The following is a 56,649-nucleotide window of genomic DNA, read 5'->3' on the forward strand; positions in this document are numbered from 1 at the left end:
TACCCCCCCCCCCCCCCCCCCCCCCCCCCCCCCCCCCCTCCTCCCCCCCCCCCCCCCCTCCCCCCCCCCCCCCCCCCCCCCCCCCCCCCGCCGCGGATTTCACTCAGGACCCGAAGAGAGAATCCAGGCCGAGCAGCGCGGTCCAGTCCCCGCCGCGGAGCTGCCTGTCCCAGGTGTCGAACTCCTTCTCGGAGATCTTGTACTTCTTGACGACGTCGGCCTTCTTCGTCTGCCCGGACTCCACGGCGAGGACGATCCGTGCCCTGTCCAGGCCGGTGAGGTCCGACTTCGGTTTGTCGGGCAGGTCGCCGAGCTCGAGGCAGCCGGGGTGGCCGGGCTTGCCGGGCTCTCCGGGCCGGCCGGGCGCACCACCCTTGCCGCCTTCTCCGCCCTGGCCGCAGTGGGACGAGGGGGCGGCCGGGGCGGTGCGGCTGGTGCCCGGGGTGATGCCCGGCGCGGCCTGGGCGGCGCATGCGGTGCCGGTGGCGAGGGCCACCGTGGCCATCGCCAGGACGAACGGGCGCTGCCAGCGGTTTCTGGACATGAGGGTTCTCCGTGTTCCTTGGTCAAGGTTGGGGCCGGTGGTGGGTGGGGGGGCGGGCCGTGCGGCCTGCGCCCCCACCGTGGCGGGACGGTCAGAAGAGGCTGCCGCCGCCGGAGCCACCGGCGCCGCCCAGGCCGCCGAAGAGGACGCCGAGGCCGCCCGCGCCGCCCTTGCCGCCGGAGCCGCCCTGGAAGATCCCGAAGCCTCCGTTGCCGCCCTTGCCTCCGTTGCCGCCCTTGAGGATGCCGTCGCCGCCGGAGCCGCCGGAGCCCGCGCTGCCGCCGAACAGGCCGGTGCCGCCGTTGCCGCCGGAGCCGCCGTTGCCCCCTATGACGCCGTCGCCGCCCCCACCACCGCCGCCCCCACCACCGCCGGACAGGATGCCGGCGCCGCCGTTGCCGCCCCTGCCTCCGTCACCGCCGGTGCCCAGGACGCTGCCGCCGCCGGAGCCGCCGGAGCCCCCGCCGCCACCGATGAGGCCGCCGCCGCCCGCACCTCCGTCGCCGCCGGCGCCGCCACCGTGGACGAAGCTCACGACAGGGGCGGCCGGCATCGGTGCGGCCATCGCGGCGGACGCCGGCAGGACGACGCCCCCGGTGATCACGGCGGCCGAGGCCGCGAGCGCCGCGAGGCCGAAGCGCCGACGCCCGGAACGGGTTGTGCTGCTGGTGCGAAAAATACGGTTCATGGGTTTTCTCCTGTCGGTACGCGGGGTTTTCTGCCGACCCCTGAAATTCCGGTGCGGATTTCCGTCCCACCGTGCTGCCTCATTTGTGTTCCGGATTTCTTTCCGGTGAGGCCCGCACTTCAAGTAGGCCCTGCGGAGGCCGCACGGTCACGTTCCGAGGGGTCGTGACTTGACCCGGTGGGACGAATCGGGTAAACGGCGCATACGGCCGCCGTGTGGCGGTCAGCGGCCGGTGGAGGCGGAGCGCTCCTGGGCCGGGTCCAGGCCGGCCATCAGCTCCGCGAAGGCCCGTACGGCCGCCGGGGAGGTGAAGAGCCTGTCGAGGCGGGCACGGGCCAGACGGTGCAGGAAGGGACCGCAGTGGGCGCTGTCGCCGGCGTCGTGGACCGTCCGGGTCAGCCAGTGGGAGAACTCCTGGTCGCTCCAGACGCGCCGCAGGCAGCGCTCGGAGTAGGTGCGCAGCGAGGTGTCGTCCCCGTCGCGGACGTGGTCGCGGACGGCGCGGGCGAAGAGGTCGGCGTCGTACAGGGCGAGGTTCATGCCCTTGCCGCCCATGGGGGACAGGATGTGGGCGGCGTCTCCGACGAGGAACAGCCGGCCGTACTGCATGGGGTCGGTCACGAGACTGCGCAGCCGGAAGGTTTCGCGGTCGGTGACCGGGCCCGCGGCCAGGCCGGGGTCGCCGAGCCGGCTGCGCAGCGCGTCCCAGACCCGGTGGTCGGGCCACGCGCCGGGGAGGTCGCCGGGCGGGCACTGGAGGTAGTAGCGGCTGCTGTGCGGCCCGCGGGGGAAGTGGGCGGCGAAGCCCTGCGCGCTGACGGCGAGCAGGGGATGGGCGGGGGGCGGGGCGTCGGCGAGGACGGTGAGCCAGCCGATGCCGTGGTCGAAGGTGTGGGCGGTGAGGTGGCCGCCGGGGACGGCGCTGCGGGTGACGCCGTGGTCACCGTCGCAGCCGGCGACGAACGCGCAGGTGATCGCGTGCGGGGTGCCGTCGGCGGAGCGGTAGCGCACAACCGGGCGCTCCCCCGTCAGGTCGTGCAGGCTGACGTCGGCCGCCCCGAAGCGCAGGTCACCGCCGTCGGCGAGGTGGGCGGCGGTGAGCCGGTGCACGAGAACCTGCTGAGGGCACAGACGCGCCCCGGGGCCCTCTCCGCCGCCGCTGTCGTCGACGAGGTGGCGCACACCGTCCACCCGGAACTCCAGGATGCCGTCGTGCGGCGGTCCGTCCAGCACCAGGTCGGCCAGGCCCCAGGACTCGAACATCCGCACGGCGCGGGCTTCCACGATGCCGGCCCGCTGCCGCTGCGCCACGTGCTCGCGGCTGCGGCTCTCCAGGACGACACAGTCCACGCCGCTCCGGCGCAGCAGAGCGGCAACGGTCAGCCCGGCCGGACCCGCGCCGACCACGACAACGGTCGTGGACTCCCGCACCTCGTCCAACTGCCGCTGCGCCTCGCCCACTTGGCACCTCCGCAGTCAGCCTAAGGCCTCTCCCGCACCTCTGGGCCGCCATGCGGCCGCCGTGGGGATGCACATCGTGCCAAGGCTCGCACGGCGTCGCAGAGCGTCCGCAGCACGCCGGCAGGTCCGTCCCGCTGTCGCCGAGGCAGAGGGGTGAGGCGGCCGTCGAGGGTCCTCAGGCCGGAACCTCCCAGCGCACGTGGAGGGCGGCCGGTTTCCGGAAGACCAGGCCGTGCGGAGAGGCCGGGCGCTGCGGGTCGAGGCGGAGTCCGGGGAGGCGTTCGAGCAGGCGTTGCAGGGCGATGCGGGTTTCCAGGCGTGCCAGGTGGGCGGCGAGGCAGTGGTGCGGGCCGTGGGCGAAGGCCAGTTGAAGGCGGGCTTCGGCGCGGCGGATGTCGAACCGGTCCGGTTCGGTGAAGACGGCCGGATCGCGGTTGGCGCCGGTCAGAGAGACGCTGACGAGGTCGCCGCGGCGGATGGCGGCCGGGCCGAGCACGGTGTCGCGGGTGGCGTAGCGGTCCACCACGGCCGCGCCGGGCTCCAGCCGCAGGGATTCCTCGACGGCTCCGTCCAGCAGGCCGGAATCGGCCTGCACCAAAGCGAGTTGGTCGGGGTTCTGCAGCAGGTGGAGCAGGGCGTTGGTGATCATCGCCTCGGTCGTCTCGATGCCGCCGAACATCAGCACCGCCGCGTTGGAGGCCACTTCGGGCACGTCCAGTTGCCCGGCGGCGGAGACGAGGAGCGAGGAGGCGTGCGGGTCGGCGACGGTTGCCTCGACGGCGGCCCGCAGCTGCGCGTAGGCGGCGGGACCCGCCGGGCCCGCCGTCAGGCCCTCGGTGATGTCCGAGACCGACCGTACGATGGCGTCATACCAGGAGAGCACCGTGTCGGTGGTCGTCCCGACCAGCCCGAGGGCGTCGGTGACGACGGCCACCGCGAGCGGTCCGGCGAAGGCGCGGCGCAGTTCGGCGGCGCCCCCGGGTTCCAGTGCGGTGATGAGGCGGTCGGTCTCCCGTTCTATGAACGCGGCGAAGTTGTCGTGCACCCTTCGCGGCCGGAAGGGGGCCGCGAAGGGCTCACGGTGGCGGGCGTGCGCGGCACCGTCCAGGGACAGCATGCTCGGACCGACGACCTGAGCGGTGGTGAAGCGGGGGTCGTCGACGGTGAAGGTGGCGGAGTCCCTCATCACGTCCAGCCCGAGGTCGCGGCGGGTGACCAGCCAGCCGTTCAGCTCGGGCAGCCATGACACCGGCTCGTGCGCGCGGAGCAGTGCCAGGCGCGGGTGCGGGTCCCGGGCGAGTTCGGCAAGCGTGGTCGCGGCGCCGAGGGGGAAGGTCTCGGCGGTGTTCATCGCGCTGTCCGGCCGGGGGAAGGGGAACGGTTCACGGGGCATCGTAATCACGGCGCCCCGCCCGTACATTCACCGGCCCTGGCGGGCGGTACGCCCACGGGGCCGAGTGGACAGCCTCGGTCGCGGCGCGGTGCAGTTTCCCGGATCCGGCACAGGGCTCCGGCGCCGGCTCCCACGTCCAGGACAGCCGCTCCCGCGGGCAACGTACACCTCGCAGCGCGCGACCCGCGCAGGTCGCCGGACGCACCCGTGGCGCGTCTCAGTCGAGGGGCGCCTTACGGGCGAACCTTGCAGGGCACACCCGGTCGGCGCGTCCACACTGGGGAACGCGTACCAGAACCGTTTTCCTCAGAAGGAAGCCGAGTGTCGTGACCGTTCTTGATCCCTTCACCGACCTGCTCGACTATCCGATGTACGTCGTGACGGCGCAGGCGGGCGAGGAAGCAGCCGGCTGCCTGGTCGGGTTCGCTTCGCAGTGCTCGATCGAGCCCGCCCGGTTCATGGTCTGGCTGTCCAGGGCCAACCGCACGTACCGGGTGGCCGAGCGTGCCGACCGTCTGGCGGTCCACCTCCTCCGCACCGACCAGCACCGACTGGCCCAGCTCTTCGGCGGCGAGACCGGTGACCGCACCGACAAGTTCACCCGGGTCCCGTGGCATCGAGGACCGGGCGGATCACTGATCCTCGACGAGGCCCCGGCCTGGTTCGTCGGCCGCGTGGAGAACCGGGTCGACGGCGGCGACCACGTCGGCTTCCTGCTCGCTCCAGAGGCAGCGGAACGTCTCGCGGGCACCCGGGCTCCCCTGCTGACGCTGCACCATACCCATGACATCACCCCAGGCCACCCGGCCGACTGAGCCGTCGGCCGAGCGGATCTGGGGGTATCGAACGCGGTCGGCCGACGGGTGCCGACGGGTGCCTGGGGACAAGCGGGGCACCGGCACGGCCGCGGTGCCCCGGTCTGCCCGGCCATCCCCCGCCGCGGCCGGAACCGGCCGGTCCCGCCGTTCGAGGGCCGGACCGGCCCGAAGGGGCAGGGGGCGGTGAACCTGTACCCCGCACACGAGAGCCCCGGGACTCGTCAAAGGGTCCCGGGGCCGTGGCGCTCAGAGTGGGCGCCGGGTCACACCTGCGGGCCGCCGAACGGGCCGCCGAACGGGGCACCGCCCGCGCCGTAGTACGTGCCCAGTTCGTCCCGGTAGCCCTGGTCGCCGAGATGCTTCTCCCGGTCGAACTCCGGGGCGTCCTTGATCTGTTGCTTGGTGAGGCCGACGAATATCTTCTTCTCGCCCGGGTCGATGCTCTCGACCGTGCTCGCCGGCAGCATGACCTCCTTGCCGAAGATCCAGACACCGGTGTCGACCACCAGGTAGGCGTCGTCGACCTCGTCGGAGTGCTTGTCGACCTTGCCGATGCTGCCGTCCGTGGCCTCGACCTTGTAGCCGGTGAGGTCGGCTCCCGCCAGACGACCCGCGGTCGGCTTGTAACTCCACACATTCTCAGTCACGCGAAAGACAACTCCTCCGGTACACGGAAGACGACAGGGATTTCCCGCCGATCCTCCTTTTCCGTACGCCATACACGGCGGATTCATCACCCGCCTCGGTTGCGAGTGCCCGCCCTCCCGGGTGGCACGCCCCCTGTTCAAGCCAGAATTCGCAGCTCTGGCCGACGCCTCGCCCGAGAAGCCTTTTCACCCGTCAACTACCAGCGGTACCAGCGGCCACTTCCGCCCTTCGGGCGTGCGACGAAACCGACGAGCCACAGAACAAGCACCACGATCGCGACCCACCAGAGAATCTTCAGCGCGAAACCCGCACCGAAGAGAAGCAGGGCCAGCAGGAGAACGAGAAGCAGGGGAACCATGGTTATCAACCTCCGAACCGCCGTATGCCCGTCAATTCCCCGGCCACGCCTGGGAGTCCGTGACGGGATCTTGTCGAGGCGTCCCCTGGAGCCTGGCGGCGCCGCGATGCGGCGACTCGAGTGCGAGTACCCGCCTCCTCGGTCCCCTCGTCGCATTCCGGTGCAGGGGCGAGCAGATCGGCGTACAGACACGCTTCGCTTCGGATGAGTCGGACGCGCTGCCAGGGGTAGCCGGGGCGTGCGTGCCGATCGGCTTTTCATATTCCACCGGGGAAGGCACACGCCCGCGTACCGCGGGAGGTGCCGGACAGACGCGAAGGTGGGCCCCGGCTCCGATCGGCCCATGAACGGCAGAAGCAACCACCGGTATGTCCGAGGAGCATGGGAATGACAAGTGAGCAGTCCGGCCGTGCGACGCTATCCGACCGGTCCGTGACGATGCCCCTGGCGGAGCGCACGGGGTGGGACGCGACGGACGTACGTGCGGTGGACACCGTCCGGGTGCTGGCGGCCGACGCGGTGCAGAAGGCCGGCAACGGCCATCCCGGCACGGCCATGAGCCTCGCCCCACTGGCGCACCTGCTGTTCCAGAACGTCATGCGGCACGACCCGGGCGACGACCAGTGGCTGGGCCGCGACCGGTTCGTGCTCTCCTGCGGGCACTCCAGCCTTACCCTCTACATCCAGCTCTACCTGACCGGCTACGGCCTGCAGCTGCCGGACCTGGAGGCGTACCGCACGTGGGGCTCGGCCACCCCTGGCCACCCCGAACACCGTCACACCCGAGGCGTCGAGATCACCACGGGCCCGCTGGGCCAGGGGCTGGCCGGCGCGGTCGGCATGGCGATGGCGGCCCGGCGCGAACGCGGTCTGCTCGACCCCGACGCCGAGCCGGGCAGCAGCCCCTTCGACCACCACGTCTACGTCGTCGCCTCCGACGGCGACATGATGGAAGGGGTCACCGGCGAGGCCGCCTCCCTCGCCGGCCACCAGGAACTGGGCAACCTCGTCGTCTTCTACGACTCCAACCACATTTCGATCGAGGACGACACCGACGTCGCCTTCAGCGAGGACGTCCCCGCCCGCTTCGCCGCCTACGGCTGGCACGTGCAGACCGTCGACTGGACGCGCACCGGCAGCTACGTCGAGGACGTCGACGCCCTGCTGGCCGCCATCCGCGCCGCACAGGACGAAGACGGCCGACCCTCACTGATCATGCTGCGCACTCTGATCGGCTGGCCCTCCCCCACCAAGCAGAACACCGGCAAGGCACACGGCTCCGCGCTCGGCGAGGACGAGGTCGCCGCGACCAAGCGGCTGCTGGGCTTCGACCCCGAGCAGCACTTCGCCGTGGAAGACGCTGTGCTCGCGCGCACCCGCGAGGCCGCGGAGCGCGGGCGGCAGGCCCACGCCGAGTGGGACGAGGCGTTCGCGGCCTGGCGGACGGCCAACCCCGACCGTGCCGCGCTGCTGGACCGCCTCCAGGCGCAGCGGCTTCCCGACGGCTGGACCGAAGCCCTGCCAGAGTTCGCCGCCGACCCCAAGGGGATGGCCACGCGTGCCGCGTCGGGCAAGGTGCTCAGCGCGCTCGCCCCGGTCCTGCCGGAGTTGTGGGGCGGCTCGGCCGATCTGGCCGGGAGCAACAACACCACCATGGACGGCGCGCCGTCCTTCGTGCCCGCCGGGCGCCAGACCAACGACTGGAAGGGCGGCCCCTACGGTCGCACTCTGCACTTCGGTGTCCGAGAGCACGCCATGGGCGCGATCCTCAACGGCATCGCCCTGCAGAGTCTGACCCGCCCCTACGGCGGCACGTTCCTGACCTTCTCGGACTACATGCGGCCTGCCGTACGCCTGGCCGCCCTGATGAAACTGCCCACCACCTACGTGTGGACCCACGACTCGATCGGCCTGGGCGAGGACGGCCCCACCCACCAGCCGGTGGAACACCTGGCCGCCCTGCGAGCCGTCCCGGGCCTGGACGTGGTCCGCCCCGCCGACGCGAACGAGACCGCCGCCTGCTGGCGCACCGTGCTCGAACACCGGGACCGTCCCGCCGCACTGGTCCTGACACGGCAGAACGTACCCGTACTGGACCGCGGCAGCGGCGCGCACGCCCCCGCCCGGAACGCGGCCCGCGGCGGCTACGTCCTCGCCGACACCGCCGGGGGCGGTACGACCCCGGATGTCATCCTTGTGGCGACCGGCTCGGAGGTGCACATCGCCCTGGCTGCCCGCACGCTGCTGGAGACCGACGGCCTCGCGGTGCGGGTCGTGTCGATGCCCTGCCGGGAATGGTTCGCCGCCCAGCCCCCCGCCTACCAGGACGAAGTCCTCCCGCCCGCCGTGCGGGCCCGGGTCAGCGTCGAGGCCGCCGTGGGCCAGGGCTGGCGGGATGTCGTCGGCGACGCCGGACGGATCGTCAGCCTGGAGCACTACGGCGCCTCCGCCGACTACGAGCGCCTGTACTCGGAGTTCGGCATCACGCCCGAGGCGGTCGCCGCGGCCGCCCGCGACAGCATCCGTGACGCCCACCGTGCCCCGCGCCCCGGCGGCCACCGCCACACCTCCGCCCCCACCAGCGGGGGCACCCTGGACCGCCCCTGAGAACTCCCACGCCGGTCCCGTGTCCGAGGGCGAACGGAGGGAGGCCCCTCCGAGGCGCACCGTGATGCGGACGAGCCGATTTCCATGCCCAGGTGAGGACGGAGCAGAGGACGGATCATGCCACGAAGCCGCGAAGAAGCCCGGTTCAGACATCCGCGGCACGAACGCCGGGGAGAGGCCCGGCTGCCAGGGGTGGCAGCGACGCTCATCGCCATCGCGCTGTACCTGTTTCTGCCGCAACGGCTCCTGATCGCCCCCCGCTACGTTCTGCCCGCCCTGGAAGGGGTCCTGCTCATACCCCTCGTGGCGATCAATCCACGACGGCTGACCCGGCAGACGCGAGCGTTCCGCGTGCTCTCGCTGACGCTGGTGGCGGTGATCGCGGCGAGCAACCTCCTCGCGCTGGGGACCCTGATCCACGACCTGGTGTCCGCCGGAGTGAAGGACGGCAGGGAACTGCTGGTGGCCTCGTTGCAGATCTGGCTCACCAACGTCATCGTCTTCGGTCTTGCCTTCTGGGAGCTGGACCGCGGCGGCCCGGTCAGCCGGACCCAAGCGCCCCGTGAGGAAATGCCGTTGGCCGACTTCCGGTTCTCACAGGACGAGAACGACGGCGCCGTCCAGGAGATCTCCGACGGCTCCAGCAAGACCTCTGACTGGGTGCCCACGCTGATGGACTACCTGTACGTGTCGGTGACCAACTCCACCGCTTTCAGCCCCACGGACACCATGCCGCTCTCCTCACGCGCCAAGTTCCTGATGAGCGTGGAGAGCGTCGCCGCCCTCCTGACGTCGCTCCTCGTGATCGCCCGCGCGGTCAGCATGCTGCGCTGACAGCCCTGGAAAGCCGTGCGGCGACGAGGCGCTTGTCTGCTCGTCCCGCCGTCTCGGCACTCCGCCGGCCGGGCAGAACCTCAGACAGCCGGGTCATGGGCGAGGGTGGCCGCGGTTTCGAGCATGAGAGCGTGGACGAAAGCCTGCGGCAGATTGCCCCGCAACTGCCGTTGGGCGATGTCGTACTCCTCGGAGTACAGGCCTGCAGCCCCGCAGGCGTCCCGGTTGCGCTCGAACCAGCGGTGAGCCTCGACCTCCTGCCCCTGCTGGTGTTCGGCCAGTGCCGTCACGAAGCCGCAGAGCAGGAAGGCGCCTTCCGCCTCCTCCAGCGGGCGGTCGCCGTGCCGGAAGCGGTAGGCGTAGTGGTCGTGGGTGAGGTTCTCCGTGTAGGCGCGGAGGGTGGCACGGGTGCGCGGGTCGTCGGGCGGGAGCAGCCCGCGTACTGGGGGAAGCAGCAGGGCGGCGTCCGGTCGGACGTCGTCCGGGGAGCGTTGCCAGTGTCCGTCAAAGTGCACCGCGCGCGCCGTGGTGTGCGCGAGAATCGCGTCGGCCAGCCCGGTCCAGTCGCCCTTACGGGCGGCGTGCGGCATCGCGTGGGTGATGCGCCGCAGTCCCGCCGCGCAGATCAGACGGCTGTGGGTCCAGGCGCGGTCACCCAGCTCCCAAAGGCCGGCGTCCGGTTCGTTCCAGCGGGCCGCGATGGCGGCCACCGCCGTCTCGGCGGCCCGGGAGGCGTCCTGGTCGAGCCGGTCGTGGCGGGCGGCAGCGGCGAACAGCAGCAATGCCTCGCCGAACACGTCGAGTTGGAACTGGCGGTTGACGTGGTTCCCGATCCGGTCGAAGCCGCCCGGATAGCCGGGCAGTTCGAGCGTGCGCTGGTCGGGGACCGGGCCGCCGTCCACCGTGTACGCCGGTTTCAGCTTCGGCCCGTCCTCGTGCAGTCGGGCGGCGACGAAGCGAACCGCCTCGTCCAGCAAAGGGTGCTGTCCGGATGCGGCCACCGCCTCACCCGCGTAGCACTGGTCGCGGATCCACGCGTAGCGGTAGTCGTAGTTGCGTCCCTCTTCGGAGCGCTCCGGCAGGCTCGTCGTGGCCGCGGCGGCCATGCCTCCGTCAGCACTGGTCATGCCCCGCAGGACGGCGTACGACCGCCGTGCGTCGCCGACGGCGACGGTGTCGTCCAGGGCGGGCACGGTGTCCGACCAGGCGCGTTCGGTCCGGGACCACTCCGCGGACGGAACCGGAAGGCGGGCGCCCGACAGCGGAGACTCACCGACTTCGAACACCAGGTCGTGCCACTGTCCGGCCTCCAGGGCCAGGTCGAGAGTGAACCGAGCGCCCGTGCGACCGGCCTCGCAGAGTACGGCGTCACCACCACCGGTCCAGCGCAGGTACAGGTCGCCGAGCCGCGCGGTCCACACACCGTCGTCGTCACGCCGCGCCTCCCGCAGGGGCTGGGTGCCGTATTCGGCGACGGGATGCAGCACCACCCGGACCCGGCCCGCTCCCTCGGTCGCCCGCACACGTCGCAGCAGCACGAGTCGGTCCCGCTCCCCCGGGAACGCCAGCGCTTCCCGGCACTCCACGATCCCGTCCTCGGTGACCCAGCGGCTGCGCCAGATCAGGGAGCCCTCCTCGTAGTGTCCGCCGGGGACGAAGCGCCCCCTGGGTGTGACGGCGTAGAGGCCGGAGCCACCGATGAGGGTGGAGAACACCGCGCCGCTGTGCCACCGGGGAGCGCACAGCCAGCAGATCTCCCCGCGCGGGCCGACCAGTGCCCCGCGCTCGCCGTCGGCGAGGAAGGCGTAGTCGTGCAACGCCTGCGGCGGGTACGCGACGTGCTCGTCCGGCTCACCCGGCTTGGGCGTCCTGGGCCTGTCCATCATGGCTTCCTTCCTGTCCGTGCCCGCTGCCGCTGCGTCTGTCCGGTCCAGTTCCTGTCCGCCGGTTCGGCGCGGAGGGTCAGGCCGTGCCCGGAGGGCCGTCGGCACCCGGTCGGATGCTGCCGCCTCCGGACCGGGGGTTCCGTCGCTGAGGAGGTCCTCGATGCGCGTGTGGTCGTGGAACTGCTGCAGAAGCCACAGGCTGGGGCTCACGGCAGCCAACGAGGGCTCCGAGCGGAGAGGCACCCGGGTACCGCGACACGGGTTCCCGGTGATCAACAGGGCTAACGTCCGGCCGGAGGTGAACGGACCGGAAGTCGAGCCGACGGTGCACGGCCGGCGCGGCGCGGACCGCACGCCTCGCAGTCAGTCGATCAGGGTGGCAGCGGGGTCCGACGTGGTGCCGGTCGCCGTGCGGGCGGCGGGCCGGCCGCTGGCTCAGTACGAAACGTAGCGGTCGCGAACTGCCTGCCGTCGGACCTCTCACGACCGCGGCATCAGGTCGGCGACGGTCCTCTCCAGGAAGGGCAGGGCGCGCTGGACCCAGACGGCCAGGGCGATCGACGCGGTCACCGCGGCCAGGGCGACCGGGCCCAATGGGGTGCAGCCGAAGAAGCGGCTGACTCCCGGTGTCTCGATGAGCGCGAGCAGAACGGCGGCCGAGCCGAGGGAGGCAAGACGAACCAACCCGCTGCCCCGGCGGTCCAGCAGGGTCTGGATGAGCTGGGTGCCGACCACCGCGGCCAGCGCCATCGTGCTGGAGCGACGCGCAGTTCCGGGCGTGGCCCGGCCGATGAGCCAGGCCATGAGCGCGCCCGCACTGGTCGTCATCGCACGGTGCCGGATCTGCCGGAGCAGCGGCGCTCCCAGCACGGCCGACGGTGCCGCGGGGCCCGGCTGCGCCTGCGTCCCCTGAGGCGTCACCGCCACCGCCATAGCCGGGAACAGGTCGGTGAGGAGGTTGACCAGCAGCATCTGGCGGGTGGACAGCGGAGCCCGGCCGGCCAGCAGCGTCCCCAGGACACCGAAGCCGATCTCGCCCGCGTTGCCGCCGATGAGGATGGCGACCGCGTCCGCGACGCTGTGCCACAGCGCCCTGCCCTCGCACACGGCGTCGATCAGTACCGTCAGGTCGTCGTCGGTGAGGACGAGGTCGGCGGCGTTGCGGGCGGCCGCGGAGCCCCGTGCGTTGATGCCCACGCCGATGTCGGCGGCTCGGATCGCCGCCGCGTCGTTCGCGCCGTCGCCGACCATGCCGACGACCCGCCCCGCGTCCCGCAGCGCCTCGACGACCTGGAGTTTCTGCTCCGGTGCCACGCGCGCCACCACCCCCGCGTCACGGAGCATCCGGGCCCTGCCCGTCCGGTCGGCGGCCGCGAGGTCGTCGCCGGTCACCACGACCGTGTCCTCGGGCCAGCCCAACTCGGCGGCGATCGAACGGGCGGTCTGCGGATGGTCGCCGGTGAGCATCACCGGGCGTACGCCCTCCTCGTACAGGCTGCGCACCAGGGCCGTGGAGGTCTCGCGCGGGGTGTCCGCGAGACCGAGCAGACCGATGAACTCCAGCCGCTCCAGGGGCTGTTCGAGGACACCCGAAGCGGTCTCGGCGTCGCCGAGGCGGTGCTCGGCGACGGCCAGGACGCGCAGTCCCCCGGCGGCCAGTGCCTGTGCCGTCTCCGAGGCGTGTGCGGGGAGGCCGGAGCATGCGGGCAGCACGGTTTCCGGCGCCCCCTTCACCACCAGCAGGAGCGGTCCGTCTCCGGGCCGGCCGACGGCGGCGGCATAGCCGCGGGCCGCCTCGAACGGAAGGGCCTCCGATTCCTCCCATGCGGGGTCGGGTCCGGCCGTGTCCAGGACCGCCGCGTCCGTGGCGTGTTCCGGCGGGCTGTCGCCGTCGCCGCCCCGGGGGCAGGCCCGGGCCGCCGCCCGCAGGATGTCCGCCGCCGCCTCGTCATGGGGCCGGTGGCTCCGCCCTTCGGTGTCGGCCACCTTCACCAGGCGCAGGGCGTTCTCGGTGAGTGTTCCGGTCTTGTCGAAACAGATGGTGTCCATCCGGCCGAGCGCCTCCAGCGCGCGGGGTGCCCGGACCAGGACCCCGCCCCGGCTGAGCCGTCGGGCGGCGGCCAGCTGGGCCACCGTCGCCACCAGCGGCAGACCCTCCGGTACGGCGGCCACGGCGACGGCCACGCCCCCGCTCACCGCCTCCCGGATCGGGGTCCCGCGCAGCAGGGCGAGGCCGGTGACCGCGGCACCGCCGCCCAGGGTCAACGGCAGTGCGTGAGCGGTGAGTTCGTGCAACCGCGCCTGCACTCCGCCGGCCGGGGGCGTGCGCGCGGCCAGATGGACGGCGCGGGCTGCCTCGGTGCGCTCACCGGTGTCGACCACGACCGCGCGGGCGTGGCCGGCCGCCACCGTCGTGCCTTCGAAGACCATGGAGTGCCGGTCGGCCACCGGTACGTGGGGGGTCGCCGCGGTGTGCTTCTCCGTCGGTACCGACTCCCCGGTCAGCGCGGACTCGTCGACCTCCAGGCCGTCCTCCGACAGCACCCGGGCATCGGCCGGCACCACGTCGTCCGTGTGCAGGTCGATGACATCGCCCGGGGCCAGGCGTGCCGCGTCCACGGTGTGCGTGTCCGGCTCATCGGGGGAGTCGGCCACCCGGGCCTGCCGCTTCTGCTCGGCGAGCAGCCCGGACACGGCCCGCTCGGCCCGCAGCCTCTGGATCGCGCCGACCAGAGCGTTCAGGTCGAGGGCGCCGACCACCAGCAGCGCGTCCACGGCCGAGCCGACGATCGCGGACGCGGCCGAGCCCACGACCAGCACCGGTGTCAGCGGGTCGTCCAGTTCGCTCCGCACGGCTGCGGCGATCCGCCGAGTCCACCGCACCGGCCCGAGCAGCGGGTTCCGGGACGGCCGGGCCTCCTGCTGCCGCTCCTCGGGCGGTTCCGTCCGCCGCTCCTGCTCCAGCCGCCGCAGGGTCTCCCGTGGGCCGAGTTCGTGCCAGTGCACCCGGGCCCTGGGGTGCGGGACCTCGGCCCTCGCCACCCGCAGGGCCGCCATGGCACCCGACAGCAGCGCGGTCGCCGCGGCGCCGTCCACCGGCGCATGCCGCAGCCCCGGCAGCGCGGCGAGTCTGCCGCGGCCGCTCCGCGACCCGCCGACGGCCACCAGCAGCCCGGAGAGCGCGGCACCGGAGCGGGCCAGGATCTGTGCGTGCCGGCCCACCCGGCGCGCGGCCGGTATCGCGGTCAGTAGCCGCCACACGTCGGGCAGTCCGTGCAGGGCGAGGGCGTCGGCGCCCCAGACGACCGCGCTGTCGGAGTCGGTGAGCGCGAGCGCGATGTCGCCGGCGAGCAGCCCGGCCAGCACCCCGTGCCCCCTGTCGGACCACAGCCGGGCCACCGTGATCACCGCGCCGGAGTCCTCGGGCAGGGAGCACACCACGTCGTCCAGCGGCCGTCGCGCGTCCACCACCTGGTCGGCGAGGCCGGTGAAGTCCTCCAGCGCCGGGTCGTCCACGAGCACGACCCGCAGTCCGGCGCGCCGGGCCGCGTCCAGCACCGGCTCCGTCCAGGGATCGGTCTCCCCGTCCTCGGTGCACACCGCACTGGGGTGCAGGACGATCGTGCCGGCCAGCTCCAGCTCCCGCAGCCGCTCCGGATCGCGGAAGAGCAGCCCCGACCGGGCCAGTACGGCGCTGAGCACCGCCTCGAAGGCGGTCGGCCCGTACCGGGCGGCCTTCGGAGAGCCCGCGAGCACCGCCTCCGCCGCCTCGGCGACGTCGTGTTTGACCAGCAGGGTGGCCGCCGCGCCGAGCACACTGCCGGCGAAGGCGTGCGTGGCGTAGTCCTGGGCGGGGGTGGTGCGCAGGGCCGGGCGCGGATGGCCGCCGTCGCCGATGCTCGGCCGGCTCGGGCGGCACAGTTCGTCGTGGAACAGCTCGAAGGCGGCCGCCCGCGCCGTCGTGTCCGCGAGCCGGCAAGCGCGCAGCGCCCCGTCGAGCAGCAGCGCGGCCGGCGTCTGGCCTGCTCCGTGCGCGGCGGCGTTCGCGCAGGTCAGCAGGAGGTCCATGGCGTCGGCGCCCAGGTGGGCGCGGAGCAGGCCGCGGAAGCGCGGGTTCTCCCGCAGCACCGTCACCACCGCGGTCACCGCGCGCGGCGTCGGGGGCAGCCGCAGGGCGTACGCGGCGACGCCGATGCCGGTACCGACCAGGTCGGCCGTGAGCGTGGCCAGCGCCGCCCGGATGCCGGCCGTGTCGGCAGGGTGCGTGACCCCGTCTACGTCGTCGTCGACCGCGACGAGACCGTGCCGGGCGGCGAGGTCGGCAGCGCGTGCCATGACCTCGTCGGCGACCGTCTCCTCGGCCGCGGCCACCACCAGACGGCCGAGCCCGTCGTCCCAGTAGGCGAACAGGACGTCCGGATGCTCGCACAGTGCCGTGGCGACATGTCCGGCGAGCCGGGGCAGGCCACCCGCGGCCCGAGCCCGCTCCCCGTCGGCCGCCCGCAGCGCGAGGTGCGCCCGGGCGCCGGACCGCCACCGCTGCTCGGACCCGAGCAGCGCGTTGCGCGCGGCCCGCGACATCCGGGTGGCCGTGTCCAGGCTCCTGACGCCGGCCCGCGCGGCCCCGGCCGCCGCCCCCGCGACCGCGCCCACCCCTGGTGCTGCGGCCCTGGCCAGCACCCGGGGTGCCGCGGACAGGGTCCGTGCGGCGACGGACGGCAAGGTCGGCAAGGTCGGCAACCCGAGCGTCATCGCGTATCAGCCCCGGCTCACGTCAGCTGGTGGGCGGTGCGCTGGTCGGGCCGGTGGGCGACGGCCCCGGCCCTTCGTCCGCGGGCGGCGCATCCGCGTCCCCGGAAGGGGTCGCCTCGTTCGCGGGAGGCGCTGTCCGGGCGCCGGGCGGTGTCAGCGGGTCGGTGGGCGGGGTGGCCGGGACGGCGGCGGGTGGCACGGGCTGTGCGGCCTGGTCAGCGTGTGCCGCGGCCTGTTCAGCCGGTGCCTGCGCCAGGCCGGTGTCGGGTGCGACCGGTTCGTCCGGCGGTGACGGCGGCCCACCGGGTTGCGTCCCAGTGCCGGCGGGTATCTCGTCCTCCCTCACGGGCCCCGGAGCAGTCGGGATCTGCTGCCCGGCCACGGCCGAGTCGCCCATGGCCACATAGGCGCCGTGTCCCGCGCCCTCCGTCTCCTCTTCGTGCAGCTCCGGGTGCGAGGTCTCCGCGCTCGGTGCGGGCCGGGACTGGGTCAGCCAGGCCACCGCCGCACCGGTCAACGCGACCGGCCACTCCACCACTCCGGCCACACCCAGCACCCCGGCTCCGGCGTACACGGCCAGCCGGCGACTTCGGGGCGACACGGCACCGATCTTGTCCAGTGTCTCCTCGGCGGCCCTGCTCATGACCCCGACACCGGGAACCCGGCGCGCCGCCGAGGCCGCGTTGCGCAGGGGCGCGGTAACGGCCGAGGACGACCTCTGCTCAGCCATGACTACTCCTCGTCAATGCAGGGATCACGTTCTCTGCCTGCTGAGTGCCCCTGAAACACACCAACCATCCCGAATTAACGGGACATTTCATGATGATTCGCGCGTACGAGGTGCTCGGCGCCGAGGAGGAAGCAGGAAGCACCATGCAGCGGCTCGTCGTTTTCACACCGGCCGGACGGGCACCCGGCAGATGACCGCGCAGTAACCGATTCGGGCGGCGTCAGCCTCACCCCTCAGCCGGGCTGAACGGGCCCGGGGGGGCGGACAGGGCGGATGCAGATCCGGCTCGTTCTGGTGCAGCCAGTGGCTGTGATGTGCCAGGAGATCACATGAAGGCGGCAGCGGAAGGGACCGTACAGGCCGGCACGCGCGGGGTGCTGATGATCTGGGTGCTGATGATCGGCCCTCTCGCCCACTTGGCACGGCCGGTCCCACCTGACGGCGCACCTTGGCCCGCCGACGGCCGACGGCTTCGAGCCGCTCCCGCTCCGCCCGCCGCTCAGCCGATCTGCTCGGCGCCCGCCACCCGGACCGGCCGGCCATGTCGCGAGCCGGCAGGTCGAGCGGAGTGTCGTCGTTCCCACACCACGGCCCGGCGAGCGTCCGACGCAATCGCGGAAGACGCTCCGACCGGGTGACAAGGAGTGATGCGATCATGCCGACCGCGACGGACCGGGCCAGGGCCAAGGCCCTGCTCACTGCCCACGGGCGGACCTACGCGGAAGAGGCCGGCGTGAAGCTGCGCGACACGCCGCAGCCGCTCTACCAATTGCTGGTTCTCGCCCACCTGCTCAGTGCGCGGATCAGGGCGTCCGTGGCCACGGACGCCGCGCGTGCCCTGTTCGACGACGGGATGCGCAACCCGAAGCGCATGAGGGAAGCCACCTGGCAGCAGCGCGTGGACGCCCTCGGCAAGGGCCACTACCGCCGCTACGACGAACGCACCGCCACCCAGCTCGGCGACGTGGCCGACCGGCTGCTGGAGCGGTACGGCGGCGACCTGCGCAGGCTCCGTCAGGCCGCCGACGGCGACGTCGGGGAGTGCAAACGCCTGCTGCGCGAGCTACCTGGCATCGGGCCTGCCGGTGCGGACATCTTCCTGCGGGAGGCACAGGGCGTCTGGCCCGAGGCCGCGCCGTACTTCGACACCAAGGCCCTCCAGGGCGCCGCCCGGCTCGGTCTCCCGAAATCCCCGGACGCCGTCGCCCGCCTGGCTCAGGAGAAGGACTACCCAGCGCTTGCGGCCGGCCTGGTGCGGGCGGCACTCGACAAGCGGGTCGCGGAGGACGTCACTGCCAGATCCCTCGAGATCGAGCCCACATCCGCGGATTAGAACGTGGTGCTGCGCGCTGGGCTCGGTCGGCCGGCACTGAACAACGCCCGTTCCGCGCGCACCGTCAGGCGGCGTCGCCCGCTGTCCGGGTACTCGTACAACGCGTACTCGTACAACGCGACCGCACGTGGGCGAAGAGAAGCAGGAAGAGAAGTAAGGGGACGAGCATGACGACACCGATGCCGGGCACCCGCCCGCAGCTCCGCAAGGTCCGCATGGACCTGCTGGGGATCTACCTCAACGACCACCTGGCAGGTTCCACGGTCGGAGCCGGACGCTCCGAGTTCATGGCCCGAACGCACCGCGACCCGCCATACGCGGAACCACTGCGGCACCTCGCGGCCGAGATCGCCGAGGACCGTGAGGCCCTGCTGCGCATCATGCGCAGCCTGGGCGTGCCACAGCGCCGCTACAAGGTCGCGGCGTCCGGCGTGGCCGAGCGGCTGGGGCGTCTCAAGAGCAACGGGCGCCTCTACAGGCGTTCACCTCTCACGCTGGTCGTTGAACTTGAATTCCTCCGGCTGGGGGTGAAGGGCAAGGAGCTCGGCTGGCGCACCCTGCGCACCCTGGCCGAGGCTGACGGCCGCCTCGAGGAGCGGGAACTCGACGGGCTGCTGGCGCGAGCCGAGCGGCAGATGAGCACGCTGGAGGAGCTGCGCGTCACAGCGGTCCGGGACGTGTTGCTCACCGGCTGACGCGGAGCGGCAAGACCGACGAGCCGGCCGTTGGGCCCCGGCAGGTGCCCGGGAGAGCGGGGCGCCCCGGGGCTCCGCCAGGGCCTGGGCCGCGGGCACGGACGGCCGCCTGCCGGTCGCTAGCCGAGCGTCCGGTGCGGATCGCGCCGCGAGACGTCCGCCCACGCCGTCGGCAGCTCTCGTTCGAGCCTGGCGGCCTCGGCCTGCTCGTGTCCGTACAACAGACCCCAGACAAAGGAGGGTTCGCCGGCCGCGTGTGCCGCCAGGGTCATCTTGCGCAGGGCGTCCCTGGCCACGACGCTGTCCTGGTGGTCCCCGAGCACCTTCTGGACGGCTTTGACGCGTTTGCCCAGGCGCTTGGCGGGTTTACCGAGTGCGTCACGCGCCGGCTCCGTGGCATACCTCGTCTTCTTGGCCGCCTTACGGGCCCCGTGGAGGGCGGTGTCGCGTTCCGGCCCCGGCGAGAGTTCCAGCGCGCGGGAAACGCGGCCGGCAAGACGGTCGTATTCCTTGAGGACGGCCTTGGCCATCACGTTCTCCGGCTTCCGGGTGGCCTTGCGGCGTAGCGGGGGCTGTTCCGTCAGCGCTGCCAGAGAGTCCAGAAGGGCGAGGTAACGGGGTGAGTTGAGGGCGTCGAGGGTGCGCTGGTGCGCCTCGGAGCTGTTGTTGAGGTCCCACACCTGCAGCCGTGCGGCGACGGGACCGAAGACCAGTTCCGCAGGCAGCGCGTCGATCCTCGAACCCCACCTCTCCCGGAGCACTTCCTGGTCGCGCTCCGCACCCAGTTCGTTGCCCAGCCACTTGAGTTCTTCGCGGACGGGATCGGTGACCCTGCGGTCGAGGACGGACCGGTAGGAGCGCAGCACGCTGCGCAGCCGCCGGCATGCGACGCGCATCTTGTGCACCGAGTCGGGTACGTCCCGGCGTGCCGCGGGGTCCAGGCTCACCAGGGTGCGAACCTGCTCTTCCACGTAGTCGAGGACCGCTTCCCCGGCCGATCCGGGCACCACGGTCCCGGCGGCGATCCCGCCCCGCAGACGGGGTGCCCCCACCGTCGTCTCCTCCAGAGCCCGGGCCAGCTTGGACGGCGAGTCGGCACGGCTTATGCCGCTCTTGCGCAGCGTCTTGTCCACGACGTCCAAAAGCGCCGGGTCGGTGTCCGCCGTGAGTTCGACCTCCATCTCGGTCCAGGAGGCCGTCGTGTTGGTGACCAGCAGGGACTCGGCGCGCACCGCGTCGATGGTCAGCTCGGCGAGGACGGCGTTCCCGGAACCGACGAGCTGCCACAGGCCGCGCCTGGAACGGATCCGGACGACCGGCAGCACGTCCGCTCCCCGGGTACGGGAAAGGGCCAGGTCGCGCAGAGCGTCCGGAAGGGTGTCGGACAGCGGGGCCCGCACCTCTTCGCGGCTGTCCCCGGAGAGCGGCAGTTTCAGATGCCAGCCCGCGTCGGCTCCGCCCGTCCTTCGCCTGAGCGCGGCCGAGGCACCGGCCAGGCGCAGGTCGGCCGTGTCGTAGTAGACGGCGTCCACATCCTCGGTGCCCCGGTCCACGACGGACACGATGTCGCCCACTCCGGTGAGGTCGGGCAGCCAAGTCGTGTCGTCAGCCGACGGAGCGTCGTACTTTCGCTCTGTTTCCTGCTTCGTGTCGGTCATGTCCTGCGCGTACACCTGTGCGCCCGGGACAAACGTCCTCGTGGGCCAGCCCACTGGCACGGCCGCGGGCAACCTGGCCCTCGGACAGCCGCACGGGCCGGCGCGGTGAGCGGTGTGGGGGGGGTGAGGGCACCCGACCCGACATCCCGCCGACGGGCGCGCTTCGCGACCGCCTGGAAGAAAGTCGTGGGCCGCTGTCGATCCGGCCGCATGCTGTTCGACGTCATGGTGTGGGGCGTTGGGCCGCACGATGACACGAGAGGGTTCGGTGAGGACGCGGATGGATCAATTGCTGAGAGTCATGAACTTCATGGTCTCGAGTGACGGCATCGGTGCCGGTGAGCATCAGAGTCTGGAGAAGCCGTTCGGCCTCGACGGTCCGGAACGGCTGTTCTCCTGGGCCGGAGCGACGGCCAGCTGGCCCATGCGCACGGATCCCGGGGGGAGCCGGGGCCTGGACGACTACTTCACGCGGGACTTCCCGCGCAACATCGGGGCCGAGATCATGGGCCGCAACAAGTTCGGGCCCCAGCGCGGGCCCTGGCAGGACCACGAGTGGCGCGGCTGGTGGGGCGAGGAGCCCCCGTTCCGCACGCCGGTGTTCGTCATGACCCACCACGAGCGTCCCTCGTTCACGCTCTCCGACACCACGTTCCACTTCGTCGACGGTACCCCGGCCACGGTTCTCGAACGGGCCCGGGAAGCGGCGCGGGGCAAGGACGTCCGACTGGGCGGCGGGGTCACCACGGTCCGGCAGTTCCTCGATGCCGACCTCGTGGACACCCTGCATGTCGTGGTCTCGCCGGTGACGTTCGGGTCGGGGCTACGGCTCTGGAAATCCCCCGACGAACTGCTCGACCGGTTCCACCTGGAGGTCGTGCCCAGCCCGAGCGGGGTGACGCACCACTTGTTCTGGCGAAGGTGACACGAGGAGGCCCGGACCGCCGCCAGCCGTGAGTGCGCGGACTCCGCCGCGACGCGGCCCGGTCGTCCCGTGCGGGACGACCGGGCTGCGGCCGGGTGACGCGATGTGCCGTTACGGCTTCACGCGGACGATCTGCGGGTCGTGGTCGCTGGTCTGGTCGGCGAACTCGCTGTTGATGTGCACCACGTCGTAGTCGGCGCCGTGCTTCAGGCCCGGGCTGACCAGGATGTGGTCGAGGACCTGGGAGTTGCCCTCGTAGACGTACGAGTAACGCTCCTTGACCGGCAGGGTGTTCACCAGGTCGGTGAGGATCTCGCCGTTCTCCGTGAGCGAGGTCGCCGCGGGCGAGAACTGGTAGTCGTTCAGGTCGCCCAGGACGACCAGGTCCGCCTTGGGGTTCGCCTTCTCCAGCGACTCGACGAACTCCCGCTCCACCAGCGCCTGCCGGTTGCGCTGGGCCTCGGAGCTGCGGACCGGCGGCTGGAAGCGGCTGTCGATCGCCTGGTCGCCGCCCTTGCTGTTGAAGTGGTTGGCGACGACGAACAGCGTCTTGCCGCGGAAGGTGAACTCGCCCGCGAGCGGCTTGCGCGAGTCGGTCCACGCGCTGTCGGTGGGCGCGATCCGGCCCGGCGACGCGGTCAGGTGTGTGTCCGCGCCCGTACCGGTGACACCGACGGCCGTCGTGGAGTCGCCGCCCGGCCGGTCGTTGAACTGCACGCGGTCGGGGTTGAACAGGAACGCCTGGCGGATGTTGCCGCCCGGCTGGCCGCCGTCCTTGTCGTTGACGGGGTCGATCTGCCGCCACTCGTAGCGCGGGCCGCCGGCCGCCACGATCGCGTCGACCAGCTTGCCGAGCGTCTTGTCGGCGGCGACCGTGCCGTCGTCGGTGGCGCCGCTGTTGTCCTGGATCTCCTCCAGGGCGACGATGTCGGGCGAACGCAGGTTCGTCACCAGGCCCTTGGCCAGCGCGTCGAACTTCGACTGCGCGTTGCCCGGCGCGAGGTTCTCCACGTTGTACGTGGCGACGCTCACCTGCGAGGAGCTCTGCTTAGCCGTCACCTCGGGCTTGATGCCGCCGCTGCGGACGGTGCCGATGGTGCGGGCCTGTACCGCGTACGTGCCGCCGAACTGGTTGTAGTCGAGCGGGCCTTCGGTGGTGCCCTCCAGTGTGTCGCCCACGTTCGCCACGGGGAACGCCTGCTGGGCGGTCGGGATCAGCGACTGGACCATCAGCCGGCCCGAGTTGGGGTCGTCGTAGCCCGTGTAGAGGGTGCCGCCCCGCTTGGTGGGGTTCTGGTCCGGCTGGACGGTCACCCACATCTCCGCGTACGGGTCGGTCGCGCCGACCACCCGGCTGCTGCCGATGCGGACGTTCATGCCCTCCAGCGACTCGTAGGTGTCGAGGGCGTACTCGTCGGGGCGCAGCGGCAGGTTCTCGATGCTCGCGCCGCCCGCCTGCGGGGCGAACTGCTCGGGCACCGAGTGCTCGTCGAGGACGACCGGGGCCGGCACGGCGTTGCCGCTCGACACGACGTTCACGGTGGCCTTGGTGAGTTCGGTGACGGACTGGATGCCGGTGTCCTGGCCGCCCGGGTAGTACTCCTGGACCGTGGCGTCGAGGGAGACGCTGTCGCCGACCTGCACGGTGGGCGTGGTGGAACCGGTGAAGACGAAGATGCCCTCGCTGGTACGGGGGTCGGCGTCGGGGTTCGGGTCCTGGACCCAGTAGCCCCGCGAGGAGCCGTACGAGCGGATGCCCGTGACGATGCCGGTGACACCGGAGACGGTCTTGCCGTTGAGCGGCGAGACGCGGGCGTCGCCCTGGATGTCGTGGATCTTCGCCGGGGTGGCCGGCGGGGTGGTGGCGGGCGGCGTGCTCGCCGGGTCGGTCGGGGTCGTGCCGCCGCCGGTGCTCCCGGAGTTCTGCGGGGACGGGTCGCCCGCGGTGAAGTCCGCGGCGTTGTCGTCGGTGTCGGCGAGGGTGGCCGCGCGGGCCACGGAGGTGGTGTTGCCGGCGCCGGCCGCGGCGCCGTTGCCCTCGTGCACCACCGCGGTGCCGAAGCCGACCAGGTCCTTGACCCGTGAGTCGGCCTGGCAGTCGGCGGCGGTCAGGCAGGTCAGCGGGTCGCTGCCGGTGACCAGTGCGATGGTGCCGTTGGTGCCGGACATGTTGATCGTGCCGGTCGCGTCGGGCGTCGGCAGCGCCTTGGTGCCGCCCGTGCCCGCGGCTTCCTGGACCAGGTAGCGGCCGCCGCCGGCGAGCGAACCGGTGAGCGGGGTCGACTGCCACTTGGAGGAGGCGGTCGGCGTGCCCGGCAGGTACTGGACGCTGTAGCCGCTCAGGTCGACCGAGCCGCTGCCGGCGTTGGCCAGCTCGACGAAGTCGTTGGTGTACGTGGCGCCCGAGTTGCCGCCGCCTCCGTAGACCTCGGCGATCAGCGCCTCGTGCGAGGCGGCCATGGCGTTGATGCTCAGACCGGCCGTGGCGAGCACGACGGCGCCCGCGATGCCGTAGGGCAGGGCGCGCTTGCGTCTGGAGCGCTGCGGACGCGGCGCGGCGGCCTCGGATGAGGGGTGCGGCACGGAGGAGTCTCCTTCATACAGACGGCGTGACGTGGGTACACGAGCGCACCGGGTCCCCCCGGCGTACGACCAGCCAAGATACGCGCGTAGACAACAGGCCCCCAATACTTGGGAGATGAACTCTGAGACACAAACGGAGGTCGGGTATTCCGGTTCGGTGCCGTGATGTTCCCGTGGGCCCCGGCGGCGGCCACGGCTCGCTCCGTGGGGGCTCTTTGAGCAGTGACACCGATGAATGCGATGTGCCTGAGCTGTTGGACTCGGAAATCGAGCCGGGGCACAGTAGGCACGTTCACCCCACGAACGGCACGAAACCCACTGTCACCTGCGGAGACCCCCATGAACCACGTCGCGGACCCCGAGCGGTACAACGGCACGATGCGCTACCGGCGCACCGGGCGTTCGGGCCTCGACCTGCCCGTCCTGTCCCTGGGCTACTGGCACAACTTCGGCGACGACCGGTCGTTCGAGAGCCAGCGGGACATCGCCCTGCGCGCCTTCGACCTGGGAATCACCCACCACGACCTTGCCAACAACTACGGGCCGCCCTACGGCTCCGCCGAACTCAACTTCGGGCGGCTGCTGAAGCAGGACCTCGCGCCGTACCGGGACGAGCTGGTCGTCTCCACGAAGGCCGGCTGGGACATGTGGCCCGGCCCCTACGGCCAGGGCGGCGGCTCCCGGAAGTACCTGCTGGCCTCCCTCGACCAGTCCCTGCGGCGCATGGGCCTCGACTACGTCGACATCTTCTACTCCCACCGCCTTGACGCCGGCACGCCCCTCGAGGAGACGATGGGCGCGCTGGACACCGCCGTCCGCCAGGGCAAGGCCCTGTACGTCGGCATCTCCTCGTACGACACCGAGCGCACCCGGCAGGCCGCCGCGATCCTGCGGGAACTGGGGACGCCTCTCCTCATCCACCAGCCGTCGTACAGCATGGTGAACCGCTGGATCGAGACGGACGGGCTGCTCGACGCGGCGCAGGAGGAGGGCTTCGGCGTCATCGGGTTCACCGCGCTCGCGCAAGGTCTGCTCACCGGGCGCTACCTCGACGGCATCCCGGAGGGCTCGCGGGCCGCGGCCGGCACGTCGTTCGACGCGGACTGGCTCTCGGACGACATGCTGGACAGGCTGCGCGCGCTCAACTCCATCGCCCAGCGCCGTGGACAGACCCTCGCGCAGATGGCGCTCGCCTGGGCACTGCGGGACCGGCGGGTCACCTCGCTGGTCATCGGCGCGTCCCGTACCGAGCAGCTCGAGCAGAACGTCGCCGCGCTGGAGAACCTGGAGTTCACCGCCGAGGAACTGGCCGAGATCGACACGTACGCCGTCGAAGGCGGCGTCGACCTGTGGCACGACGCCCGGACCGGCAAGATGTACTGAGGCCGTACACGCGTCGGCCGACGGCCCGCACGACGGCCGACGCGGCCTTGGCTCCGGGCCGACAGGAGCGCGCCTTCGAGGTGCCGGGTGTGCGCTGCTCCGGCCTGCCGGCGGCGGTGCCGGGCCCCGCGTCGGGTGCAGCGGGGCGTGCCGGCCCACCCGAGGAGCCCCATCCGCCACTGTCACCTCTGCCCGGTGAGCGGACTCGGCGTCTCCTTCGGGGCCGCGATCGCCGACGGGACCGCCAGGGCCCTCAGCTCCTGCTGATCGAGCGGGACAGACGGATCGCCGAGGCGAGGAAGAAGATCCCGCCGAGCGTGGCGTAGCCGGCGAGGGTGGCCAGCGAAGGGTCGTCCTGTGCGGCGCTTCGGATGAAGTTCGCGCCGGCGAGGACGGAGATGCCGCCGCTGAGGATCATGGCCCACTGGCCGCCCATCGGGCGCCGGGCGACGCCCACGAGGAGCTGGATGAGGCCGGAGACGACCGCCCACGCACCCCAGACGCGCAGTACGTCGGCGACGCCCGAGGTGCCGGCGACCACGACACCGACCGCGGCGAGCGCACTGGCGGCCATGTTGGCGTACAGGCCCTTGACCGGCCCGGCAGCGCGCGCCGACCTGGCGTCGACGACGGCCGCGGCCACGTCGAAGGCGGGATAGACGAAGAGCAGCAGCTTGGCGCCGACGGTGAGCTCGGACCCGGACACCAGCAGGAGCGCGGCCCACACGGCGGCGAAGACGAAGCGGACGATGTACAGCCGGCGCAGGGCGGGCAGGGCGCCGACGGACTCAGCGGAGGCAGTGGTGGATGCCATGGGGTTCTCCATTGTCTGCAAAGTAGAGAGAACGTTCTCTCTTGAGGCAGCCTGGCACAGCGCCTCCGTGAAAACAAGAGAGAGCGTTCTACCCCCTACAATGGGCGGCATGGCAAAGACGGATGCCGGCACAGGCACAGGCAGACGAGTCTCCGAGGCCCGGGAACGCCTCCTGAGGACTGCCGGGCAGCTCTTCTACACGGAGGGCATCCACACGGTGGGCGTCGACCGTCTGGTCGCTGAGTCGAAGGTCACCAACGCCACCTTCTACCGCCACTTCCGCAGCAAGGAAGACCTGGCCGTCGCCTACATCGCAAGCGTCGACCAGGCGATCCGCGCCCAGATCGGCTCGCTGACGGACGCGGAGGTACCGGCCGACGGTGTCCTGCGGGGCATCGGTGCGTCCCTGGTCGAGCAGATCCGTTCGCCCGGCTACCGCGGATGCGCCTTCCTCAACGCGGCGGCGGAATTCCCCGATCCCGGCCACCCGGTCCACCGGGCCGTCGTGCAGCACCGCGCATGGTTCCTTCAGACGGTCACCGGACTGTTCGCCGAGATCACGGCCGTGCAGGCCGAGTACGCCGGGCGGCACTTCGTCATGCTCCGCGACGGCGCGATGAGCGCCGGCTACCTGGGCGACCCCGTCATGGCCGGCGAGACCTTGCTGCGCGGCATCGAAGGACTGCTGCGGATCCACGCCGCCCGCGGGCAGGACGAGCGCACCGCCTCAGCATCCGGTCAGGTCTCCCCGACAATCACGACGGTCTCCGACATCGCGTGCTCGCCACCCACCAGCGCGTGACCGGGCCCGGCGCGCGGCCGGCCACGGCACGGACAGGAGCCGGCCGGGCACGGCACGGAACGGATCCGGCCAGGTCCCTCCCGAGGCCGTCAGGCATCCTCGGCTTCCTTCACGTCCGACTGGATGCTGCTTGGGGACTCCAGAGTGACAAACAGCGGCAACTTGTACAGCGGTGGAGGTTCACCTGCCAGTCCGAGTCGCTGCCAGGCCAGCCGAGCCGAGATCTTGAGCACCCGGCGCGCGCGCATGACGAGCAGGACGGCGAGCGGCAGTTCCACCAGCACGGCCGAGGCTATGCTCCCCCACACGTCGCCTCGCCCCCAGCTCAGGGAGACGTCGAACCAGGCGTCGCAGACCAGGAGCGCGGCTGCCACGAAGGACATCGGCACCAGGATCTGCCGCCGCAGCCAGACGGCCACCCCGGCGCCCGCCAGCGACACGAGCAGCATGACGTCGAAGCCCACCCACACCATGGGCCAGTACCGGGCCTCGAAGCGGTCGGGCAACGAGACGGCCAGGTAGACGGTCCACGGGACGAGCACCACCACGCACAGGGCAAGTTGTCCTGCCGCCCGCCGACGGCGGCGGCGCAGCGTGGGCCCGTCCGGTGAGAACGCCTTGTCCGTCGCGTCCGTCGTGGCGGTGGGGTTGCTCTGCTCGCTCATCCTTGCCTGTCCCTGATAGCAGGTCACGGCCCGGGCCGACTCCGTCGGGGACCGCGCTGCCGGTCGCGTCGTACGGGCAGCGCCCGGGCGTGCGGCCCAGGCCGCGGAACCTGTCGATCGCTCTTCGATGGTACGGCGACCCCCCGGCCCGCCTGCGGGCAGAGCCCCTGGCCAGGTGGCCGGCTGCTCAGCCCTCGGCCGGACGGATTCCGTCCGGCAGGGCGATGTCCCAGGCGAGCGTGAGGTTCTTGATCAGCGAGGCGCGGGTGTCGGGGTATCCCCGCCCCACCCGCGACCAGAGAGGCCCGGGGGAGGTGGTGTCCCACTCCCCCGGGCTCGATGAATGTTCAGTCGATGCAGAACTCGTTGCCCTCGATGTCCAGCATCGGGATGCAGGACTCGTTATCCTCGTCGGCGTACAGCGTCTGCACGTGGGTCGCACCGAGCGCGACCAGTCGTGCGCACTCGGCTTCGAGCACGGCGAGGCGCTCGTCCCCCACGAGTCCGGTGCCGACCCGGACGTCGAGATGCACCCGGTTCTTGACGGCCTTGCCTTCGGGGACGCGCTGGAAGTACAGGCGCGGGCCGACACCTGAGGGATCACTGCAGGCGGACCATGATCCCCGCTTCTCCGGAGGCAGGCTGCGGTTGTAGTCGTCCCAGGTGGCGAACCCCTCCGGTGGCGACGGCATGACGTAGCCCAGCACTTCGCACCAGAAGCGGGCGACACGCTCAGGTTCTGCGCAGTCGAAGGTGACTTGGAACTTCTTGATCGCTGACACCGGCGCACCGTACCCCGTACCCGAGGAGCGCGCCGCTCATTTCTCTGGACGGGCGGCTGCCGGCCCGCGCCTGGGGGTGCGGACTAGAACTCCTCGACGAAGTAGGGCTCGACGGTCATCCAGCCGTTGCCCGAGGCGCCTTGAGCCGGCCCGTGGAGTTCTGGGCGAGGGTGTACCAGGACTCCACGTAGTCGGGGTCGTCGGTGAACCAGCTGTCGGGTATCGCGCTCAGGACCGCGTTCACCAGCGGGATGTAGGTGCCCTGGTCGGTCACGGTGAGCAGCGCCGTGGTGATCGCCTGCGCCAGCGCACGGTAGTTGGTGCCGTCGTCGTCCTCCATCATGACGACGTCGGCCAGGTTGTACTTGTAGGTGGACCAGTTGACCAGGATCTGGTTCGGGTAGTAGACGGTGCCGTCGTAGTCCAGGTAGGGCATGTCCACCGAGTCGACGCGCGCCGTGCCGTCCTGGCCGAAGCCGGTCACCAGCGAGAACATCTCGGCGGCGCCCTTGAACCAGGGCTCCTTGTCGTCGTTCACCTCGACGGCCGTGACCTTGGTCGCCCACCAGCCCGCCGTGCTCGCGGCGTCGGCCCTGTTCGCGGCCTTCGATGACGGGAGGGAGGTCAGGCCCTTGTCGGCGAAGGCCTTCTGCAGCACCTTCAGGCCGGCCCGGTGGGCCTTGGTGACGTCGATGTCCAGGATGTACAGCGGGCGTTCGGGGACGCGCGCGGTGTCGACGGCATGGGCGTGGCCCTGACTGTCGTACGCCGTGATGGCCTTGGCGTCGTCGTCGGTCGCGGGGACGGCGATCCAGGGGGTGACTCCGGCCTTCAGGTGCGACCGCATGGACGGCGCGCCCAGCCGGACGCGCAGCAGCGAGCCGGTCGACGCGGGCAGGCCCTTCAGGGCCGCGACGCGGTGGTCCGCGGCGGACACGGAGGCGAAGAGGTGCCTGCCCTCGGGAGCGGCGGTGCTGCTCGCGAGCGCCTGGAGGTCCACGTCCGCGCCGCCGAGTGCGGCCGCACGGATCTGCTCGCGCCAGCGCGGGTCGCGCAGCGAGGCGGACAGCGCCTTCGCGACGTCCTGTTCGGTCGACAGCACCGGAGACTTGCGGAACGTCCCGGACTGGTCCTGCGCGTCCCGCACCGGTGCTGCGATCGCCGGCTGGACGCAGCCGCCGATGACCGCGGACAGCATCACGCCGATGAGGACGCTGCGTCTCCTGCTTGATCTGTTCACCATGCTCCTTGTGTTGTCGGTCGCCGCCGCGCCCAGGGTGAACGGGCGGCCGTCATGGGGTCGGGTCCCGCCTGGAACTGCTTGTCCGGGACATGACATAAAAGTGCGCGTGGGATGAACGGACATCCCCGCTCGAACGGGGCCGTGCCGCAGGCAGGCGGGATCGCCGTGGACGCTCAGCGTCGACGTGAGCCGGTGCGCATCCGGGTCGCGGCCGGGGCGGCTACCGGAGGCCGTCGGCGGGTGGGCGGCCGCGCGGGCTGCTCAGTGAACCGAGCATGATCTTCTCGGTGCCGGCCAGATACGTCTCGGCCGCGCGCCGCGCCTCAACGGCGTCCCGGGCGGCCACGGCCCGCACCACCGGCGCGAGGCGGTCCGCCGCCCGCGCCGCGTCCTCGAACGGCGCCCGCAGCGCGGCCCGTACCGGAAGATAGGCGTTGAACAGCGTGTTCGTGAGGAGCAGGTAGACCCGGTTGCCGGTGGCCCGCGCCAGTTCGCGGTGCACTTCCACGTCGGCGAGCTGGACGGCGTCGGCGTCCGGGCCGTCCGCGACCTGCCGCAGCAGGTGTTCCAGCCGCCGGGCCTGTCGTTCCGTGCGCCGGTCGGCCGCGCGGCCGGCGATCAGGGAGCCGATGTGCCGGCGTACCTCGAAGACCTCCCGCAGCCACGCGGGGTCCTGCGCCGCCAGCATCGGGAGCAGGTCGGCGCCCCCGATCCGCAGGTAGTCCAGGACGCGGGTGCCGATACCGTGCCGGGTGCTCAGCAGCCCCGCCTGCTCCAACCGCGTCAGCGCGTGCTTCAACGTCGTACGGGTGACCCCGTACCCGGCGGCCAGCTCCCGCTCGGGGGGCAGCAGGGTTCCGGGGCCGTGGGTGCCGCTGAGGATGTCCTCACGCAGCCGTGCCTCAAGCAGGTCGACCACGGTTCGGCGCGGAATGCTCTCGACGGCCACGGAGGATCTCCCAGGCTTCGGTAAGTGGTTCAGCGGTCGGCGGCCCGCTGGTCGAGCGGTCCACCGGTTCTGCGACCTGTTGGTCCAGTGGCTCAGCCACTGGACCAGTGAAGCAGCCGCCCGACCGCCGCGTCAATTACCCGTGCCGGGCGATCAGTTGAGCCCCGGCCCCGGCATGCGGGGGCCGGTCAGAGGGTGGCTCCGTAGGGGTCGCGGTCCTCGGGGACGAGCGGTATCTCGGGCACCGTGCTGGCGACGCGGACGGTCTCGCCGGAGGTGACGGCCTCGTCGATGGACACCATGGTGTCCAGGACGTGGTAGCCGAGGTCTCCGCCGGCGATGTGCGGGGTTCCGGCGCGGACGGCCCGCGCCATGTCCAGGACTCCGAGGCCGCGGCCGCCCTCGACGCCGACGGGCGCTACGGTCTCCCACTCCGCCTCCCGGCCCCGCTGTGGCACGCGCGTGATCCTCACCTCGCCGGCGAAGGTGTTGGGGTCGGGCAGGACCAGGGTGCCCTCGGTGCCGGTGATCTCCACGAACCCGGTGCGGGTGAGCGGGGAGTCGAAGCTGAAGACACTCTGGCCGACGCCACCGCTCTCGAACTGGGTGAGCGCGGAGACATGGGTGGGTACGGCGACGGCGAACTCGGTGCCGGAGCGCTCCCCGCTGCGTACGGTGCGGACCGTGCGGGCGGTCGAGCCGAGCGCGGCGACCCGGGAGACCGGACCGAACAGGCAGACCAGCGCGGTGAGGTAGTAGGGCCCCATGTCGAACAGGGGGCCGGCGCCCCTGGCGAACAGGAACTCCGGGTTCGGGTGCCACAGGTCGGGTCCCGCGTACTGCATGACGGTCTGCGCGGACAGCGGGGAGCCGATGGCGCCACGGGCGATCGCGCGCAGGGCGGTCTGGAGGCCGGGGCCGAGGATCGTGTCGGGGGCGACTCCGACCCGCAGACCGGCCGCGGCGGCCTGGTCGAGCAGGGCTCGCGCGTCGGCGCGGTCCAGGGCGATCGGCTTCTCGGACCAGACGTGCTTGCCGGCGGCCAGGATCGCGGAGCTCACCTCGGCGTGCACGGCGGGAACGGTCAGGTTGACGATGATCTCGACGTCCGGGTGGGCGAGGACGTCCGCGGCCGTTCCCCACTCCTTGACCCCGTACGCGCGGGCCTGGGCCTCGGCGCGCGCGGTGTCGAGGTCGCCCACGGCGGCCACGTGCAGGTCGGGGTAGCGGGTGAGGCTGGTCAGGTACTGGTCGCTGATGTTGCCGGCGCCGATGACGCCGACGCCGACCGGGTGGTGTGCCGTCATCAGGCGATGCCCTTGCCCTTCAGGTAGGAGATGCCTGTCGCGATGCCCTCGAAGACGTCGCCGTCGTAGTGGTCGAACTCGATGACGGCGTACTCGGCGTGCGGGGCCGCGGCGAGCGAGGCGGCCAGCGGGATCTGCCCCTGGCCCGCCGCGACCTGGCCGGTGTCGGCGGGGTCGAAGGGGGCGCCGGAGGTGAACGGGTCGTCGATCACGGGGCCGTCCTTCACGTGCAGGGCACGTACCCGGGAGCCCAGCCGGCCGAGCAGGGCGACGACGTCGTTGCCGCCGGCGGCGGCCCAGAACAAGTCGATCTCCAGGGCGACTTCCGGGTTCAGGAGGTCCGCGAAGCGTTCGAAGGCGCTGACACCGCCGACGGTGTGCACGAACTCCTGGGAGTGGTTGTGGTAGCCGACCCTGAGTCCGTGCCCGGCGGCGCGCTCGGCGGCCTCGTTCAGGAGGTCGGCGGTACGGGCGATCTCCTTCTCGTCGGCCCACCGGGAGGCGGGCACGAACGGGTCGAAGAGGATCTCCACGCCCAGTCGCCGGGCGGCCCGGAAGGTGTCGTCGAGATCGGTCCCCGGCGCGCCGTCGGGCGACAGGAACCCGGCGTGCCCGGTCCGCGCGGACAGGCCGTGCCGGGCGAGCGCGTCGGCGAGTTCGTCCGCGCGGTGCGTGAAGCCGAAGACCTCGACGTTGGTCAGCCCCAGGGCGGCCAGGCGGGCGAGGGCGGCGTCCTCGTCTGCCTCCAGAGCCTGGCGTACGGAGTAGAGCTGAACCGACAACTGTGGTGTCGACAAGGGGAACTCCTCTCGTGGCGGACGGCCGGGAAACAGAATACCGACAGGGGTGCTGGTTTCTAGGGGTCGTTAGCATCTTGTTCATGGCAAGGGAGACGGCTCGGCCGGCGGCGGCCCCGCGGAACTACCCCAAGGGGGAGCGACGGCGTGCCCAGATCATCGAGGCCGCGTTCACCGCGTTCGGGCAGGTGGGCTACCGCAACGCGAGCATGGTGCAGCTCGCCGCCGCCTGCGGAGTCTCACGCGCGGGCCTGCTGCACCACTTCCCCACCAAGGAGTCGCTCCTGGAGGCGGTCCTGGAGACACGCGACCGTCAGGACGGCGAGCACTTCCTCGAATCGGGTGCGCTCAGCCAGGACGGCCTCGCCTACTTCGCCGCGATGATCAGGCTCGTCGCACACAACCAGGCCAACCCCGTCATCGTGAGCCTGTTCGCGGTGCTGTCCAGCGAGGCCACCGCGGCGGACCACCCGGCGCGCCCGTACTTCACGGCACGCTACGAACGCACCCGCCGCGAGATGCAGTCGGCCGTCGACGACCTGGCGCGGCGCGGGTTGCTGCGTTCCCATGTGGACGCCTCGCACCTGGCGGCGGATCTGGTCGCCTACCTCGACGGCCTGCAGGTCCAGTGGCTGCTCAGCCCGGACACCATCGACATGCCGGATCACCTGCGCGGGATGCTGCGCAACGTCATCAGCGTCGAACTCCCCTAGCTCCGGGCCCGTTGCGAGGGCCCGTCGCTTCGTTCCGGAAAGGCCGAGCCGGCGTGGATGTGTACGAGGCGGTGGACAGCCGCCGGGCCGTACGGGCGTTCAGCGGACGGCCCGTACCCAGGGAAGTGCTGACACGGGTACTGGCGGCGGCCGCACGGGCGCCGTCGAGCGGCAACCTCCAGCCCTGGCAGGTGTACGCGGTGTCCGGCGAGCCCCTGGACGGCCTGAAGCGGCAAGCCACCGCCAGGGCGCTGGCGGGCGACCCGGGCGACGGGCGGGAGTACCCGATGTACCCGGCCGAGCTGGCCGAGCCGTACCGGGAGCGTTTCGCCGAGGCGGCCGCCCTGCGGTACGCGGCACTCGGCATCGAACGCGAGGACCCGCAACGGCCGGTGCGGATCACCGCGTTGAACACGCAGGCGTTCGGGGCGCCCCTCGTGCTGTTCTGCTACCTCGACCGGGCGATGGGCCCCGGACAGTGGGCGGACGCCGGGATGTACCTCCAGACGGTCATGCTGCTCCTGAGAGCCGAAGGCCTGCACAGCTGCCCGCAGGTGATGTGGACGATGTACCGCGAGACGGTCAGCCGGCTGGTCGGTGCCGACGACCGTCTCGTGCTGCTGTGCGGACTCGCGGTCGGCTTCGAGGAGGAGGGCGCGTCAAGGGTGCGTACCGGCCGGGCCGACATCACCGAGACCGTGCGGTTCATCGGGGATTGAACGGGCGCTCGGCCCGGGTGCGGGGGTGTGCTTGAATGCCGGGCATGGACGGCTCCGCCCGCATGTGGGTCAGTGAGATCCCCTTCCTCGACCCGGACATGCGGGAGGTGATCCTCGACCTCGACCGGACGTCCGCCGATCCGGCCGAGCGGATGGCCTGCATGCTGCTGAACCGGGGCCACGAGGGCGAGGCCGGGGTGTTCTACCTGCTGCCGGAGGATCTCTCGGCCCGGTACGAGCGGAGCGGGAACCGGCTCTCCGTGTCCCTGCTCGCCCGCCTGGACGTACTCGCCGAGGACCTGGCCGCACGTCCGGCCGCGTTGCGTGCGCACCTCGGTAGGCTCCCCCGCGATCCCCAGCACGACGGACGTGCCGTCCTCGTGCGCCGGGAGACCGTCACCGACTTCGTGCCCGCCGAGCGGGACGGCTTCCAGCAGCCCGTGGTGCTGATCGACCACAACGCCGAACACGGCGACGGGCCGGTCGCCCTGACCGAGCTGGTGACCCTGTGCGAGCGGCAGGAGGCGGGCATCGTGGTCGCCGCCGCGCCCATGGCGCCGCCGGCCTGACCCGGGCCTGGCCGGCGCTCCGTCCTCGCCGGCACGGTACCGGTCACAGCCCGAAGAGGCGGGCCGCGTTGTCGTGGCACACCGCCCGCAGCCACTCGTCGCCGAGTTCCAGCCGTTCCAGGGCGTGGAGCTGGTGCACGTAGGGGTACGGGATGTTGGGGAAGTCGGAGCCCAGCAGGATCCGGTCGCCCAGTGCGGCGATCCGGGGCAGGGCCCGGGGCGGGAAGGGCATGAACCGCTCGGTGAAGTCCGTGAACGCCATCGTGGTGTCCAGCCGCACCTCCGTGTACCGCTCGGCGAGGCCGGTGAACTCCTCGTACTCCGGCATCCCCATGTGCGCGACGACCAGCCGCAGCCCCGGGTGCCGGGCCAGTACCCGCCCGACCGGACCGGGGCCGGTGTACTTGCCGGGGGCCGGACCCGAGCCGCAGTGGATCACGACGGGAATCCCGGCCTCGGCCAGCAGCCCCCAGGCTCCCTCGAGGAGTTCGTCGGCCGGGTCGTACGCCCCTACCTGCACGTGTGCCTTGAACACCCGGGCGCCCGCCTCGACGGCCGCCCGCACGTACGTCTCGACGCCGGGCTCGGGGAAGAGGGTCGCCGTGTGCAGGCAGTCGGGGGTGCGGCCGGCGAAGTCGGCGGCCCACGCGTTCAGCCAGGCCGCCATACCGGGCTTGTGCGGGTAGAGCATCGAGGTGAAGGCCCGAATGCCGAACTCCCTGAGGAGAGCGGTGCGTTCCGCCTCCTCCTTCCGGTAGGTGATGGGCCACTCCAGGTCGCCGATCAGCGGTCCGTTCGTGTCGAAGTAGTTCCAGACCTTGTGCAGGACCCGCTCGGGCATGAAGTGGGTGTGGACGTCGATCAGTCCGGCCAGGCCGAGCCGTTCCCGGAAGAGGCGGATCGCCTCGGCCTCCGCACCGTGACCGGAATCGTGGGCCGAAGCGGATCCGACGGGGGTGGCGGCGGTGGCGGGGGCCGTGCGGTGATCGTTCATACCGCCAACGATCGGTGCAGGAGAGCGGCGAGTCCAGTCCCTGCCGGGCGGCGGTGCGGGCCGGCGCCGGCACCGCCGGGCGGTGGGCACGCCCGTACGACGGCGCGGAGGGCGGCCCGGTGCGGGGGCCGCCCTCCTGGTGCGCCGGGCCTCGTACGGCGGGGCCGGTGCGGCGCTCAGGACAGGTAGCGCTCCACCTGGGACGCCGGGCGGACGTTCGCCTCGCCGGGGTCCTGACCTGCGGCTACCCTGGCCCGGCGCTGGCGCAGCAGGTCCCAGCACTGATCGAGTTCGGTCTCCAGGCGGGCCAGCCGGGCGTGCTCGGTCGTCCCGTCGATCTCCTCCTGCGCCAGGCGGTCACGGAGGTCCTTCTCCTGGCTGATCATTTCCGTGATGCGGCCGAGGATCTCCTTCTCGGCCTCGGCCTCGGCCTCTGGTCCTGTCATGGCTGCCTCTTTCCGGACGACGGAGCAGGTCACCTCCTACCCTCTCTCACTCGGCCCCCGGCCGCATCGGCGGGACGGATGCCGAGACCGGAACTTCGGTGACGGCACGTCACCTTCCTTCGTGTGATGCGGAATTCAGGTGCCACCACTGGCGCTCCACACCTACCAGCGGGTAAGTCATGGCTCTGCCACCTTCGGCAATCCGTGTCCCAGCGAAGGGATGTCCCGTGCGTCTGCGCCCCTTGCGCGTCCTGTGCTCTTCCGCCGTCCTCGCCCTGTCGGCGCCCGCGTTCCTCCCGGGCACCGCGTCGGCCGCGGTCCCCGCCTCCTCCGTATACCTGCAGAACTACGTCACCGGCCTCAACGCCGGCGACAGCGGCGGCACCGTCGCCGCGCACAACCCCAAGGGCAACGAGGACCACCAGCAGTGGACCGCCGTCGCGGTCAGCGGCGGCTACCAGCTCCAGAACGCCGACGAGTCCGGCACGTGCCTGGGCCGCAGCGGCACCGCCGCGGTCACCGCCGCCTGCGGTGCGGACGGCACGACCTGGACGATCACCACAGGCGCCGGCAGCACCTACTCCGTCACCGTCCCCGGCACCTCGCAGTACCTCACCGGGTCCTCCTCCGACTCGGCCGCCGTGCAGGTCGGGTCCTCGGGCGACCTCGCCCGCTGGTACCTCACCCCGGTCTCCTACGCCACCACTCCGATGCCCTCCGCGGACACCCGCACCCTCGACCAGGTCACGTTCCTGACCGCCCACAACGCCTTCGCCAACGGCTCGGACGGCAACTTCGCGTCCTTCCCGGTCAGTCTGTTCCCCAACCAGAACTACGGCATCAGCCGGCAACTGTCCGACGGTGTACGGGGCTTCATGCTCGACGACTACACGGTCTCCGGGCAGGCCGTGCTGTGCCACAACAGCTGCGACGGCGTGAGCAGCCCGGTCCCGCTCGCCACCGACCTCCAGCGCATCGTGGACTTCCTCAAGGCCCACCCCGGCCAGTTCGCGACCGTGTTCCTGGAGGACTACGCCTCCTCCGACGTGCTGAAGTCCTCCCTCGCCTCCGTCAACGGCCTGTACGACGTGCTGTACCGGCCCGACCAGGACGGCGTCGCCACCACGGGCTGGCCCACCATGGCCGACCTCGCGGCCCACGGCAAGCAGTTGCTGATCTTCAGCGACCGGACCCGGGCGAGCGACACCGCCAACGGGTACGCCACCCGCGACACGTTCGGCGTGATGTACCAGCGCGAGTGGACCGTGGAGAACTACTGGTCCATGGGCGCCGGCCTCGGTGGCTCCGACTGGTCCTGCTACAGCCGGTGGGGCACCGACAGACCGCTGACCACGGACTCGTCCGCCTTCCACCCGCTGTTCGTGATGAACCACTTCCGGGACTATCCCATCGCCGGCACGGCCACCACCGACAACGGCAAGATCCTCAACCGGGCGCAGAACTTCTGCACTCCTGCCGCCCGGAAGAAGCCGAACTACGTGGCCGTGGACCGGTACGACACCGGATCGCCCACCCCGCTGACCACGGTGGGCACGCTCAACACGTACGTCCTCGCGCCGGGCCAGTGAGCGACGGCCGGCCGGGGCGACGACCTCCTCGCCGCCCCGGCCGGCCGGGGCCGAAGGCACGTCCGGTTCAGGGGCGGCGGACCCGCGTGCTGTGGCCGAAGGCGCGGCGGAAGGCGTCGATCAAGGTGCCGGCGGACGACCAGCCGCACGCGTGGGCGACCGCCGTCACCGGGCATCCGGTCGGCGAGCAGCACCAGCGCGTGGTGGAGGCGCACCCGGGGGCGCCTCCGCGGGAAGGTCATGCCGGTGCGGGGCCGCGCCGTCCGTCAGGCCGCCCAGACCCGGTCGGCGTAGTCGAGGAAGTTGCGGCCGAGGATCTTCTCGATGCGCCCGGAGCGGTAGCCGCGCTTCTCCAGGAGACGGATCAGGTCGCGGAACTGGTCGACGCCGCGCAGGTCGACGACGAAGGGGTAGGTGTCGGCCCGTTCACCGGCCGCCCCGACGCCGGCCGCGCGGCGCGCGGCCACGTGTTCGGCGAGGGCGGCGCGGTAGGCGTCGAGGTCGTCGACGGCGGTGACACCGCCGTCGGTCCCGATGCCGACGTGGTCCTCGCCGCAGACGTCGACCGCGTGCACGATGTGGTCCACGACGTCGGCGGCGGTGGCCTGCCCGGTGAGGTTGAGGAACGGCATGAAGTAGATGCCGACGAACCCGTCCCGGTCCGCGACCAGCCGGAGTTCCTCGTCGGTCTTGTTGCGGGGCAGATCGGCCAGGGCGCGGCATCCGGTGTGGTTGACGGAGACGGGCTGCCGGGAGTACCGGGCCGCCTCCAGGCAGGTGCGCTCGCCGCTGTGCGAGAGGTCGACCATCAGGCGGTGGTGGTTGAGGGCCTCGACGACCTGCCGGCCGAAGGGGGTCAGGCCGCGGTTGGCGGGGGCCATGGAGCCGTCGCCGAGGTGGTTGGCCTGGTTGTAGGTGAGTTGTACGACGCGGACGCCGGCGTCCGCGAAGGTCGCGACCCGGCTCCCGACGAGGGCGGGGTCCTCACCGACGGCGACGGCGTTCTGGAAGCCGTAGACGACTCCGATCCGTCGCTCCCGGTGCGCACGGTGGATGTCGGCGGTGGTGCGGACCTTGAGGAGGTCGGCGGGGTGGGCCTCGATGATCCGGTCCCAGACTGCGATCTCGGCGAGGGTGTGCTCGTACGGCGGCAGGTCGCCCATGGTGTAGCCGAGGGTGATGTTCACGGCGGTCAGGCCGGAGGCGTGGGCGTCGGCGAGCGCGCGGGCGTCGACGGCGAGTTGCTCGCTGGCGGGGTTGAGCTGGGTCGCGGCGGCACGGGCGGCGGGGGTGTTGGGGTTGTCGAGCTGGCCCAGGGCGTTGACGATCACGGGGCGGCCGGCGGCGCCGGCGGTGTCGGTGTTGGTCACTGGGCGTCCTTCTCGAACTCGGCGCGGTCGAAGCGGTGTCCGCGTCTGACGGTGTACGTGATGGTGCGCAGGTTGCCGATGTCGTGGAGGGGGTTCTCGTCCAGGACGGCGAAGTTGGCGAGCTTGCCGGGTTCGACGGTGCCCATGTCCGCCTCGGTGCCGGCGGCACGGGCGCCGACGAGGGTGGCCGAGCGCAGGACGTCGGCGGTGGGGATGCCGCAGCGGTCGACGAGGAAGGCGAGTTCGCCGTACAGGGCGGGGAAGGGGTCGCCGGGGTCGGTCTCGTGGTCGGTGCCGGTGCAGACGTCGACTCCGGCGCGGTACGCCTGGGCAGTGACGGCGGCGGCCAGGTCGGCGTTGCGGGCGGCTCGTTCGGCGGACTCGGGCGTGTCGCCCCGGAGTTCGTCGCTGGTCCACATGGACGCGGTGGCGTCCAGGACCGTGCCGCGGCGGCGCATCTCGGCGAAGAGGGCGGCCAGTTTCGGATCGTCGCCCGCGGCGAAGCGGTCGTGATCGACGGGTGGCTTGGTCTTGTAGCTGGTCAGCGGCTCGGTGGGGTCCTCGAAGGCGAGCAGGGTGACGTGGGAGACGCTGTCGACGCCCGCGGCGACGACCTCGCCGGGCCCGGCGGGGAAGACGGTGGCGTGTGCCCAGACGGCGATGCCCTGGCGGTGCGCCTCGGCGGTGACGGCGGCGACGGTCGCGGCGTCCAGGTCGGCGTAGACCTTGATCGCGGCGGCGTGGGTGCCGCGGGCGAGGGCGACGGCGATCGGCAGGTCGGTGCCGGGGGTGACGGCCTGCATCCAGGGGACGGCACCGGGGACGGCGCCGCGGGAGACCTCGTGGGTGCGGGGGTCGTCGAAGAAGGAGGGCCCGGCCATGAGGGCGGCGTAGCGGATGTCGGGACCGGGGATCTCGCCGACCAGGGTGGCCCGGGCGAGGTCGCCGATGTGGCGCAGGTCGTCGGCCATGTCGCGGACGGCGGTGACCCCGCTGTGCACCAGGCGGCGGAGCACCGCCTCGGCGACGGGCCGGTCGGGCGGGGTGGCCAGGTGCTGGTGGGTGTCGACGAGGCCGGGCACGACGAACCGTCCGGCGAGGTCGACCTGGGGGGCGTCGGCGGCCTGCGGGGGCAGCGGGTCGGCGTCGCCGGCGACGGTGTGCAGGCGGGCGCCGTCGGTGACGATCGTGGTGTTCGGGCGGAGCGGGCCGCCGGTGCCGTCGAAGAGGGTGGCACCGCGGTAGACGGTGACGGTTCCGGCGGGCGGAGCGGCCCAGGGGGTCGGGGCGCCCGGGGGCAGGTCGGTCATGGTCACCCTTCGGTCCGCTGCCTGTTTGTTACGCGGTGCGCAACATCTGTATCGTGGGACGAAAATCCAGGTAACTGTACTCTGCAGCCGGCGAACCGCCGCAAGGGCCCGTACCGGACGCACCGGACAGGACGTGCCGGGCCACGGTCGTCGTGGCGCCTGGGACGAGGACGAGAGGGAAGAGCCGCCGCCATGCCCGACGCATCCGTCGCCCCGGGACCGCCCCGGTCGGCCGTGGACAAGGCCCTCGACCTGGTCGAGGCCGTCTCGCGCGCGCCGCACCCCGTGCGGCTGACCGACCTCGCCGCCGAGGTCGGGCTGCACCGCGCCACCGCGTACCGGATCCTGCTGGACCTGGTCCGGCGGGGCTGGGTGCTGCGGGCCGGTGACCGCTATCTGCCGGGCGCCGCCGTGCTGCGGATGTCCGCGTCGGCCGCGGGCAACTCGCTGACCGCGCTGGCCCGTCCGGTGCTGGAGCGGTTGTCCGCCGCGACCTCGATGATGGTCAACCTGCAGGTGCTGGAGGAGGGCGGCGGCCGGGTGATCGACGTCGTCCGGCCCGAACGGCTCGCCATGATCAGCCATCTGCGGGGCGAACTGCTGCCCGTACGGCGGTTCGCCGGGCCGCTGGCGCTGGTCGCCGCGCTCGAACCGGAGGCGCGGAAGCGGTGGTTGGAGCGACTCCCCGGGGACGACACCGACCTGGCACGGGAGTTGGCCGAGGTCGCGCGGACCGGCGTCGCCGTGGAGCACGGCCGTAACGACAAGCTGGTGGCCTCCGTCAGCCGGGCGGTGGTGCCCGACCCGGGGGCGCCGGTGTGCGCGCTGACGGTGGTGGGGCCGGGGGCGGAGTTCGGCGGCGCCACACTCGCCGCCGTCGAACGGGAGTTGACGTCGGCTGCCGATGAACTGGTGGCGGCGCTGACCGCCGGCGGGACGGAGGCGGGCCGGTGAGCGGGGTACTGGTGCTGGACGGCCGGCAGACGGCCGCCGCACTGGAGCCGGCCGCCGTGCTCGACGCGGTGGGCCGGGCGCTCGTCGCCGTCGCCCGTGGCGAGGTCTCCGTTCCGCCGCGGATCGCCGCGCTGACACCCGCCGGCCTGCTCGGCGCGATGCCCGGATACGTCACCGGCCTGGGCCTGGCGGCGAAACTGGTCACCGTGACCGCAGATCCGGAGCACCCCGGGCGGAGTTTCCACCGGGGGCTCGTGGTCCTGTTCGACGAGCACGACGGGCGGGCTCTCGCGCTGGTGGACGCCGAGGCGCTGACCGGGGTCCGGACCGCGGCGTCCGCCACGCGGAGTGCGCTGGCCCTGGCCGCGAGCCCGGGTCTCGGCCGAGTGGCGGTGCTGGGTTCAGGGGCTCAGGCGCGGGCCCAGTTGGCGCTGCTCGCCGCCGTCCGTCCGCAGGCGGAGGTCGTCGTGGCCGGCCGTGACCCGGTGCGGGCGGGTGAGGCGGCCGCGCTGTTCCCGGGCGCGCGGGTCGTCGCGGGCGTGGAGGACGCGGTGCGCACGGCCGACGTGGTGTTCTGCTGCACCGGCGCCACCGCTCCCGTCGTCCGCAGGGAGTGGCTCTCCGCCGGCGTCCACGTCTCCTCGGTCGGCGGCTCGCACGGCCCCGAACTGGATCCCGCGACGGTCCGGGACGCTGCCCTGTTCACGGAGTGGACCGGCGCGTCCACGTCGCCGCCGCCGGCAGGTGCCCACGAACTCCAGGACCTGCCCCCGGGACGGCCCGTCACCCTCCTCGGCTCCGTCCTCGCCGGCGACCATCCGGGGCGGGACGGCGACACCGAGGCTCTCACGGTCTTCAAGTCCACCGGGCACGCGGCGCTGGACGTCGCGGCGGTCCGGGTGGCCTACGACGGGGCACGGGCGCGGGGGTTGGGCGCACGCGTGGACCTGTGACGGTCGCCGGGACCGCCCGGCCGAGAGAACGTCCCGGACTCTTTGTTTCACACTACATCTAGATGCATAATGCCGTTATGGATGAACGGGAAGAGGAGCGGGGCGCCGACGGCCGGCCGGGCGGCGAGCCCGATCCCGCCGGGGCACCGGAGCAACTGATGACCGCGGTCGAGCAGTTGGTACGGCATGTCCGGCACAGCGCCACCGCGGGCGGCCTGAGCACCACCGCCTCCGCCGCGCTGGCCCGGCTGGGCCGGGAGGGTCCGCTGCGGCTGACCGAACTGGCCCGTGCCGAAGGCGTCTCGCAGCCGGGGATGACCCAGCTCATCGGCCGGCTGGAGCGCGCGGGACTGGTCGGACGGAACGCCGACAGCAGCGACGGCCGGGGGGTTCTCGTGGAGATCACCGCGACCGGCCTCGACGTCTTCCGGCAGCGCCGCGCCGAACGCACCCGTGCTCTCGAGGAACTGGTCGAGGCACTGACCGAGCCCGAACAACGGGCCGTACGGCTCGCCCTGCCGGCCCTGGCCCGCGCGATCGAGGAACGCCGGGCACGCGGCTGAGGCACCCGCGGACCCGCACGCCTCCGGCAGCAACACCCTCCCGCAGCCGTCCCGTCAGCCCCATCCGTCCCGTCCGTCCCGTCCGTCCGCATCCGGAGAGAGGACCGTCGATGAGTGCACCGCACCAGAGGGCCGCGAGCCCCTTCAGGCAGCCGAAGGCCGTGTGGGCCGTGGCGTTCGCCTGCGTGATCTCGTTCATGGGCATCGGCCTGGTGGACCCGATCCTGCCCGCACTGGCCGAGAGCCTGCACGCCTCCCCCAGCCAGGTCTCACTCCTGTTCAGCAGCTACCTGATCGTGACCGCCGTCGCGATGCTGATCGTCGGCTGGGTGTCCAGCCGGATCGGCGCCAAGCGCACCCTCGTCACCGGTCTCGCGATCATCGTCGTGTTCGCCGCGCTCGCCGGCACCTCCGGCTCGATCAACGGGATCGTGGGCTTCCGGGCCGGGTGGGGGCTTGGCAACGCCCTGTTCATCGCCACCTCGCTGGCCGTGATCGTCGCCTCGGCGAGCGGTGGCTTCGCCGGCGCGATCATCCTCTACGAGACCGCCCTCGGCCTGGGTATCGCCGTCGGCCCGCTGCTGGGCGGCGAGTTGGGCGGCATCAGCTGGCGGGGCCCCTTCTTCGGCGTCGCCGTCCTGATGGCGATAGCGCTCGTCGCGACGCTGGCGTTCGTCCCCGCGCTGCCCAGGCCCGAGCGCCGCACCTCGCCGCTGGCGCCGATCACCGCGTTGCGCCACCGCGGACTGCTGACCATGGGCATCATGGCCCTGCTGTACAACTGGGGCTTCTTCACGATGCTCGGCTACGCGCCGTATCCGATGGAGCTGAACGCCCATCAGCTGGGGCTGGTCTTCACCGGCTGGGGGCTGCTGGTGGCCGCGTTCAGCGTCTTCTTCGCGCCGCGCCTGCAGGCCCGCTTCGGCACCGCGCCCGTGCTGTACGCCAACCTCGTGGGCCTCGGCGCGGTGATGGCGGTCATCGCCGCGGGCGTCGACAGGCCGACGGTCGTGATCGTCGCGGTGATCGTCAGCGGCATCTTCATCGGCATCAACAACACGCTCACCACCCAGGCGGTGATGGTGGTCTCGCCGGTCGAGCGTCCCGTCGCCTCCTCCGCCTACGGCTTCCTGCGGTTCATCGGCGGCGGCCTGGCCCCGTACGTCGCCGGGAAGCTGGCGGACGCGACCGACCTGAGCGTGCCGTTCTACCTGGGCGCCGGTACGTTCCTGCTGGCGATCCCGGTGCTGGCGAGCGGGCACGGGCTCCTGCGGGACGCGGAGGCCCGGCTGGCCGGCGGCGAGCCCGCCGTCCCCGCTCTGACGCCCGTCGGGCGGCAGGCCGCGGCCGGACCGGGCCCGGTCGTCGTGGCCGTCGGCGCCCACGAGGGGGCCGCGGCCGTCGTGGACGCCGCCGCCCGGCTCGCGCGGGACACCGGCAGCCCGCTGGAGGTGGTGCACGTCCAGCGGACCGCCGTCGTGGAGGAGCTGGCCGCGGACACCGAGACCCCCGACGAGGCCCGCGCCGCGGTCGTCGCCCACCTCGACCGGCTCGCGGCCCAGGGGTTCGCCGCGACCGGCCAGATCCTGGACAGCGTCGGCGACCACGCCGCCGCCGGCCGGGTCCTCGCCCGGCACGCCGCCGAGGTCCACGCCCGGGCCGTCGCCGTCGGCCGTTCACCGCGCGGACCGCTCGCCCAGTTCGCCGACGGCAGCCTCACCAGCGCGCTCACCCACGCCGCGACCTGCACGGTCGTCCTGCTCGACCCGGCCGACGCACCGCTCCCGCTCACCGCGTCGACGCTCGTCGAACTCCGCGAGCGGCCGGCCTGATTCCGGGGGCCGGGGCGGGTCGCCAGAAATTCGCTCGGCGCCTGTCGTACAGCGGCGCTAGCCTCGCTGATCATGGGAGCACGAGCGCAGTACGTGGTGGTGGAGAACGGCGCCTGGCAGCGGTACTACTCGCACTGGGCCGCCAACCGGATCGTCGACGATCTCCTGCCCGGCCCGGCCGCGGCGACACGCTGTTTCCGGGCCAACCGGGAGATCGACGAATGGCTCGACGACGTGTGGTGCGAGGGTGCCGCACTCGTCGACCACGACCGCCGGGCCCTGCTCTGGTTCGCTTCCGTGGACAGCTGGGCCGACCACGTCGCCGCCCGCGCCGTACTGACCCGGACCTGGCCCGGCTGGGACGTCCGCTTCGCACACGACGGCATGGGCGATCTGACCCACCACCTCGGCCTCGGCAGGGACCTGACCCGTACGCCGGGCTGGTTCGAGACCTTCGAGCCGTCCGGGTTCGCGGCCGGCGATGACACCGAGCCCTGCTGCGTCGTCTCCCTGCGGCTGCCCGACGGAAGGGTCCGCGCGTGGGGCAGCGACTGGGAGCCCGTCGAGCACCTCGCCGGCGGCCCCCGCCTGGTCGACCTGATCGCCGCGTCGTCTGCGACTCCCGCACTCACCGACATGCCGTACGGCGGCGTCCACTTCGACCCGCAGGCCCGCACGGTCTCGCTGTGGGCGGTGCAGACCGTGGCCGGCCTTCACGACTGGCCGTTGCCGGGCTGGGAGGACTGGATCCTGGACTTCCGCGGCGACGACCACACCCGGCAGGCCGCGCTGCTGCCCGCGAACTTCCCCTTCCCGTCGCCTCCCCTCGCGCCCGCGCTACGGAAACTCGCCGACGGCCTCTTTGCCCCGGAGCCCGGCATGAGCGGTCCCCTGGCCCGCGCCGCGGGAGCCGCAAGCCCCGAGGGCACCACCGTCGTGGTGAACCCCGCCGCACTGGTGCCGCACGAACCGGCCGATCCCACCCCCGCCGAACTGGCTGCGCTGTGCGGGGTGATCGACGAGCTGACAGCAGGGGCGGAGGCCGGCTGACCGCCTCGCACTCGACGTCACCGCCCGAACCCGAACACCAGGTCGGGCCAGTCCGTGTCGGGCTTCCCGGCGTCGAGCGCCTCGCTGATCGTGCGCTCCTCGTAGCCGAAGTGCGACTCCATGATCGCCGCCAGTCCGTCGAGCTCACGCCCGATGTCCTCCAGGGCCGGACCACGCGGTTCCACAGCCCGGTCCGCGAGTTCGCGCACCCGGGCCAGGATCGAGGCGATCAGCCCATGGTCCTCCACGAGATTCGCGACCGTGGCAGCGAGATCCGGGCGTTCCCGGAGCAGTTGGGCGAACATCCCGGTGTCCTCACCCTGATGGTGCGAGGTCAACGCGGTACAGAAAGCCAGGCAATGGGTGAGCAGCACATCCTCGCTCAACCGGCGGTGTCCGAGACCTGTCCTGATCTCACGGATCCGGCGGCGCAGTTCCTGATGCGCTTGCGCAAGCTGTCGGCTCAGGGCGACCGCACGGTCACCGTCACGGGAAGCCACGGGTGGCGGCCCCTTCGTTCCCGCACCTCCATGCCTGACGCAGACCGTCACCGGCACGCGATGCTGGAGTCATCCGACCACGCGACGCCGTGGAACGGCAAGCACGGTTGCCCGGCCGCCCCGAGCACCGCCGGCCGGGAACACGTGCTCACGGATGGAACCGCCACCGGCCCTCGGAAACGACGTCCAGCTTGCCGTCCCTGACGCGCACGGCCGTCTCGTCGTCGATGAAGTAGATCGGGAAGTCCGCCCGTTCAGCGATGCGATCGGCCCAGGCGTCGTCGCGCTCGGGGAAGTCCGGCGAGTACAGGTGGGGCTTGAGGTACCAGTCGAAGAGGCCGAACGGCGGGTCCACGGACGTCGCGCCGAGTACGTGCAGGTCCTTGGTGTCCCCGATGACGTCGGCGGAGTGTGCGGTGAGATGACGGCTGAAGATCATCGATCCGGCGCTGAGCCCCACGTAGACCCGGTCCTCCAGCGCCTCCAGGAACCCGTCGGCCAGACCGTTCCCGGTGATGCTGCGCGCGAGGTGGTAGTGGTTGCCGCCCCCGACGTAGACGACGTCGGCGTTGCGCAGCCGGTCGAGCACCATCTGCCGGGGCAGGCCGTTCAGCTCCAGGACGTCGAACTCCCGCCAGCCGAGGCCGTGCAGCCGGTTCATGTCCGCGACCAGCCATCCGTGGTCCCCGGGCTCGGCGACGGACGCCGTGGGAACGTACACGACGTTCGCCGATCCGAACGGCTTTCCCAGCATGTCCCGCAACGCGTCCCGGAGCGTCTGGTTACGCAGGCCACTCGCCGTCAGCAAAAGGTTCATCGGGCGAGCCAAGCACGAGTGACGGGCGCACGCAACGAACCCGGGATCCGAACGACCGAGGTCAGCTCCGGTTCGGCTCGGTCACGCCGTGGGCGGGGGCGGTGGGGCGGTCCGGTTCTGCGGCTTCCTGGCCGGTGACCACCTTCGAGGGGCGGTTTCCACGGTCGAGGAGGCCGCCGGTGACGGCCAGTGCCAGGCCGGCCGCCGCCAGGGCCGCGCCGACCAGGTTGGGCGCGGCCCAGCCCCAGCCCGCCGAGACGACCAGGCCGCCGAGCCAGGCGCCGGCCGCGTTGGCCATGTTGAAGGCGGAGTGGTTGGAGGCCGCCGCCATCGTCGGGGCGTCCTTCGCGTTGAGCATCAGCAGCATCTGGACCGGCGTGGTGATGAGCGCGCCCATCGCGCCGATGAAGGTGACCGTCACCAGCGCCGGCACCGTGCTGTGGACGGTGAAGTAGAACGTCACCAGCGCGGCCCCCAGCAGGGTGATCCCGGCGTACAGGGTGGGGCGCAGGGCGCGGTCGGTGAGGGGGCCGGCGAGCAGGGTGCCGAGGGTCATGCCGACGCCGTAGAGGGCGAGGACCCAGGTGGTCGAGGCGTCGGAGAGGCCCGTCAGGTGCGTCAGCATGGGGACGAGGTAGCTGTAGACGGCGAAGAAACCGCCGAACCCGACGACGGCGGTGGCCAGGCCGATGAAGACCTGCCGGTTGCCCATCGCGCGCAGTTCCTGCCGGATGCCGGCCTGGGGGCCGCGCGGCTGGTGGGGTACGAGCAGGGCGAGGGCGAGAAGCGCCACGAGGCCGATGACGGCGACCGCGCAGTAGGCGTACCGCCAGCCCAGGTGCTGGCCGAGGGCGGTGCCGGCGGGGACGCCGACGATGTTGGCGATGGTGAGGCCGAGGAAGACCCGGGAGACGGCGCGTGCCGCGCGGTCGGCCGCCACCAGCCGGGAGGCGACGACGGCGCCCACGCCGAAGAGGGCGCCGTGCGGCAGTCCGGCGAGGAAGCGGGCGGCGAACAGCAGGCCGAAGTTCGGGGCGAGCGCGGACGCCGTGTTGCCGACGACGAAGAGCCCGGTCAGCAGGAGCAGCAGCCGCTTGTGGGGTACGCGGGCGCCGATGCCGGTGAGCAGGGGGGCGCCGACGACGACTCCGAGGGCGTAGGCGGAGACGAGGTTGCCGGCGTGCGGCACCGACACCCCGACGCCGTCCGCGATCTGGGGCAGCAGACCCATGGTGGCGAACTCGGTGGTACCGATGCCGAACGTGACGACGGCAAGGGCAAGCAGAGCCAGAGGCATGATGAGCGGGGGAACCTTTCGGGGACGGCGGGTTCGGGAGGGGTGACCGGCGGCAGCGAATGGTCTCTTCGCCGTCCGTGGCCGGCCGCACCGAGCGCCCTTGCCCAGCCCACCCCCTTCAACGTTGCAGCGGAATGCGGCGAGCGCGCATTCCTGGTTCGGCTCATGCGGCGCGGTGACCCGCGTCACGTGACGTGGTGCGAGGCGGACCTATTCCGGTGCGGTGGCCTGCCGGCACTGCGCGCACAGTCCCCACCAGGTGATCTCGGCCTCGTCGACCGCGAATCCCCGGTCCTCGTCGGGGGTGAGGCACCAACGGCCCGCTGCTGTCCGGGCTGACCGCCGTGCTGCCCGTCGGCAGCACCCTCTGCCTCGATCCGGGACCGCTGGTCGCCGACATCCCCGAGCACGTCCTCGCCCCGGTGCTGGCCCGCACCGACTGGCTCAGCGCCAACGCACGCGAGGCCCGGATCATGACCGGGCACGAGGGTCCGCGTGCCGCGGCGACCGAACTCGGCCGCCGGCTGGCCCCCGGCGCCGGGGTGCTCGTCCGCGCCGACAAGGACGGCTGCCGGCTGGCCGTCGCCGGTCGACCCTCCGTGCACGTACCTGGTTTCCCGGTCACCGCCCTGGACAGCAACGGCGCCGGTGACGCGCACGTCGGCGCGTTCCTCGCGCGGCTCGGCGAGGGGTTCGACCCGCTGACGGCCGCACGCGGCGACAACGCGGCGGCGGCCTTCTCGGTGACCCGTCGCGGCCCGGCCACGGCGCCCGACCGCGCGTAACTGGCCGCGTTCCTGGCCGGCGATCCACTCGCCGGGATCAACTCTCCTGACGCACGCGGGAATCGACGGCCTCCGATGCGGTTCCCGGGAAGAGAGTTGCACTGCCGGGCCGTTGAACGCGGAGCCCCGGCCGGTAGGGAACCGGCCGACGGCCCGTCGGCCAGGGCTTCGCTCAGCGAGGAGGAACGGTGATCACGCGATGAAGGCGGTGCGGTTCCACGCGTACGGCGGGATCGACGTGCTGCGGGTGGAGGAGGTCGAGCGGCCGGTGCCCGGCCCCGGGCAGGTGCTGGTCGAGGTCCGCGCGGCCGGGATCCAGCCCGGCGAGGTGATGATCCGCGAGGGGGCCCGGCACGGGCGCTGGCCCGCGGCCTTCCCCTCCGGGCAGGGCAGCGACCTGGCCGGCGTCGTGGTGGCGGCCGGCCCCGAGGTGCGCGGCTTCGCGGTGGGCGACGAGGTTCTCGGTTTCACCCACGCCCGGGCGAGCCACGCGGAGTACGTGGTGGCCGAGGACGTCCACCTGGTGACCCGTCCCGAGGGCCTGCCCTGGGAGGTGGCCGGATCGCTGTACGTGGCCGGCACGACCGCGTACGCGAGCGTGTTCGCGGTGGACCCCCGGCCGGAGGAGACCGTCGTGGTCTCCGGCGCGGCCGGCGGTGTGGGGGCACTGGCCGTACAGCTGGCGCGGCGGCGGGGTGCGACCGTCGTCGGGCTGGCGAGCGAGGCGAACCACGCCTGGCTGACGGCCCACGGCGTCGTGCCGGTCGTCTACGGGGAGGGCGCGGCCGACCGGATCCGGAAGGCCGCCGACGGCAAGCACGTGGACGCGTTCATCGACACGTTCGGCGACGGCTACGTGGACATGGCCGTGGAGCTGGGCGTACGGCCCGAGCGGATCAACACCATCCGCGACTGGCAGGCCGCGGCCCGGGTCGGCGCACGGACCTACGGGGAGGGCTCGGCGGCGGCCGCGGTCGTGGTCGGTGAACTCGCGCGGCTCGCCGCCCGGGGCGACCTGGACGTCCCTATCGCCCGGGTCTACCCGCTGGACCAGGTACGGGAGGCGTTCCGCGATCTGGAGGGCGGGCACGCCCAGGGCAAGATCGTGCTCCGGCCGTAGCCCTGCTCCGGACCACCGGCCGGGGCGCTCCGGAGCTGAGCGGACCGGGTGCGGCAGGCATGCTGGAACCATGGTGCTCGCCGTGCTCTTCGCCGTCCTGGGTGCCGTCAGCAATGCGGCGGGCACGGCCTTCCAGCGCAAGGCCGCGTCCACCGCGCCCGGCCGCGGCGGGCTGCGTCTGATGCTGGTGCTGGTACGAAGGCCCGCCTGGGCCATCGGTATCGCCGGAGTGGCGGGGGCCGCGGTCTTCCAGGCACTCGCCCTGGTCAACGGGCCCATGGCGCTGGTCCAGCCGCTGTTCATGCTGGAGCTGCCGTTCGCCCTGCTGATCGCGGTACCGCTGATGCACCGCAGGCCGGGCCCGGAGGGATGGCGGACGATCGCCGTGGTGGTGGCCGGCCTGGCCCTGCTGCTCGCCGCGGCGGCCCCGTCCGGCGGCCGTCAGCAGGCGTCCATGCAGCGCTGGATCCCGGTCCTCGCCCTCACCCTGGGCGCCATCACCGTCACCGTGCTGCTCGTCCGGTCCTCCTCGTCGCCGCTGTTCCGTGCGGCGGCCCTGGCCACGGGGGCCGCGATCGGCAACGCGCTGACCGCCGCGCTCATGAAGTCGGCAACCGGCCGGCTCGCCGACGACGGCCTGGCCGCGTTCCTCACCGCCTGGCAGACCTACGGCTTCGCGCTGACCGGGATCGCGGCGCTGCTGCTCCTGGAGAACGCGCTGCAGGCGGGTCCGCTCGTCGCCTCCCAGCCCGCGCTGACGATCGGCGACGCGGCGGTGAGCCTGCTGCTCGGCGTCTCTCTCTTCGACGAGTCGGTCCGCACCGGGTGGTGGCTGCTGCCCGAGGTGGCCGGGGCCGGTCTGATCCTGTGGGGCGTGACCCGGCTGACCCGCGTCGTGCCGCACCTCGCCGACGTGATGCGGTGAGGGGGCCGGGGGTCCGGCCGCGCGGCCGACACCGGGCGGCCCGCGGCGGTTCAGTGGCTGTTACACGGGCCGCCGTCCGTCGCTCCGGAGGCCGGTGAGATGATCACGGGGTGGGGCTGGAAGAACTCGTTCGGCGCCGGACGCGCCGACCCGTCACGCCGTGATACGGCGTCCCTGACCACCGAGAAGACCTTCCAGGCCCCCGGAAGGGGAAACACCGTGTCCGTGTTCCAGCGCATCCTGGTCGCCGTCGACCCCAGCCCCGCCCGCCGCTCCGCCGTGCGGCTGACCGGCGAGCTGGCCCGGCTGACGAGCGCCGAGGTCCGCGTCGTACACGTCATCGCCTCCGCCGCCTCGGTCGCCGCGATCGTGCCCCTGGAGGAGGACGCCGAGGCCAAGGCGGTCCTCGACGAGGCGCTGACGGCCCTGCGCGAGCAGGGCGTCAAGGCCGAGGGGACCCTCGTCAGGGGGCTGACCACCCAGGTCGCGGCCGCCATCGCCGACACCGCCGAGGAGTTCGCGGCCGATCTCATCGTGCTGAGCCCGCACCACCGGAGTTCCGTCGAGGCGCTGTTCGACCCGCGGGTCAGCGACGCCGTCGCGCACCGCACCAGCACGGCGATCCTGCTGGCCCCGGAAGTCCCGGACGAGGCCTGACCGCCCACCGGCCCGAACGTGCCGGTCACCCCGGGGCCCGCCGTGGATTCGACGTCCGCGGCGGGCCCCGGGTCCTTCCGTACGCCGTGCCGGTCGCGTGGGCGCCGCGCTAACGGCGCCGCCAGGGCAGCGCCTCCTGGTGGTCGCTGTCGGCGTCCATGCGCTGGAGTGCGGCGTTCACGGCCTCGCCGATCGCGGCGAACTGGGTCACCTGGTCGGGGGTGAGGACGTCGAAGACGGCCCGGCGGACCGCCTCGACATGGCCGGGGGCCGCGCGTTCCAGGAGGCTCAGGCCGGCCGGGGTGAGGACGGCGTGCTGATTGCGGCGGTTGACGGGGTCCTCGCGGCGGTCGACGTAGCCGGCCTCCTGGAGACGCGTCACCGCGTGGGTGAGGCGGCTCCGGGTGATCTTCAGGCGTTCGGCCAGCGCGGACATGGTGAGGCTGTGATCCTTGACCGAGGAGAGGTTGGCGAGCAGGGTGTAGTCGGCGTGGGTCATCCCCGCGTCGCGGCGCAGCTGGCGGTTCAGGTGGTCGGACAGGTGGGTGGAGAACTGGACGTAGGCGAGCCACGCCCGTCGTTCCTCGGGGTTCAGCCAGCGTGGCGTGGTGGTCATGGCCGCAGCCTAACGACCCATGTTTGAATATTCAAACCTGCACGGGTGCGCGGGGCGGGGCGGGGATCCGACCCCCGCCCCGCGGACCGGCCCGGTTCAGGCCCCGACGTACTCCGCGAGGTGCTGTGCGGTGAGGGTGGAGCGGGCTGCCACCAGGTCGGCCGGGGTGCCCTCGAAGACGATCCGGCCGCCGTCGTGGCCGGCGCCCGGGCCGAGGTCGATGATCCAGTCGGCGTGGGCCATGACCGCCTGGTGGTGCTCGACGACGATGACCGACTTGCCGGAGTCGACCAGCCGGTCCAGCAGTCCGAGGAGCTGCTCGACGTCGGCCAGGTGCAGGCCCGCGGTCGGCTCGTCGAGGACGTAGACGCCGCCCTTGTCGGCCATGTGCGTGGCCAGCCTGAGGCGCTGGCGCTCGCCACCGGACAGGGTGGTGAGCGGCTGGCCGATGGTGAGGTAGCCGAGGCCGACGTCCGTGAGCCGCTGGAGGATGCGGTGGGCGGCCGGGGTGTGCGCCTCGCCCGCGGCGAAGAACTCCTCGGCCTCGGTCACCGGCATCGCCAGCACCTCGCTGATGTCCCGGCCGCCGAGGCGGTAGTCGAGGACGGACGCCTCGAACCGCTTCCCGTCGCAGTCCTCGCAGGTGGTGGCGACGCCCGCCATCATCGCCAGGTCGGTGTAGATCACGCCGGCGCCGTTGCAGGTGGGGCAGGCGCCCTCGGAGTTGGAGCTGAAGAGGGCCGGCTTGACGCCGTTCTCCTTCGCGAAGGCCTTGCGGATCGGGTCGAGCAGTCCCGTGTACGTCGCCGGGTTGCTGCGCCGGGAGCCGCGGATGGCGCCCTGGTCGACGGAGACCACCCCGGCGCCGGCCGGGATCGAGCCGTGCACCAGGGAGCTCTTGCCGGAGCCCGCGACACCGGTCACGACGGCGAGGACGCCGAGCGGGATGTCGACGTCGACGCCCTGGAGGTTGTGGGTGCTCGCGCCGCGGATCTCCAGGGTGCCGGTGGGCTTGCGGACGGTGTCCTTGAGGGCGGCGCGGTCGTCGAAGTGGCGGCCGGTGATGGTGCCGCCGGTGCGCAGGGCCTCGACGGTGCCCTCGAAGCAGATCGTGCCGCCGCCCGCCCCGGCGCCCGGGCCGAGGTCGACGACGTGGTCGGCGATCGCGATGACCTCCGGCTTGTGCTCCACGACGAGCACGGTGTTGCCCTTGTCGCGCAGCCGCAGCAGCAGGCCGTTCATGCGCTGGATGTCGTGCGGGTGCAGTCCGGTGGTGGGCTCGTCGAACACGTAGGTGACGTCGGTGAGCGAGGATCCGAGGTGGCGGATCATCTTGGTGCGCTGGGCCTCGCCGCCGGAGAGGGTGCCGGCGGGCCGGTCGAGCGAGAGGTAGCCGAGGCCGATCTCCACGAACGACTCCAGGGTGTGCCGGAGCGAGGCGAGGAGCGGTGCCACCGAGGGTTCGCCGAGGCCGCGCACCCACTCGGCCAGGTCGCTGATCTGCATCGCGCAGGCGTCGGCGATGCTGATCCCGTCGATCTTCGAGGAGCGGGCGCCCTCGCTCAGCCGGGTGCCGTCGCACTCGGGGCAGGTGGCGAAGGTGACCGCACGCTCCACGAACTCGCGGATGTGCGGCTGCATCGACTCCTTGTCCTTGGAGAGCATCGACTTCTGGATGCGCGGGATCAGACCTTCGTAGGTCATGTTGATGCCCGCGATCTTCATCCGGGTCGGCTCCCGGTGCAGGAAGTCCTGCAGCTCCTTCTTCGTGAACTTGCTGATCGGCTTGTCCGGGTCGAAGAAGCCGGACTCGATGTAGAGGCGGGAGTTCCAGCCGCCGCCCTTGTAGCCGGGAACGGTGATCGCGCCCTCGTTCAGTGACAGCGTCTCGTCGTAGAGCTGGGCGAGGTCGAGGTCGGTGACGGCGCCCCGGCCCTCGCAGCGCGGGCACATGCCGCCGGTGATGCTGAAGCTGCGGCGCTCCTTCACCTTCTGGCCGGCGCGTTCGACGGTGACGGCGCCGGCCCCGCTGATCGAGGCGATGTTGAAGGAGAATGCCTTGGGCGAGCCGATGTGCGGCTTGCCCAGGCGGCTGAAGAGGATGCGCAGCAGGGCGTTGGCGTCGGTGGCGGTGCCGACGGTGGAGCGCGGGTCGCCGCCCATCCGCTGCTGGTCGACGATGATCGCGGTGGTCAGCCCTTCGAGGACGTCGACCTCGGGCCGGGCCAGGTTGGGCATGAAGCCCTGGACGAAGGCGGGGTAGGTCTCGTTGATCAGCCGCTGCGACTCGGCGGCGATGGTGTCGAAGACCAGCGAGCTCTTGCCCGAGCCGGAGACTCCGGTGAAGACCGTCAGCCGGCGCTTCGGGATCTCGATGCTGACGTCCTTGAGGTTGTTCTCCCGCGCGCCGTGTACGCGGATCAGTCCGTGGCTGTCGGCCACGTGCGGCGTGGACGTCGTCTTCTCGGTCTCTGTGGCCATGCTCAAACCCGTCTCCGTCGGCTGCGCGGGGTCCTGGTCGATCGCCGCCACGCTAGCCGGGGCCAGCAGCCTAGCGCTTCTCCATTCCTGACCGGCTCGAGAGGGCGGGGTCCAGCCGGACCAGCGGGTGAGGGCCGTTTCGAGGGGGATGCCGTCGGCGGTGGACCAGGCGATGCAGCCGCCGGGACTGATCAGCAGCGCCTCGGCGCCCTCGGCGCCCCGGACCCCCGCGGCGCTGTCCGCCACGACGTGCCCGACCCGGTCGGACCGGTCACCCACGTCCCTCTCGTCCCGGCCGGGGTCCACCCCCCGCGGTAGCACTCGACCTGCCGGGCGCCCGTCAGCCGTCGGGGGCGATGACGCGCGCGGAGGGGCCCGCCGTGCTCGGCTACGAAGATTTTTGCGTTCTCGCGGTACGTCCATGAACCGGCCCCCACCTGCCCCGAGTCCGCTATGTCCGCCGGTACGCCCCCCAGGTAACGGTGAGTTCACCCGCCTTCCCTTCCTCGGCAGTCTACGCGCGTGGTGTCATGCCCACGCTCACCCACCCCCCACGTGAGCGTCTACTCGACTAGGAGTCACGCACATGCTGTCGAAGCTTCTCGTTCGCGCGGGTGTCGCCCTGGCGGCCACAGCGGCCGTGGTCGCCACCGCGGTCCCCGCGAACGCCGCGAGCTACTCCGCGTTCGCCTTCTCGCTCAGCAGCAGCGAGCCGACGATCTACGACTTCATCAACTCGGCCACCAGCTCGCTCGACATGACGATGTACGAGCTGGAGGACACCACCGCCGTCAACGACCTCATAGCCCTGAAGAACAAGGGCGTCACCGTGCGGGTCGTCCTGGACCAGGCGCACAAGAGCGCCGACAACTCCGCCTACACCTCCCTCACGAACGCGGGCGTGGGCGTGGTGTGGTCGCCGTCCAGCTTCGTCTACACGCACCAGAAGACCATCACGGTCGACGGCACCAAGTCGCTCGTCCTGACCGGCAACCTGACCTCCCAGTACTACTCGACCGGCCGGGACTACGGCGTCTTCACCGACGACACCCGGGACGTCGCGGCGATCGAGAAGGTCTTCAACGCCGACTACGCCGGCACCTCCGTCACCCCCACCGACGGCGACCACCTGCTGTGGTCCCCCACCGACTCGCGCAGCCGCCTGCTGACCGTGGTCAACGCCGCGGCCAAGACGCTCGATGTCGAGGAACTGGAGTTCAGCGACAGCACGGTGGTCAACGCCATCGTCGCCCGAGCCAAGGCGGGCGTGAAGGTGCGGGTCGTCCTGGAGACGCCGGGCGACTACTCCAGCGAGGTCTCCTCGATCAAGGCCGCGGGCGGCACGGTCGTCGGCTACTCCGACCCCAACGGCTTCTACATCCACGCCAAGGCCATGGTCGCCGACTACGGCCTGTCCACCCAGGAGGTGGAGGCCGGCTCCATGAACGTCAGCAGCAACTCCCTCTCCAGCAACCGTGAGCTCGGCATCATCCTCACGGGCACCGGGGTGGCGCAGTCGGTGGCCACGACCGTCGAGACCACGTTCAACAGCGACTACGCGGGCGGCACCGCCGCGTAGCGATCCGGTTCCGCCGGGCAGCGGCCGGCCGCTGCCCGGCGTGCCACCCGCACCCCGCGCGTCGGCCACCTGGCCGTAACCTTGCGCGGGTGAACGCCGAGACCACCCCGGAACCCCTGGACGCCCCGCAGCCCCGGCCGCAGTCGCTGCTGCTC

Annotated in this window: 50 protein-coding genes and 1 pseudogene (1 of these 51 only partly in view); 23 read left to right on the top strand and 28 right to left on the bottom strand. The window is 72.2% G+C overall.

Annotated elements, in window-relative coordinates:
• Positions 1-103 precede the first annotated feature (103 nt).
• From ACZ63F_RS32415 to ACZ63F_RS32430, 4 genes are all read right to left on the bottom strand, one after another.
• Complete coding sequence (locus tag ACZ63F_RS32415; RefSeq protein ID WP_469716469.1) at positions 104-544, bottom strand: DUF1153 domain-containing protein; 441 nt, start codon at positions 542-544, stop codon at positions 104-106.
• Between the two features lie 91 nt (positions 545-635).
• On the bottom strand, positions 636-1,232 hold the full coding sequence (locus ACZ63F_RS32420) for a hypothetical protein (RefSeq protein ID WP_469716471.1): 597 nt from the start codon (positions 1,230-1,232) through the stop codon (positions 636-638).
• A 222-nt stretch (positions 1,233-1,454) separates the two neighbouring features.
• Positions 1,455-2,693 (bottom strand): 4-hydroxybenzoate 3-monooxygenase, encoded by a 1,239-nt coding sequence (locus ACZ63F_RS32425; protein WP_469716472.1) that lies wholly within the window; start codon positions 2,691-2,693, stop codon positions 1,455-1,457.
• Between the two features lie 175 nt (positions 2,694-2,868).
• Positions 2,869-4,086: a cytochrome P450 gene (locus tag ACZ63F_RS32430; protein ID WP_469716474.1), complete on the bottom strand. Its 1,218-nt coding sequence runs from the start codon at positions 4,084-4,086 to the stop codon at positions 2,869-2,871.
• Between the two features lie 326 nt (positions 4,087-4,412).
• On the opposite strand from ACZ63F_RS32430, the gene ACZ63F_RS32435 reads away from it, so the two are divergent.
• Positions 4,413-4,901 carry a flavin reductase family protein gene (locus ACZ63F_RS32435; protein ID WP_469716476.1) on the top strand — a complete coding sequence of 163 codons (489 nt, stop codon included), beginning with the start codon at positions 4,413-4,415 and terminating at the stop codon, positions 4,899-4,901.
• A gap of 266 nt (positions 4,902-5,167) precedes the next feature.
• Here ACZ63F_RS32435 and ACZ63F_RS32440 read toward each other — a convergent pair whose 3' ends face one another.
• Together ACZ63F_RS32440 and ACZ63F_RS32445 are read right to left on the bottom strand one after the other, a co-directional pair.
• Complete coding sequence (locus tag ACZ63F_RS32440) at positions 5,168-5,551, bottom strand: PRC-barrel domain containing protein (RefSeq protein ID WP_469716478.1); 384 nt, start codon at positions 5,549-5,551, stop codon at positions 5,168-5,170.
• Positions 5,552-5,748: 197 nt separating this feature from the next.
• Positions 5,749-5,910 carry a hydrophobic protein gene (locus tag ACZ63F_RS32445; RefSeq protein WP_093497091.1) on the bottom strand — a complete coding sequence of 54 codons (162 nt, stop codon included), beginning with the start codon at positions 5,908-5,910 and terminating at the stop codon, positions 5,749-5,751.
• A 438-nt stretch (positions 5,911-6,348) separates the two neighbouring features.
• On the opposite strand from ACZ63F_RS32445, the gene tkt reads away from it, so the two are divergent.
• Positions 6,349-8,517, top strand: a complete 2,169-nt coding sequence (gene tkt, locus ACZ63F_RS32450) for a transketolase (protein ID WP_469716802.1) — start codon at positions 6,349-6,351, stop codon at positions 8,515-8,517.
• Positions 8,518-8,709: 192 nt separating this feature from the next.
• Positions 8,710-9,351, top strand: coding sequence for a hypothetical protein (locus ACZ63F_RS32455; protein ID WP_469716480.1), 642 nt, complete (start codon positions 8,710-8,712; stop codon positions 9,349-9,351).
• Positions 9,352-9,431: 80 nt separating this feature from the next.
• On the opposite strand, the gene ACZ63F_RS32460 is transcribed toward ACZ63F_RS32455, so the two are convergent.
• The 3 genes from ACZ63F_RS32460 to ACZ63F_RS32470 form a co-directional block, all read right to left on the bottom strand.
• Entirely contained in the window at positions 9,432-11,237 is a 1,806-nt protein-coding gene (locus tag ACZ63F_RS32460; RefSeq protein ID WP_469716482.1) for a glycoside hydrolase family 15 protein, read from the bottom strand.
• A gap of 480 nt (positions 11,238-11,717) precedes the next feature.
• Complete coding sequence (locus ACZ63F_RS32465) at positions 11,718-15,989, bottom strand: HAD-IC family P-type ATPase (protein ID WP_469716484.1); 4,272 nt, start codon at positions 15,987-15,989, stop codon at positions 11,718-11,720.
• A 22-nt stretch (positions 15,990-16,011) separates the two neighbouring features.
• The gene (locus ACZ63F_RS32470; protein WP_469716486.1) at positions 16,012-16,719 is read right to left on the bottom strand and encodes a hypothetical protein; all 708 of its coding nucleotides are present in this window, start codon (positions 16,717-16,719) and stop codon (positions 16,012-16,014) included.
• A gap of 655 nt (positions 16,720-17,374) precedes the next feature.
• On the opposite strand from ACZ63F_RS32470, the gene ACZ63F_RS32475 reads away from it, so the two are divergent.
• Both ACZ63F_RS32475 and ACZ63F_RS32480 read left to right on the top strand, forming a co-directional pair.
• Positions 17,375-18,052 (top strand): HhH-GDP family DNA glycosylase, encoded by a 678-nt coding sequence (locus ACZ63F_RS32475; RefSeq protein ID WP_469716489.1) that lies wholly within the window; start codon positions 17,375-17,377, stop codon positions 18,050-18,052.
• 167 nt (positions 18,053-18,219) lie between these two features.
• The gene (locus ACZ63F_RS32480; RefSeq protein WP_469716492.1) at positions 18,220-18,747 is read left to right on the top strand and encodes a hypothetical protein; all 528 of its coding nucleotides are present in this window, start codon (positions 18,220-18,222) and stop codon (positions 18,745-18,747) included.
• Between the two features lie 119 nt (positions 18,748-18,866).
• Here ACZ63F_RS32480 and ACZ63F_RS32485 read toward each other — a convergent pair whose 3' ends face one another.
• Positions 18,867-20,405 carry a CYTH and CHAD domain-containing protein gene (locus ACZ63F_RS32485; RefSeq protein WP_469716494.1) on the bottom strand — a complete coding sequence of 513 codons (1,539 nt, stop codon included), beginning with the start codon at positions 20,403-20,405 and terminating at the stop codon, positions 18,867-18,869.
• Between the two features lie 280 nt (positions 20,406-20,685).
• On the opposite strand from ACZ63F_RS32485, the gene ACZ63F_RS32490 reads away from it, so the two are divergent.
• Entirely contained in the window at positions 20,686-21,330 is a 645-nt protein-coding gene (locus ACZ63F_RS32490; RefSeq protein ID WP_469716496.1) for a dihydrofolate reductase family protein, read from the top strand.
• A 111-nt stretch (positions 21,331-21,441) separates the two neighbouring features.
• Here the strand turns inward: ACZ63F_RS32490 and ACZ63F_RS32495 are convergent, their stop codons facing one another.
• Positions 21,442-23,913, bottom strand: a complete 2,472-nt coding sequence (locus ACZ63F_RS32495) for an endonuclease/exonuclease/phosphatase family protein (protein WP_469716499.1) — start codon at positions 23,911-23,913, stop codon at positions 21,442-21,444.
• Between the two features lie 339 nt (positions 23,914-24,252).
• Here ACZ63F_RS32495 and mgrA point away from each other — a divergent pair, with 339 nt between their 5' ends.
• Positions 24,253-25,296 (top strand): L-glyceraldehyde 3-phosphate reductase, encoded by a 1,044-nt coding sequence (gene mgrA, locus ACZ63F_RS32500; protein ID WP_469716504.1) that lies wholly within the window; start codon positions 24,253-24,255, stop codon positions 25,294-25,296.
• A gap of 253 nt (positions 25,297-25,549) precedes the next feature.
• Here the strand turns inward: mgrA and ACZ63F_RS32505 are convergent, their stop codons facing one another.
• Positions 25,550-26,110 (bottom strand): hypothetical protein, encoded by a 561-nt coding sequence (locus ACZ63F_RS32505; protein ID WP_469716506.1) that lies wholly within the window; start codon positions 26,108-26,110, stop codon positions 25,550-25,552.
• A gap of 100 nt (positions 26,111-26,210) precedes the next feature.
• Here ACZ63F_RS32505 and ACZ63F_RS32510 point away from each other — a divergent pair, with 100 nt between their 5' ends.
• Complete coding sequence (locus tag ACZ63F_RS32510; RefSeq protein ID WP_469716509.1) at positions 26,211-26,912, top strand: TetR/AcrR family transcriptional regulator; 702 nt, start codon at positions 26,211-26,213, stop codon at positions 26,910-26,912.
• 89 nt (positions 26,913-27,001) lie between these two features.
• Here ACZ63F_RS32510 and ACZ63F_RS32515 read toward each other — a convergent pair whose 3' ends face one another.
• The 6 genes from ACZ63F_RS32515 to ACZ63F_RS32540 form a co-directional block, all read right to left on the bottom strand.
• Entirely contained in the window at positions 27,002-27,577 is a 576-nt protein-coding gene (locus ACZ63F_RS32515) for a hypothetical protein (RefSeq protein WP_469716511.1), read from the bottom strand.
• Positions 27,578-27,924: 347 nt separating this feature from the next.
• Entirely contained in the window at positions 27,925-28,359 is a 435-nt protein-coding gene (locus ACZ63F_RS32520; protein ID WP_469716514.1) for a VOC family protein, read from the bottom strand.
• 115 nt (positions 28,360-28,474) lie between these two features.
• The gene (locus ACZ63F_RS32525; protein ID WP_469716516.1) at positions 28,475-29,602 is read right to left on the bottom strand and encodes a DUF3103 family protein; all 1,128 of its coding nucleotides are present in this window, start codon (positions 29,600-29,602) and stop codon (positions 28,475-28,477) included.
• Positions 29,603-29,822: 220 nt separating this feature from the next.
• A complete protein-coding gene (locus ACZ63F_RS32530; protein ID WP_469716519.1) occupies positions 29,823-30,551 on the bottom strand; it encodes a FadR/GntR family transcriptional regulator in 729 nt (242 codons plus the stop codon).
• 188 nt (positions 30,552-30,739) lie between these two features.
• On the bottom strand, positions 30,740-31,858 hold the full coding sequence (locus ACZ63F_RS32535) for a Gfo/Idh/MocA family protein (RefSeq protein WP_469716521.1): 1,119 nt from the start codon (positions 31,856-31,858) through the stop codon (positions 30,740-30,742).
• Positions 31,858-32,655, bottom strand: coding sequence for a sugar phosphate isomerase/epimerase family protein (locus ACZ63F_RS32540; protein WP_469716523.1), 798 nt, complete (start codon positions 32,653-32,655; stop codon positions 31,858-31,860). The genes ACZ63F_RS32535 and ACZ63F_RS32540 overlap by 1 nt, the downstream gene beginning before the upstream one ends.
• An 83-nt stretch (positions 32,656-32,738) precedes the next feature.
• Between ACZ63F_RS32540 and ACZ63F_RS32545 the strand changes: the two genes are divergently transcribed.
• The 3 genes from ACZ63F_RS32545 to ACZ63F_RS32555 are packed head-to-tail and all read left to right on the top strand — an operon-like array spanning position 32,739 to position 34,656.
• A complete protein-coding gene (locus tag ACZ63F_RS32545) occupies positions 32,739-33,368 on the top strand; it encodes a TetR/AcrR family transcriptional regulator (RefSeq protein ID WP_469716526.1) in 630 nt (209 codons plus the stop codon).
• A gap of 53 nt (positions 33,369-33,421) precedes the next feature.
• Positions 33,422-34,087 (top strand): nitroreductase, encoded by a 666-nt coding sequence (locus ACZ63F_RS32550; RefSeq protein WP_469716528.1) that lies wholly within the window; start codon positions 33,422-33,424, stop codon positions 34,085-34,087.
• A 44-nt stretch (positions 34,088-34,131) separates the two neighbouring features.
• Entirely contained in the window at positions 34,132-34,656 is a 525-nt protein-coding gene (locus ACZ63F_RS32555; protein WP_469716531.1) for a hypothetical protein, read from the top strand.
• Between the two features lie 43 nt (positions 34,657-34,699).
• On the opposite strand, the gene ACZ63F_RS32560 is transcribed toward ACZ63F_RS32555, so the two are convergent.
• Together ACZ63F_RS32560 and ACZ63F_RS32565 are read right to left on the bottom strand one after the other, a co-directional pair.
• Positions 34,700-35,650, bottom strand: a complete 951-nt coding sequence (locus ACZ63F_RS32560; RefSeq protein ID WP_469716533.1) for an amidohydrolase family protein — start codon at positions 35,648-35,650, stop codon at positions 34,700-34,702.
• A 176-nt stretch (positions 35,651-35,826) separates the two neighbouring features.
• Positions 35,827-36,096, bottom strand: coding sequence for a DUF2630 family protein (locus tag ACZ63F_RS32565; protein ID WP_469716534.1), 270 nt, complete (start codon positions 36,094-36,096; stop codon positions 35,827-35,829).
• A gap of 179 nt (positions 36,097-36,275) precedes the next feature.
• Here ACZ63F_RS32565 and ACZ63F_RS32570 point away from each other — a divergent pair, with 179 nt between their 5' ends.
• Positions 36,276-37,685, top strand: a complete 1,410-nt coding sequence (locus tag ACZ63F_RS32570; protein ID WP_469716536.1) for an RICIN domain-containing protein — start codon at positions 36,276-36,278, stop codon at positions 37,683-37,685.
• A 67-nt stretch (positions 37,686-37,752) separates the two neighbouring features.
• Here the strand turns inward: ACZ63F_RS32570 and ACZ63F_RS32575 are convergent.
• From ACZ63F_RS32575 to ACZ63F_RS32585, 3 genes and pseudogenes are all read right to left on the bottom strand, one after another.
• Positions 37,753-37,936: pseudogene (locus tag ACZ63F_RS32575) on the bottom strand (helix-turn-helix domain-containing protein); the annotation flags it as partial.
• 15 nt (positions 37,937-37,951) lie between these two features.
• Positions 37,952-39,055, bottom strand: a complete 1,104-nt coding sequence (locus ACZ63F_RS32580; protein ID WP_469716538.1) for a dipeptidase — start codon at positions 39,053-39,055, stop codon at positions 37,952-37,954.
• The gene (locus ACZ63F_RS32585) at positions 39,052-40,365 is read right to left on the bottom strand and encodes an amidohydrolase family protein (protein ID WP_469716540.1); all 1,314 of its coding nucleotides are present in this window, start codon (positions 40,363-40,365) and stop codon (positions 39,052-39,054) included. The genes ACZ63F_RS32580 and ACZ63F_RS32585 overlap by 4 nt, the downstream gene beginning before the upstream one ends.
• Positions 40,366-40,557: 192 nt before the next feature.
• On the opposite strand from ACZ63F_RS32585, the gene ACZ63F_RS32590 reads away from it, so the two are divergent.
• The 5 genes from ACZ63F_RS32590 (at position 40,558) to ACZ63F_RS32610 (ending at position 45,717) form a co-directional block, all read left to right on the top strand.
• Positions 40,558-41,319 (top strand): IclR family transcriptional regulator, encoded by a 762-nt coding sequence (locus ACZ63F_RS32590; protein ID WP_469716542.1) that lies wholly within the window; start codon positions 40,558-40,560, stop codon positions 41,317-41,319.
• On the top strand, positions 41,316-42,272 hold the full coding sequence (locus tag ACZ63F_RS32595; protein WP_469716544.1) for an ornithine cyclodeaminase family protein: 957 nt from the start codon (positions 41,316-41,318) through the stop codon (positions 42,270-42,272). Before ACZ63F_RS32590 ends, ACZ63F_RS32595 begins: the two co-directional genes overlap by 4 nt.
• Before the next feature lie 158 nt (positions 42,273-42,430).
• Positions 42,431-42,835: a MarR family winged helix-turn-helix transcriptional regulator gene (locus ACZ63F_RS32600; RefSeq protein WP_469716804.1), complete on the top strand. Its 405-nt coding sequence runs from the start codon at positions 42,431-42,433 to the stop codon at positions 42,833-42,835.
• A gap of 110 nt (positions 42,836-42,945) precedes the next feature.
• On the top strand, positions 42,946-44,667 hold the full coding sequence (locus tag ACZ63F_RS32605) for an MFS transporter (RefSeq protein ID WP_469716546.1): 1,722 nt from the start codon (positions 42,946-42,948) through the stop codon (positions 44,665-44,667).
• Between the two features lie 72 nt (positions 44,668-44,739).
• A complete protein-coding gene (locus ACZ63F_RS32610) occupies positions 44,740-45,717 on the top strand; it encodes a hypothetical protein (protein ID WP_469716548.1) in 978 nt (325 codons plus the stop codon).
• Between the two features lie 17 nt (positions 45,718-45,734).
• On the opposite strand, the gene ACZ63F_RS32615 is transcribed toward ACZ63F_RS32610, so the two are convergent.
• From ACZ63F_RS32615 to ACZ63F_RS32625, 3 genes are all read right to left on the bottom strand, one after another.
• A complete protein-coding gene (locus ACZ63F_RS32615) occupies positions 45,735-46,274 on the bottom strand; it encodes a hemerythrin domain-containing protein (protein WP_469716550.1) in 540 nt (179 codons plus the stop codon).
• Positions 46,275-46,365: 91 nt separating this feature from the next.
• Complete coding sequence (locus ACZ63F_RS32620; RefSeq protein ID WP_469716553.1) at positions 46,366-47,034, bottom strand: Type 1 glutamine amidotransferase-like domain-containing protein; 669 nt, start codon at positions 47,032-47,034, stop codon at positions 46,366-46,368.
• Between the two features lie 61 nt (positions 47,035-47,095).
• Positions 47,096-48,331: an MFS transporter gene (locus ACZ63F_RS32625; RefSeq protein ID WP_469716555.1), complete on the bottom strand. Its 1,236-nt coding sequence runs from the start codon at positions 48,329-48,331 to the stop codon at positions 47,096-47,098.
• Positions 48,332-48,675: 344 nt separating this feature from the next.
• Between ACZ63F_RS32625 and ACZ63F_RS32630 the strand changes: the two genes are divergently transcribed.
• The 4 genes from ACZ63F_RS32630 (at position 48,676) to ACZ63F_RS32645 (ending at position 51,818) form a co-directional block, all read left to right on the top strand.
• A complete protein-coding gene (locus tag ACZ63F_RS32630; protein ID WP_469716557.1) occupies positions 48,676-49,116 on the top strand; it encodes a PfkB family carbohydrate kinase in 441 nt (146 codons plus the stop codon).
• A gap of 199 nt (positions 49,117-49,315) precedes the next feature.
• Entirely contained in the window at positions 49,316-50,236 is a 921-nt protein-coding gene (locus ACZ63F_RS32635) for an NADP-dependent oxidoreductase (protein ID WP_469716559.1), read from the top strand.
• 70 nt (positions 50,237-50,306) lie between these two features.
• A complete protein-coding gene (locus tag ACZ63F_RS32640) occupies positions 50,307-51,161 on the top strand; it encodes a DMT family transporter (RefSeq protein WP_469716561.1) in 855 nt (284 codons plus the stop codon).
• A gap of 219 nt (positions 51,162-51,380) precedes the next feature.
• The gene (locus ACZ63F_RS32645; protein WP_469716563.1) at positions 51,381-51,818 is read left to right on the top strand and encodes a universal stress protein; all 438 of its coding nucleotides are present in this window, start codon (positions 51,381-51,383) and stop codon (positions 51,816-51,818) included.
• Between the two features lie 109 nt (positions 51,819-51,927).
• On the opposite strand, the gene ACZ63F_RS32650 is transcribed toward ACZ63F_RS32645, so the two are convergent.
• The gene (locus ACZ63F_RS32650; RefSeq protein ID WP_469716565.1) at positions 51,928-52,434 is read right to left on the bottom strand and encodes a MarR family winged helix-turn-helix transcriptional regulator; all 507 of its coding nucleotides are present in this window, start codon (positions 52,432-52,434) and stop codon (positions 51,928-51,930) included.
• Between the two features lie 96 nt (positions 52,435-52,530).
• Positions 52,531-54,915 (bottom strand): ATP-binding cassette domain-containing protein, encoded by a 2,385-nt coding sequence (locus ACZ63F_RS32655; protein ID WP_469716806.1) that lies wholly within the window; start codon positions 54,913-54,915, stop codon positions 52,531-52,533.
• A 586-nt stretch (positions 54,916-55,501) separates the two neighbouring features.
• On the opposite strand from ACZ63F_RS32655, the gene ACZ63F_RS32660 reads away from it, so the two are divergent.
• On the top strand, positions 55,502-56,494 hold the full coding sequence (locus ACZ63F_RS32660) for a phospholipase D-like domain-containing protein (protein WP_469716567.1): 993 nt from the start codon (positions 55,502-55,504) through the stop codon (positions 56,492-56,494).
• Between the two features lie 89 nt (positions 56,495-56,583).
• Positions 56,584-56,649: the start of a PaaX family transcriptional regulator gene (locus ACZ63F_RS32665; protein WP_469716569.1), read on the top strand. Its footprint extends 771 nt past the window's final position; the window shows 66 of its 837 coding nt (coding positions 1-66); the start codon lies at positions 56,584-56,586; the stop codon falls past the right edge of the window.

It is taken from the genome of Streptomyces sp. NPDC104761 (assembly GCF_055583445.1).

Bases quoted from the DNA above. Each gene is read 5' to 3' on its own strand.
- tkt (WP_469716802.1), top strand. From the start codon at position 6,349: ATGCCCCTGGCGGAGCGCACGGGGTGGGACGCGACGGACGTACGTGCG.
- ACZ63F_RS32545 (WP_469716526.1), top strand. From the start codon at position 32,739: ATGGCAAGGGAGACGGCTCGGCCGGCGGCGGCCCCGCGGAACTACCCC.
- ACZ63F_RS32465 (WP_469716484.1), bottom strand. From the start codon at position 15,989: ATGACGCTCGGGTTGCCGACCTTGCCGACCTTGCCGTCCGTCGCCGCA.
- ACZ63F_RS32490 (WP_469716496.1), top strand. From the start codon at position 20,686: ATGGATCAATTGCTGAGAGTCATGAACTTCATGGTCTCGAGTGACGGC.
- ACZ63F_RS32460 (WP_469716482.1), bottom strand. From the start codon at position 11,237: ATGATGGACAGGCCCAGGACGCCCAAGCCGGGTGAGCCGGACGAGCAC.
- ACZ63F_RS32560 (WP_469716533.1), bottom strand. From the start codon at position 35,650: ATGAACGATCACCGCACGGCCCCCGCCACCGCCGCCACCCCCGTCGGA.
- ACZ63F_RS32585 (WP_469716540.1), bottom strand. From the start codon at position 40,365: ATGACCGACCTGCCCCCGGGCGCCCCGACCCCCTGGGCCGCTCCGCCC.
- ACZ63F_RS32620 (WP_469716553.1), bottom strand. From the start codon at position 47,034: ATGAACCTTTTGCTGACGGCGAGTGGCCTGCGTAACCAGACGCTCCGG.
- ACZ63F_RS32485 (WP_469716494.1), bottom strand. From the start codon at position 20,405: ATGACCGACACGAAGCAGGAAACAGAGCGAAAGTACGACGCTCCGTCG.
- ACZ63F_RS32535 (WP_469716521.1), bottom strand. From the start codon at position 31,858: ATGACGGCACACCACCCGGTCGGCGTCGGCGTCATCGGCGCCGGCAAC.
- ACZ63F_RS32590 (WP_469716542.1), top strand. From the start codon at position 40,558: ATGCCCGACGCATCCGTCGCCCCGGGACCGCCCCGGTCGGCCGTGGAC.
- ACZ63F_RS32600 (WP_469716804.1), top strand. From the start codon at position 42,431: ATGACCGCGGTCGAGCAGTTGGTACGGCATGTCCGGCACAGCGCCACC.
- ACZ63F_RS32480 (WP_469716492.1), top strand. From the start codon at position 18,220: ATGACGACACCGATGCCGGGCACCCGCCCGCAGCTCCGCAAGGTCCGC.
- ACZ63F_RS32625 (WP_469716555.1), bottom strand. From the start codon at position 48,331: ATGCCTCTGGCTCTGCTTGCCCTTGCCGTCGTCACGTTCGGCATCGGT.
- mgrA (WP_469716504.1), top strand. From the start codon at position 24,253: ATGAACCACGTCGCGGACCCCGAGCGGTACAACGGCACGATGCGCTAC.
- ACZ63F_RS32610 (WP_469716548.1), top strand. From the start codon at position 44,740: ATGGGAGCACGAGCGCAGTACGTGGTGGTGGAGAACGGCGCCTGGCAG.
- ACZ63F_RS32650 (WP_469716565.1), bottom strand. From the start codon at position 52,434: ATGACCACCACGCCACGCTGGCTGAACCCCGAGGAACGACGGGCGTGG.
- ACZ63F_RS32660 (WP_469716567.1), top strand. From the start codon at position 55,502: ATGCTGTCGAAGCTTCTCGTTCGCGCGGGTGTCGCCCTGGCGGCCACA.
- ACZ63F_RS32635 (WP_469716559.1), top strand. From the start codon at position 49,316: ATGAAGGCGGTGCGGTTCCACGCGTACGGCGGGATCGACGTGCTGCGG.
- ACZ63F_RS32505 (WP_469716506.1), bottom strand. From the start codon at position 26,110: ATGGCATCCACCACTGCCTCCGCTGAGTCCGTCGGCGCCCTGCCCGCC.
- ACZ63F_RS32570 (WP_469716536.1), top strand. From the start codon at position 36,276: ATGGCTCTGCCACCTTCGGCAATCCGTGTCCCAGCGAAGGGATGTCCC.
- ACZ63F_RS32470 (WP_469716486.1), bottom strand. From the start codon at position 16,719: ATGGCTGAGCAGAGGTCGTCCTCGGCCGTTACCGCGCCCCTGCGCAAC.
- ACZ63F_RS32420 (WP_469716471.1), bottom strand. From the start codon at position 1,232: ATGAACCGTATTTTTCGCACCAGCAGCACAACCCGTTCCGGGCGTCGG.
- ACZ63F_RS32640 (WP_469716561.1), top strand. From the start codon at position 50,307: ATGGTGCTCGCCGTGCTCTTCGCCGTCCTGGGTGCCGTCAGCAATGCG.
- ACZ63F_RS32415 (WP_469716469.1), bottom strand. From the start codon at position 544: ATGTCCAGAAACCGCTGGCAGCGCCCGTTCGTCCTGGCGATGGCCACG.
- ACZ63F_RS32510 (WP_469716509.1), top strand. From the start codon at position 26,211: ATGGGCGGCATGGCAAAGACGGATGCCGGCACAGGCACAGGCAGACGA.
- ACZ63F_RS32605 (WP_469716546.1), top strand. From the start codon at position 42,946: ATGAGTGCACCGCACCAGAGGGCCGCGAGCCCCTTCAGGCAGCCGAAG.
- ACZ63F_RS32555 (WP_469716531.1), top strand. From the start codon at position 34,132: ATGGACGGCTCCGCCCGCATGTGGGTCAGTGAGATCCCCTTCCTCGAC.
- ACZ63F_RS32565 (WP_469716534.1), bottom strand. From the start codon at position 36,096: ATGACAGGACCAGAGGCCGAGGCCGAGGCCGAGAAGGAGATCCTCGGC.
- ACZ63F_RS32430 (WP_469716474.1), bottom strand. From the start codon at position 4,086: ATGCCCCGTGAACCGTTCCCCTTCCCCCGGCCGGACAGCGCGATGAAC.
- ACZ63F_RS32515 (WP_469716511.1), bottom strand. From the start codon at position 27,577: ATGAGCGAGCAGAGCAACCCCACCGCCACGACGGACGCGACGGACAAG.
- ACZ63F_RS32525 (WP_469716516.1), bottom strand. From the start codon at position 29,602: ATGGTGAACAGATCAAGCAGGAGACGCAGCGTCCTCATCGGCGTGATG.
- ACZ63F_RS32655 (WP_469716806.1), bottom strand. From the start codon at position 54,915: ATGGCCACAGAGACCGAGAAGACGACGTCCACGCCGCACGTGGCCGAC.
- ACZ63F_RS32475 (WP_469716489.1), top strand. From the start codon at position 17,375: ATGCCGACCGCGACGGACCGGGCCAGGGCCAAGGCCCTGCTCACTGCC.
- ACZ63F_RS32445 (WP_093497091.1), bottom strand. From the start codon at position 5,910: ATGGTTCCCCTGCTTCTCGTTCTCCTGCTGGCCCTGCTTCTCTTCGGT.